Genomic DNA, 57105 nt, shown 5'->3' on the forward strand with positions numbered 1-57105 from the left:
AATTCAAGGTTTTCCAGCCCTGATGCAAGAGCTGGCCTCGCCTTTGGGGTCAAGTCTCACATCGTGGATAGAGCGGATTTTTCCAATGAGCGAATCTCCTTTGGTCGGCATCGTGATGGGTTCCAGCAGTGACTGGGAAACCATGAAGAACGCCGCCGATATTCTCGCCGAGTTCGGCATCGCCTTTGAGGCCAAGGTGGTCAGCGCCCACCGCATGCCCGACGATATGTTCGCCTATGCCGAGGCGGCCGCGACGCGCGGCCTGCAGGCCATCATCGCCGGTGCCGGCGGTGCCGCCCATCTGCCCGGCATGCTGGCGGCCAAGACCGTCGTGCCCGTGTTGGGCGTGCCGGTGGCCAGCCGCCATCTGCAAGGCGTGGATTCTCTGCATTCCATCGTGCAGATGCCCAAGGGCATTCCCGTGGCGACCTTTGCCATCGGCACGGCCGGTGCGGCCAATGCGGCCTTGTTCGCCGTGGCCATGCTGGCCAATCAGAACCCGGCCCTGCGTGAGAAGCTGGCGGCCTACCGGGCTCGCCAGACCGAAGTGGCCCGCGGCATGAGCCAGGATTTGGTCTGATGAGCTTTTTGCCTGCAGTCTTGTTGCCCGGCGCTGCCAGCTTGGGCGTGATGGGTGGCGGCCAGCTGGGCCGTATGTTTGTGCATGCCGCCCAAGCCCTGGGTTACCGCACCGTGGTGCTGGACCCCGACGCCGACAGCCCGGCCGGCCTGGTCGCCCATCAGCACATCCGCGCTGACTACTTGGACTCGGCCGCCTTGAGCGAGTTGGCAGCCCAGTGTGGTGCCATCACCACCGAGTTCGAAAACGTGCCCGCCCAGGCTCTGGCTCAGCTGGCCCAGAGTCGCGTGGTGGCACCGGCCGGTGCGGCCGTGGCCATCTGCCAGGACCGTGCCGACGAGAAAGCCCATTTCAAGGCCAGCGGCGTGGCTTGCGCGCCCTATGCCGAGATCGCCAGCGCCGCCGACTTGGCGTCGGTAGACGAGGCCTTGCTGCCCGGCATCTTGAAGACCGCCCGCATGGGTTACGACGGCAAGGGCCAGATGCGGGTGCGCACGCGCGCCGAGCTGGCCGCTGCCTGGGACGAGCTGAACAAGGTGCGCTGCGTGCTGGAGCAGATGCTGCCCCTGGCCCTGGAGCTGAGCGTGATCAGCGCCCGCAATGCGCAGGGCGAGATCGTGCAGTTCCCGGTGCAGCAAAACCTGCACATCGACGGCATTTTGGCCGTCACCCAGGTGCCAGCGCCTGCCGTCAGTGCCGAGCTGGCGGCCGAGGCCCTGGCCTCTGCGGCCCGCATCGCCGCCTCCATGAACTATGTGGGCGTGCTCTGCGTGGAGTTCTTTGTGCTGCAAGACGGCCGCCTGATCGTCAACGAGATGGCGCCGCGTCCGCACAACTCCGGCCACTACACCATGAATGCCTGCGATGTCTCGCAGTTTGAGCTGCAGGTGCGGGCCATGGCCGGCCTGCCGCTGCGCCAGCCGCGCCTGCATTCGCCCACCGTGATGCTCAATCTCTTGGGCGATCTCTGGTTCGATGCGCAGGGCAATGAGCGCACGCCCGTCTGGGATCAGGTGCTGGCCCTGCCTGGCACCCATCTGCATCTCTATGGCAAGGCCAGTGCTCGGCCAGGGCGCAAAATGGGCCATCTGAATATCACCGCCGCCACCGTGGCGGATGCCGAGGCCACGGCCCGGGCTGCGGCCGCTCTGCTGGGTCTGCCCACGCAGTGGTGAGCCAGGAACTGCGCTCAGCCATGTTGTTAGACGGCCAAGACCCCCAAGCCATCGCCCAGGCCGCCGCAGCCTTGGCGGCGGGCGACTTGGTGGCCCTGCCCACCGAGACCGTCTATGGCCTGGGTGCGCGGGCCGACGAGGACGCGGCCGTGGCCAAGATCTTCGCGGCCAAGGGCCGGCCGGCCGACCATCCCCTGATCGTTCATGTGCTGGACGCGGCCGACGCGGCCCGCTATGCGGCCGATCTGCCGCCGGTGGCCAAGGCCTTGATGGCGGCCTTCTGGCCCGGCCCCTTGACCGTCATCGTCAAGCGCGCGCCAGCCATGGGCGCGGCAGCGGCCGGCGGCCAGGACAGCATCGGCCTGCGCAGCCCCGCGCATCCGGTGGCGCGTGCCTTGCTGGCGGCCGCGCGCGAATTGGGGGTGAGCGGGGTGGCCGCGCCCAGCGCCAATCGCTTCGGCCGGGTCAGCCCGACCCTGGCCCGTCATGTGGTGGATGAATTCGAGCCCGGCTTGCTGGTGCTGGACGGCGGTGAGTGCGAGGTGGGCATCGAGTCCAGCATCGTTGACTGCAGCCGCGAGCATCCGGTCTTGCTACGCCCGGGCGTCTTGACGCCGGATGAAATTGAGGCCGCCATGGGCCAAGCCTTGTGGGCGCCGGATGCGGCGGCACCGCGTGCCTCGGGCACCTTGGCCGCACATTACGCGCCCACGGCCACGGTGCGCTTGCTGGATCGCGAGGCCTTGCAAAAAGCCTTGGCAGACCGCCCTCCTCAAGCCAGCGCAGGGCTGGCGGTATATTCACGCACGCTGAGTGTGCCGCCAAGGTCTGAGGCGGCAGAGCTGCTCTGGCGCCAGATGCCTGAGGATGCAAAAGCCACGGCGCATGAGTTGTTTGCCGTTTTGCGTGAGTTGGACGCGGCAGGTGCTGTAGAGATTTGGATTGAGTTGCCCCCGGCCGGGGCGGCTTGGGACGGGGTCAGAGACCGCTTGTCCCGCGCCGCCGCGGCGTTTCAGGCAGCGCCATGAGGATTGAGAACTCCCTGCGGAGCGCTTGATTCGATTTTTTGAGAGTTCGGAGAGTTCATGAAGAGTTTCACAGCAGGCCAGCGCGGCTTTGCCCATCTTGCTCAATTGGGCCAACAGTGGGGTCGACAAGGCCTGGCTGCCCTGTCGGTGGCGGCCCTGGCGACCTTGAGCGCCTGTGGCGGTGGCACTTCGCAGATCGAACCCTTCGCCCCCACCCGCATCATCACCTTTGGCGATGAGAGCAGCCTGATCAAGCCGGATGGCAGAAAGTACACCGTCAACGCGGTGAACTCGGTCACCGGGGCCATCGATTGCGCGGCCAATCCCATCTGGGTGCAGTACCTGGCCAATCAATTCGGCCTGGTGTTCAGCGAATGCAATCCCAGCCAAATCGCGGTCACCAGCGGCCTGATGTATGCCACGGCAGGCGGCAATGTGGCTTCGTTCCAAGCCGCGCTGGACACCCATTTCGCGACCGGCGGCTTTGGCCCCAAGGACCTGGTTACGGTGATGGTCGGCGCCAATGACATCATCGAGCTGTACCAACAATATCCGGCGCAGAGTCAGGCGGCTTTGCTGAACGAGGTGCGGGTTCGCGCCCGAGCCTTGGCCGCCCAGGTCAACCGCATCGCGAATGCCAACGGTCGGGTGGTATTGGCAACCGTGATCGATCAGGGGACGACACCCTACGCCTTGGAGGAGAGCAAGCTGGACAGCGGGCGGGCCGCCTTCTTGACCCAGCTGACCTCGGAGTTCAATCTGGAAATGCGGGTCAATATTCGCAATGATGGTCGCTTGATCGGCCTGGTGCTGGCGGATGAGCGGATTCAGATCATGACCAAGTACCCCTCGGGCGAAGTGACCAAGCCGGCCTGTCTGAACACGGTCTCGGTGGACAACTGCACCACCAACACCCTGATCGCCGACAGCTCGGCGAGCACTTGGTTGTGGGCCAATGACCGCCTGTTGACCTTCCAAGGGCATGATGTCATCGGGCAGGCCGCCCGGAGAACCGCCACCACCAACCCCTTCTGACCCGAGGGTTTGCTGTCTGCAAAGGCCCGGCCGCGCCTCGCTGCCGGGCCTTTGCGTTCCCATCCCGCCCTTTCCATGCCTCTCGCTACACTTGTTTCATGACTGTTTTGTTGGCTCTTGATAGCTCCACCGAGGTGATGGCCATCGCCCTGAGCAGCCCTTCGGGCGAGTACTTTTTCGAGGCCGAAGGCGGGCCACAGGCCTCGGCGCGCTTGGTGCCCGAGACCCAGGCCCTGCTGGCCCAAGCCGGTCTGCGTTTGAGCGAAGTCGATGCCATCGCCTTCGGCCGTGGTCCTGGCGCTTTCACCGGTTTGCGCGCCGCTTGTGCCGTGGTGCAAGGCCTGGCCTTTGGCGTGGGCAAGCCGGTGCTGGCGATTGACAGCCTGATGCTGGTGGCCGAAGACGCACGCCAGCAAGCGGCCGAGCAGGGCGATGCCTTGAGCGGTCTGATCTGGGTGGCGATGGATGCACGCATGGGTGAAATCTATGCGGCGGCCTTCCGCCTGCCCACAACCGCCGGCCCGCTGCTTGAGGTTCAAGCCGCCGCGCTCTACAAGCCCGAGGCCTTGGCCGAGCTTTTGAATGCGCAGACGGAAGGCTTCGCCCTGGCAGGCTCCGCCCTGACCGTGTTTGCCGAGCCCCTGTCCGCCGTCCAAGGCGCGGCCTCGCGCCGGGTCTGGCCGCAAACGCGTTCGCGCGCCCGAGCCCTGGCCGTCCTGGCCAGCCAGGCTTGGGCTCAGGGTGGCGCCATGGACGCGGCCCAGGCCATGCCGGTTTATGTGCGAGACAAGGTAGCGCAGACGACGCAGGAGCGGCTGGACGCGCGGGCAGCCCAAGCCGCGGCTTCTGGCCTTTGATCGCTGCCACGTCGCCATGAGCGTTTCGCCCCAAAATCTGTTTATGTCTGCGCCGCTGACGCCCGCAGGCCAGCCGCGGTTTCGGCCCCTGCGCCTGATCGATCTACCCGCCATCATGGCGATAGAGACGCGGGTCTATGCCCAGCCCTGGACCGAGGGCAATTTCATCGATTCCTTGGCCTCGGGTTATGCAGGCTTTGGTCTTTGGTTGGAGGGCGAGGCGGGCAAAGAGCCCTTCCTGGCGGCCTACTTTCTGGCCATGAAGGGTGTGGGTGAAATGCATCTGCTGAATATTTCGGTGCGCCCGGAGAATCAAGGTCAGGGCTTGGCCCGCCTGATGCTGGACGCCCTGGTGCAGCTCTGCCGCAGCGAGGGCTGCGAGCAGCTGTGGCTGGAAGTGCGCACCGGCAACACCCGTGCGCGCGAGGTGTATCGCCGCTACGGCCTCAGCGAGGTGGGCCTGCGCCGTGCCTACTACCCGGTCCATCAGGGCCAGCGAGAGGATGCGGTGCTGATGAGTTTGCCGATTGATTTGATGAACCAAGACCAGGGCCAGAACCCTGGCCAGGAAAAGGCCAAGCAATGAGCTGGGATGCACGTCAGATTGCCATGCTGGCGGCCATGGGCTTGCGGGTTTGGCCGCGCGAGTCCACCACGGTGGTTTTGCAGGAAGAAGAAGCCGCAGAGCCGCAGGACGCGCCGCAAATCCCAGCAGCCGCTGCGCCCCTGGCGCGCCCGCCAGAGCAGCGCGCCCCCGCGCCCCAGGCGGCCGTGGCCGCCTTGCCTCAGGCCCTGCGCCAGGCCACGGCCAAGCCAGTGCCAGAGCCCGAAGCCGCGGCCGCTGCCAGCCAGGATCTGTCCGCGCTGGATCTGCAAGGCCTGCGCCAAAGTGCCGCCAAATGCCGTGCCTGCGGCCTGTGCCAGGGCCGACGTCTGCCGGTGTTTGGCGACGGCGCTGCACAAGCTCAGTGCCTGGTGGTGGTCGATGCCGAGGGCAGCGATCAAGGCGATGCACCCTTGGGTGGCGATGCAGGCGTTTTGCTGGCCAATATCCTGCGCGCCATGGGCTTGCAGACCGCGGGCGAGCAGGCCAATGCCTTCGTCACCAGCCCGCTGAAGTGTCGCCCGCAGGCTGGCCTTGCGGCCGGCCCGGCGGAGTTGCAGCAATGCCAGCCCTATCTGGCTCGGCAGATCGAGCTCTTGCGGCCGCGCGTGATTCTGGCCATGGGCCCCTTGTCCAGCCAGGCCTTGTTGCGCAGTGGCGAGCCCTTGGGCAAGCTGCGCGGCCGTCTGCATGAGTACCAAGGCATCCCCGTGGTCCTCACTTATCACCCGGCCTATCTGCTGCGCCAGCAGGCCGACAAACCCCGTGCCTGGGCCGACCTCTGCTTGGCCCTGACGGCCCTGGACGACAAGACCCCGACATGAATCCCCCGAGTCCACTTCAAGCCCTGATCCAGCAGCACATCCGCGATGCGGGGGGCTGGATAGGTTTTGACCGTTTCATGAGCCTGGCCTTGTACGCGCCGGGCCTGGGTTACTACAGCAATGCGCGGCAGAAGTTCGGCCTGATGCCGCAAAGCGGCTCCGACTTCGTCACCGCGCCCGAGCTGTCTCCCCTGTTCGGCCAGGCCTTGGCCAATCAATTGGCCCAAGCCTTGGAGGTCACCGGCACCCGCACTATTTGGGAGTTTGGTGCCGGCACCGGCGCCTTGGCGGCCCAGCTGCTGCAAAGCCTGGGCGACAAGATCGAGCGCTACTGCATCGTCGATCTGTCCGCCAGCTTGGCCGCCCGCCAGGCCGAACGCCTGCAGGCCCTGGGTCCGCTGGCCGACAAGGTGGAATGGGTACAGGCCTTGCCGCCCACTTTTGAAGGTGTGGTCATCGGCAACGAGGTGCTGGACGCCATGCCCGTGCAATTGCTGAGCTTTGATGGCCAGCGCTGGATGGAACGCGGCGTCAGTCTGGCTGCCACGCCAGGGGCTGATTTCATCTACGCCGATCGCCCCACCACTCTGCGCCCCTCCTTGCTCTGCGACAGCGATGCCGCGCATTTCCCGCCCGGCACCGTGACCGAGATCCACGCCCAGGCCGAAGCCTTTGTGCGCACCCTGGCGGCCCAGCTCAAGCGCGGCGCCATCTTTTTGATCGACTACGGCTTCCCCGAGGGCGAGTACTACCACCCGCAGCGCTCGGGTGGCACCTTGATGTGCCATCACCAGCACCGATCCGATCCCGATCCCCTGGTGATGGTGGGTGAGAAAGACATCACCGCGCATGTCAACTTCACCGGCATTGCCCTGGTGGCGCAGGATGCGGGCTTGAGCGTGCTGGGCTATACCAGCCAGGGCAATTTCCTCATCAACTGCGGCATCGTCGACCTGATGGCAACAGCCGATTTGGCGACGCGCAGCATGGCCCACAAGCTGATCGCCGAGCATGAGATGGGCGAACTCTTCAAGGTCATAGGCCTGGCGGTGGGGCCGGAGTTTGAGGCCCTGGGCTTTGCCCACGGCGACCGCAGCCATACCTTGTGAGTGATGGCGCGCCGCAGTAGCGAATTACCGCACGAAGACGGCTGAGCTTTTGGCGCCTTGAGCCCTGAGCTATTGAGTCGCCTGCATAGCAGGTTATGCTGACGCAGGTCTGTGCTTCCATCTGAAGTTTGCGAAGGGAACGGTATGCGCTTCAAGCTCACCCACCTCGGCTGGACTCTTTTGCTGCTGGCTTGCAGCGCCCGCGCCGACTGGTCGCCCTTGCAGGTCGATGTCTGGGATCCGCCCTTCAACACCCAGCGCAAGCACAGCAGTCAGACCTATACCGCCCTGGCCAAGGCGGAGAAAAAATGGTCTTTGTGCGTGGTCATTCCGCACCTCAAGGATGCTTACTGGATGGCCGTCAACTACGGTCTGGTGGAGCATGCGCGTCAGCTGGGGGTGACGCTCACCATTGCCGCGGCCGGGGGCTATGACAAATTGGACAAGCAACGCGAGCAGATCACGCAATGCTTGGCCGACAAGGCCGATGCCTTGATCATCGGCTCCATCAGCAATGAAGGTCTGAATGATTTGATCGACAAGTTCGCCGCCCAAGGCCGGCCGGTGATCGATCTGATCAATGGCATCAACTCCCCCAAACTCAGCGCCAGAGCTGCGGCCGATTTCTACGAAATGGGCAAGGCCGCTGGCGACTACGCGGTGCAGCATTTCGGCCAGGGCCGAGCGCAAAAACTGCTGTGGCTGCCCGGGCCCAAGGGCGCGGGCTGGGCCGAGGCTGGGGACCAGGGCTTCCGGCAGGCCTTGAGCGCCTCGCCTCTGAAGATCGTGGCCGCCGATTGGGGTGACACCGGCCTGGCGGCGCAAAGCGGCCTGATCAGCAAGATGCTGGACGCCCACCCCGATGTCGACGTGATCGCTGGCACGGCCGTCTCGGCCGAGGCAGCGGTGCAGGAGTTGCGCCGTCGCAAGCTCAGCGCGCGGGTCAAGGTCTTGTCTTACTACTTCGGGCCGGCCGTGCATCGGGGCATAGAGCGCGGGGTGATGGCGGCCGCGCCCAGCGATGTGCCGGGCCTGCAGGCCCGCTTGGCGGTGGACTTGGCCGTCAGGGCCTTGGAGAAGAAGCCTTATCCACGCCACCTCAGCGCGCCCATTCAGCTGATTGATGGCGCCAATGTGGGCAAGGTCGATTTGTCCGGTAGTTTGGCGCCCGAAGGTTTTCGCGCCATCTTCAGCGTCAACAAGTAGGCCGCGGGTATGGCGGCATCGGGGGCAAATCCAAGTCATGCCTCGCGCCTTTGGCCTTGGCTGATTCTCTTTCTAGGCCTTGGGCTGACGGCGGGTTTGGGGCAGGTCCTGCAAAAGCGCGCACAGGCTTCTTGGCAGCAACTGGCTGAACATGAGACCGCTCAGCATGCGGTCACCTTGCTGAGTTGGCTGGAAGACAGTTTCACTCTGCTGTCCGGCTTGGTGGTGTTGGTGGAGAACTCGAGCTCGGTGGCCGGGGGTGAGTTCTACAACGCGGTCGAGGGAATGGAGTCGCGCGCGCGCGTCAACCTCTTGTCCAGCAAGGCCTTGCTGGACCGCAGCAAGGGTTCCTGGACCGTGCGTTATGCCTCCAGCGCCGTGAGTGCCGATGCTCAATTCCCCGCTGTGGGCAAGCCGCCGGTTGCGCTGTTGGCCGAAACCTTGAGCAAGGCTGGCGACAGCCCGAATGAGTGGCTGCTGTCCACACCCTTCAAGGACCTGGCGGGCAAGAGCCATGTCTATATGGTCTTGGTCACCACCCGCGACCCCGATCTGGCGATTGTGGGCGTGTTCGATATCGAGCAGACCCTGATCAATCTGAGCGCTGCCAACAAGCTGGTAGGGCTGCGCTTGAACCTAGGCCTCAAGCCCGATGGCAGCGAGACGCGGATGTTGATCCAAGATCCGCGCCCGGCGTTCACGGCTGCTCACCATGCCCAAACCTTGCTTTACACGGGGCGCTGCAGCCTGGACCTGGACTGGCTGGTGGCGTCAGACTTTGCCGGCGGCGTGGATCTGAGCCTGGCCTATGCCGTTTGGGCTGGCGGTGGCTTGCTAAGCCTTTTGATGGCGCTGTACGCGGGAGGGCTGCGACGCAAAAACGCGCTGATTCAGCACAAGGTGGATGAGGCCACCCGCGATATGGAGAAGGCCATGGGGGAGTTGCGGGCGAGCGAGAAGCGCTTGCGCAATATCCTCGACACCAGCCCCGTGGGCGTGGCCGTGTCGGTCAATCAGGTGCTGCGCATGATCAATCCGACCATGCACGAGATGCTCAAGGTGTCGGTGGGCGAGTCCATGCCCAATCTCTACGTGAACCCGGGGGATAGAGAACGGGTGATGCAGATTCTGAGCCAGGAGGGCCGGGTGAACGGGGTGGAAGTGCAGCTCTACACCGGCAGCCGCGAGGTGCGCGACTTTTTGATCAGCTATGTGCGCACCGACTACGAGGGCGAGTTGGCGACCTTGGGCTGGGTGATCGACATCACCGAGCGCAAGGCGGCCGAGCAGCAACTGCGTCAGGCCATGCAAGCGGCGGAGGAGGCCACACGGGCCAAGTCTGACTTCCTGGCCAATATGAGCCATGAGATCCGCACTCCCATGAATGCCATCATTGGCATGAGTTATCTGGCCTTGCAGACCGAGCTCAATGCGCGCCAGAAAAACTATATCGACAAGGTGCACCGCAGCGCGGAATCGCTGCTGGGCATCATCAATGACATCCTCGATTTCTCCAAAATTGAAGCCGGCAAACTGGATCTGGAACTGTCCGAGTTTCAGCTGGAGGAGGTCTTCGAGGGCCTGGCCAATTTGATTGGTCTGAAGGCCGAGGACAAGGGCCTGGAGTTGCTGTTTGACAGCCGCGCCCAAGTGCCCGGCGCGCTGATCGGTGACGCCTTGCGCCTGGGTCAGGTCTTGACGAACCTGGGCAATAACGCGGTCAAGTTCACCGAAAAGGGCGAGATCGTCATTGGCGTTGAGGAGCTGAGCCGCAGCGAAGCGCAGGTGGAGCTGCATTTCTGGGTGCGCGACTCCGGCATCGGTATCAGCGCGGAGCAGCAGGGCAAGCTGTTTCAGAGCTTTGGTCAGGCCGATGCCTCGACCACGCGCAAATACGGCGGCACCGGCCTGGGCCTGGTGATTTGCCGGCAGCTGGTGGAGATGATGGGCGGGCGCATCTGGTTTGAGTCAGAGCCGGGGCGCGGCAGCTGCTTCCATTTCCATGCGCGCTTTGGTTTGCAGACAAGCCCGAGCGAGCGCCTCGCCTTCACGGCCGATGAACTGCAGGGGCTGCGCCTGCTGGTGGTCGATGACAACGTCTGCGCGCGCACCATCTTCTTGGGCATGGCCGAGGACTTGGGCTTGCAGGTCGAGATGGCCAAGGACGGTATCGAGGCGCTGGCCATGATAGAGGCCGCTCAACAAGCCTCGCGAGGCTATGACCTGGTCTTGATGGACTGGCAGATGCCCGGCATGAATGGCGTGGACTGTGTCCGTCGCCTTCAGGACGACTTGAGTCAATTGCCCGCGGTGATCATGGTGACCGCCTATGGGCGGGAAGAGGCGCTCAAGGCCGCTAGGAGTCAGGGGGCTCAGCTGCGTTCGGTGCTGATCAAGCCGGTGACCCGGTCGACCTTGTTCCAAGCCGTGGCGGAAGCCATGGGCCGTGCGCCGGGCCCTCTGCTGGCCAAGTCCCAGGGACAGGACGCGGCGCAAGAGGCCAAGAAGCGGCTGGCGGGCGCGCGTCTGCTGCTGGTGGAGGACAACGAACTGAATCAGGAGCTGGCTCAGGAACTGCTGACGCAGGCCGGCATCCAGGTCAAGATCGTCGAGAACGGCTTGCTGGCGCTGGAGCTCTTGCGCGACGCGCCCAAGGCTTTTGACGGCGTTCTGATGGACTGCCAGATGCCGGTGATGGATGGCTACACCGCCACCCGCGAGATTCGCAAGATCGCCGCCCTGAAAGACCTGCCCATCCTGGCCATGAGCGCCAATGCCGTGGTGGGGGAGCGCGAGAAGGTGATCGCTGCGGGCATGTGGGACCACATCAGCAAGCCGCTCAATGTGGTGGAGATGTTCAACACCATCGCGCGTTGGATCGTGCCCGCGCATCCGCAGGAATGGACGGCGGCCGAGCAGCCCGGCGTTCAATCGCCGCCAGCCGAAGCGGGCCTGGATCTGCAGGCCCTGCATGGGCTAGAAACCCAGCAAGGCCTGGCCAATACGGGCGGAGATGTGCGGCTCTACACCTGGCTCTTGCGCAAGTTTCTGAGCCAGAACCAGGGCTTTGCGGCGCAGTTCGAGCAAGCTTTGCGGGCGGCCGATGCCTCTGCGCCCCAGCGCTTGGCCCACACCCTCAAGGGCACGGCCGGCACGGTAGGCGCGCGCGCGGTGGAAGCGGCTGCAGCGGGTTTGGAAAAGGCCTGTGCGCAAAATCGGCCCGAGGCCGAGTTGCAGGCCTTGCTGGATCAGACTTTGGCGGCGCTACAGCCGGTGCTGCAGGGCTTGCAGGCTCAGGCAGGCTTGCAAGCCGAGGCAGACCGTGGAGGCGACGAGGGCTTAGGACAAGGCGCGCAAACGGGTGAGTCCGTCGCCCTGCTCTTGCCGCGTCTGCGTCAAGCGCTGGAGGAAAGCGATGTCGGCGCCCTGGATTTGATGGCCAGCCTGCGTCGGGCCGTGCAAGCCGCAGACCCAGACTCGTCCGGCCTCACCCTTTTGGCAAAGGTCCAGGAGGCCTTGGAGGCCTTTGATTTTGAAGCGGGATTGCAGGGCTTGAGCGCTTTTGAACAGCAAGCCTCCCAGCCAGGGCTAGTGCTGGATCGGCCGCTTTAGCAATAGGCTTAGGCCGAACTGGCTTGTAGGGCCGCCAAGCGCGCGGCCTGCACCGCCCGCCCAATCGCCGGGCCGGTTTTCCCTTCGGCCAGCGCCTGGGCGCTGACGAGGCTCAGATCCAAGGCCTGCAGCCGAGCCAGATCGTTCAGGAGTTGCTGGCGCTGTGGATAAGCACGGTCTTCCAGGCCCAGTCGCCCACGTGCGTCGCATTCGCAGGCCCACAGCATCAGGGCAAAGCGCTCGGGCCGGCGCCAAGCGTCGCAGCGCTCCATCAGGCGCAGGCGCGCCTCGGGGCCGAAGTCGCCACTTTGATGCACATGGGTGTGCTCGCGTGCCACCAACTCGGCCAACTCCTTGCATTCATTCGGCACCCGCCAGCGTTCGCTCAATTGCTTGGCCAGCTTGGCGCTCAAGCCTTCGTGGCCGATATGGCGGGGCAGCAGCTCGGGCGCCGTTAGCCCCTTGCCCAGGTCGTGGCAGAGGCAGGCGTAGCGCAAGTCCAGCGGGCCTTGTTCGGCGGCGGCGCGGTCTATCACTATCAAGGCATGGACGCCGGTGTCGATCTCGGGATGGTGCTGGGCAGGCTGGGGCACGCCAAAGAGGCGATCCAGCTCGGGGCAAAGCCTAGCCAGGGCGCCGCAGGCGCGCAGCACCTCGAACATGCGGGAGGGCTGAGCTTCCATCAAACCGCGCGAGATCTCCTGCCAGACCCGCTCGGCCACCAGGGCGTCCACCTCACCCTGGGCCACCATGGTCTGCATCAGGGCCAGGGTTTCGGGGGCGACGCTGAAGTCGCTAAAGCGGGCGGCAAAGCGCGCCAGGCGCAGGATGCGCACCGGGTCTTCGCCGAAAGCCGGCGAGACATGGCGCAAGACCTTGGCCGCCAGATCGCGCTGGCCGCCGTAGGGGTCGATCAGCTGGCCCTGCGCATCCTGTGCCATGGCGTTGATGGTCAGATCGCGGCGGGCCAGGTCTTGCTCCAGCGTCACATCGGGGGCGGCATGGAAGGCGAAGCCGTGATAGCCCGGCGCCGTCTTGCGTTCGGTGCGGGCCAGGGCGTATTCCTCATGGGTCTGCGGGTGCAAAAAGACCGGGAAGTCCTGGCCCACGGGGATGAAGCCGGCCGCCAGCATGGCGGCCGGATCGGCGCCTATGACCACCCAGTCATGGTCTTTGACCGGGCGGCCCAGGAGCGCGTCGCGCACCGCGCCGCCGACAAGAAATGTTTGCATGAGTCAAAAAACCATCAAGAAAGAGTCACAAGCGCCGCTTACATTTAGCTTCGATTGACCTGCCAAACCCCCCTAAGCTGTGGGGGGTATAACAAGCCGGTGGCAGCTACATTCTCAGGGACTGGAACGAAGTTGGAGATGCAATGCGATTTTGTGCTGCGTTCTCCTCAACAAGGAAAACCATGAAGTTGAAAACGATCTCCGCCGCCGCCGTCCTGGCCGTTTCTTCGCTGGCCGCTTCGGCCACTACGATCGACCTGGGTTTGCTGGACAGTTCTGGGCCGGACACAAGCTCTGGTTTGTCGGCAAAATTTGCAGTGAACGCGTCGATTGCCGATACCTGGACTTTCACGCTGGACAAGGCCTCGCTCGTGTCCTTCGGTGCCCAGCAGTCCTTCAGCTCTTTGAGCAGCGCCATCCATAATTTTTCTGGCGTCTTGGTGGGCTACGGTCCTCTGAATTTGACGTCGACGGGCACGCAAGCCAATTTGAGCTGGTCGGGCTCCCTGTTGGCCGGCACCTATTCGGTGAACATCACGGGCCTGTCGGTGGCCAAGAACACCCAGTACACCTCGACCTTGTCGGCCACGCCGGCGCCAGCGACACCTGTGCCCGAACCCGAGACCTATGCTCTGCTCTTGGCGGGCCTGGGCGTGGTGGGCTTCATGGCTTCGCGCCGCAAGCAGGGCTGAGCCCAAGCGGCTTCAACAGCCTTGCCCACAAAAAAGAGCGCCGCGGCGCTCTTTTTTTGTGCTCGTGGCCGCTGCTTCAGGCCGGCGAGCCGCTTTGGCGATAGGGCTCTTCAAAGTCCAGAAAGTCTTTTTCGGCCACCGCATCGGCCACCCAGGCGGCCACCGCCGGTTGGGCTTGCACTGCTTGGGCATAGGCTGTGGCGGCGGCGTTCAGGGGCAGGCCGTAGCGGCTGACCCGCATCACCACCGGCGCGAAATAGGCGTCCGCATTGCTGAACTCACCGAACAAAAACGGCCCACCGCTGGCCGCCAGGGCCTCGCCCCACAAATCATTCAGGCGCTTGAGGTCCTCGTGCAGCTTGGGCTCGGTGCTCAGCAGGCGCTGGCCCACGGCCTTCAGGTCCGCGTCGATATTCATGGGGCACAAGCTGCGCAGCTGGCCAAAGCCGGAGTGCATCTCGGCGCAAAGGCTGCGGGCGCGGGCGCGTTGGCGCGCGTCTAGCGGCCAGATGGCCAGTGTGGGATGTTGCTCGGCCAGGTACTCAGCGATGGCCAGGGTGTCCCAGATCACAAAGCCATCGTCCTCGACCAGCACCGGCACCTTGTGCGTGGGGCTGACGGGCTTGAGGGCCTGGTAGAAGGCCGAACCCGGCGTGAAGTCAAAACGCAGCTTGATCTCCTCGAAGGCGATGCCGAAGGCCTTCATCAGCACCCAGGGGCGCATGGACCAGGAGGAGTAATTCTTGTTGCCGATATAGAGTTTCATGAATGCCTTTGTGCAGGGGCTTGCTGGGTGCGAGCAGCTTAGCGTCAGCGAGCGTGCGCTGTGCTGAGACTTTGGCAAGGCATTCTTGCGGCAAATTCAGCAATGCCCCGCTCAGCGCCTTGCCGTCTTGCGTATCTCGTTCAGGCGGGCGCAACCTTCCAGGGTCTGCAAATAGCTGGGCGCGATGGCCGCCAGCGACTGGGCCTGAATGCCTAGCGCCGCCAGATCGGGCAGCCGACCCGTTGCGATATTGGGCACTTGCATGGAGGCCAAGTTGTCGCGCGACATCAGCGGCACACCCGGCAAGGCTTCCAGCAGCAGGGCCTGGGCCCAGGCCAGGAGCGCAGGCAGGCCGAGGATGGGCCGCGGGTGGCCGCTGATGCGACCCAGCTGCTGCACGATCTCGCGCAGGCTCAGCACCTGCGGCCCGGCCAGCTCATAGGTTTTGCCCGCGGTTTGCGGGTCCAGCACACAGCGCAGCAGGGCGCGCGCCACATCCTCCACCCACACAGGTTGGAAGCGCGCCTTGGCCCCGGCCAGGGGCAGAAGCGGGAATAGGCCCAGCATGCCGGCGAAGAGATTGGTGAAGCTATCACCCGCGCCGAACACGACCGAGGGGCGTAGCAGGGTCAGCTCAAGACCTGCGCCCAGCAGCTGCGCCTCACCGGCCGCCTTGCTGCGCAGATAAAGCGAAGGCGCATCGGCCGCCACGCCCAGGGCGCTGACGTGGATCAGGCGCTTGACGCCGCTGGCCTGGGCTGCTGCCGCGATCTTGGCCGGCAGCTGCACATGGGCTTGCTCGAACTGGCTCTTATTGCCTTGCAGGATGGCGATCAGATTGACGACCACATCCTGACCCGCCATCAGCCGACGTAAGTCCTCTTCGCGATGGACATTGGCCTGTCGCACGCGCAGGCCCGGCAGGCTGATCAGGCCGCGTGCATGGGCCAGGCGTCGGGTGGGCACGGTGATATTCGCCCGGCCGCCCAAGGCCTGCACCAGCTGCTCGCACAGGGCGCTGCCGATGAAGCCGCTGCCGCCCAGGATCAGGAGTTTGGGATTGCTCATGGCATGTCGTTGTTGCTGCTGCTTTCCTTGGGGCCGATCTGCTTGCCCAGGCGATAGCGCAGGCTGCTGGCGTTGGCGCTGTTGTCGCCCAGCAAGGGCGCGTAGATGCTGGCATTGGTCAGCACTTTTTTGACGTAGTCGCGAGTCTCGGTGAAGGGGATGTTCTCCACCCAGATGGCGGCGTCCAGCGTGGCGCCTTCGCGCCAGCGCCGTGGCCGTCCAGGCCCGGCGTTATAGGCCGCGGCGGCCATGGCCATGGAGCCGCCAAAATCATCCAGCACCAGCTTCAGATAGGCGGTGCCGATCTTGATATTGAAGTCGCGGTCCGTCATCAGCTCGGGCCGGAAGTCCTGGCCTATCTTCTTGGCCGTCCAGCGCGCCGTGGCCGGCATCACCTGCATCAGGCCGGAGGCACCGACATGGGAGCGAGCGTCCATCACAAAGCGCGACTCCTGGCGGATCAGGCCGAAGACGTAGGCGGGGTCGATGCCGGCCTCTTTGGACTTGGCCAGCAGCTCACGGGCATGGGGCGCCGGATAGCGTTGGCTCAGGTCAAACTCGCCCCGGGCGCGCTCGCTGGTGTTGATGCAGCGGTCCCAGATCTCGCGCTCGCAAGCCTCTTGCGCGGCGGCGCGCAGGCTGCGGTCGTTCAGGCCGCGCAGGCTGAAATTCCATTCGCGCACGCCCTCGTTGCGCAAGCCGCTGCCAATCAGCAGCAGGGCGCGGTTCAGGCCGGCATGGCTTTGGGCCTGGCCGCGCTCGGCCGGGCTGAGTGGGCTGGGCGCTGCGGGCAGGGCGGGCTCCTCGCCCAAGTCTTCGGCGGCCAGGCGGCCGTAAAAAGTCCAGGGCGAGGCGATGGCTTGCAAGAGGCCGCGGGCTTCTGCGCGCAAGGGCTCACCCACGGCGCCCTCGGCGGCGGTGGCCAGCAAGGCGCGGGCGCGCCAGTACTGCCAGCTCGGGTCGCGTTGCTCGGCCGGGCTCATTAGCTCCATGCTTTTGAGCGCCTGGAACCAGCGCCCGCTGCGCAAGGCCGCGCGGGTGGACCAGGCCAGGGTGTCGTCGCTCCAGCTCAAGCCTTGCTTGTTTTTCTCCGCCAACTTGAGGGCGCGCTCGAAGTAGTCGGCCGCATCGGGGTTGAGCTTGAGCGCGGCCTGGCGGCCGATCTGCGCCCAGGCCCAGGCGTCCAGTTCGGCGGGCAGCTCGCGCTGCCAGCGGCTGCTCATCAAATCGGCCGCCACGGCGGGGTCGTTCGCGGCGATGCGCATCAGGGCCAAGGTGGCCAGCTCGGTGTGGGTGCGCGTGCCACCCTTGGCCTTGCGGGCGATGTAGCGGGCCGGATTGTCTTGAATCTCGATCAAGGCCAGCTCCACCGGCTTGCCCAGCAGGGCCGCGGCTTGCTTGGCGGCACGCGGTTTGCCCGCCTCCACCGCCAGGCGCAGCTTGAGCCAGACATAGTCGCTGCTCAGCAGCTTGGCCTCAAACAGGGTGCTGGCGAGCAGATTGCAGCCATCGTCGCCGTCACGTTGGGCCAACCAAGCGCTGCGGGCGGCGTCCAACACCTTGCGGCCGGCCAGGTGCTCGGTCAGCAGGCCGTAGCAGGCAACCTCGCGGTCGTCGCGCATCTGAAAACGGGGGTAGTCGGCGGCAAAGTTCTGCCAGTCGCGCCGTTTGCCCAACTCCAGCAGCCAGTCATTGCGCAGGCGATCTTCCACATAGCTGCCGGGCCAGCGGCTGTAAAAGGCCTCCAGCTCGGGCTGGCTGGCCTCGCTCAGGCGCAGGCCTAGTTGCCAGTAGTCCATCCAGGGGGCCAGGGGGTGGGCTTGCTCGATGGCGGCGCTGGCGGCGGCAGTGGCGCGTTTCTTATCCTTGAGGCGCAGGGCCTCCTGGGCTTCGATCAAGAGGGGGTCAGGTCTTGCCGGGGTGTTTGCGCTGCTCACCGTACCGCTGAACGTGCCATTTACGGCCGCGGGTTTGCCGCTGGTTTGGGCCTGGCACATCGGCAGGCTGCCCAGGCTCAAACTCAAGGAAAGTGCCAACACCAGGGCGGCGGGTTTCAGGGCTTTGCGCAGCCAGGGGCGTGATTCATATACTGCCAAAACTCGTTCCTCAAAGGTCAAACCGTGCCAACTCTTCTGCCAAATTCCCGCCCCGAACTGCGCGCCCAACTGCTGGCCGATCGCGCCGCCTGGTTGGCCACGCCCGCATCGCATGCGGCTGCCGCCGGTCTGGGGGCGCGCTTGCAGCAATTGCTGGCTCAAATCGAGCCGCAATGCCTGGGGCTTTACTGGCCGCTTGAGGGGGAATTTAACGCAGCCGAGGCCTTGGCGGGCAGGGCATTGTCGGAAGACCATGCGCTGAGCGCCCCGCTGGCGCTGGAGGCCGATGAAGACGAGGGTTTGGATGGTGAGGACGCCGATGAGGACAGGGCGCCCCGCGCCCCTGTGGTTTGGGCCCTGCCCTATGCCTTCAAATCGCCCCGTCGCATGGACTACCGGCGCTGGGACGGCGGCGCGCCCGGCTTGACGGATGAATGCGGCATCGCCAGCAGCAGCGGCGCGCCCCTCGTGCCCGATGTGGTGCTGGTGCCTTGTGTGGGTTTCACCCGCGAGGGCTATCGCCTGGGCTATGGCGGCGGCTATTTTGACCGCTGGCTGGCGGCGCACCCCGGCGTCACCAGCATAGGCCTGGCCTGGTCCATCAGCGAGACGCATTTCCCCGTCGAGGCCCACGATCAGGCGCTGACCCTGATCCTGACGGAAAAAGAAGCCATCATGCCCTGAGGGTAGGAAAGCTAGGTCATTGCTTCAGCAAAACTGGTGGTCAGGGCTCGGCCCATTGCTGGGCCTTGGCTTCTAATGACGGATTGACTCCAAGTTCAACGCCGCCATGACGCGCTCCAATCTTTTCCCTAACTTTCGCGACCCTCAGGTGCTGGACGCCCATGTGCGCCACACCCTGGACTTCTATCACCCGCGCGCCATCGATGCCAGCGGCGGCTTTTTTCATTTCTTCCGCGATGACGGCACGGTGTATGACGCCCACACCCGCCATCTGGTCAGCAGCACCCGCTTTGTTTTCAATTACGCCATGGCCTGGCGGCGCTTCGGTCACCCTGAGCATCAAGTCGCCCTGCGCCATGGCCTGAAGTTCTTGCGTGAGCAACACCGCCAGGCCGACACCGGCGGCTACTGGTGGTGCCTGAACTGGCAGGACGGCAAGGCCAGCCCTCTGGAAGCCGACAACCACTGCTACGGCCTGGCCTTTGTGATGCTGGCCTATGCCCATGCGCTGATGGCTGGCGAGGAGGAGGCGCGGACCTGGCTGGCCGAGACCTGGCATCTGATGGAGGCGCGCTTCTGGGAGCCCGAGGCCGGTCTCTACGCCGATGTGGCCAGCGCGGACTGGTCGGTGCTCGACCCCTATCGCGGCCAGAACGCCAATATGCATGCTTGCGAGGCCTTGTTGGCGGCGTTTGAAGCCACCGGAGAAACGCGTTATCTGCTGCGCGCCGAGACCCTGGCGCGCAATATCACCCTGCGTCAGGCGGCCTTGGCGAATGACTTGATCTGGGAGCATTACCGCAGCGACTGGCAGGTGGACTGGGACTACAACCGTGAAGACAAGACGAATATCTTCCGCCCCTGGGGCTATCAGCCCGGCCATCTGACCGAGTGGGCCAAGCTGCTTTTGATTTTGGAGCGCCACGGCGCACATCTGGCGCACGGGAAAGACTGGTTGCTGCCGCGCGCGCGCCAGCTCTTTGACATCGCCGTGGCCCGGGCCTGGGATGCCAAGCATGGCGGCCTGGTCTACGGTTTTGCGCCCGATGGCACGGTCTGCGACAGCGATAAGTACTTCTGGGTGCAGGCCGAGAGCCTGGCCACCGCCGGCCTGCTGGCCTTGCGCACCGGCGAAGATGGTTACTGGGACTGGTATCAGCGCCTGTGGGACTACAGCTGGTCGCATATGGTGGACCATCGCTATGGCGCCTGGTACCGCATCCTCAAGGCCGATAACAGCGCTTACAGCGATGAGAAGAGCCCGGCGGGCAAGACCGACTATCACACCATGGGCGCTTGCTACGAGCTGATCCATGCCTTGGAGCGCCAGGCATGACGAGCGCCAAGCCACTGCCCCAAGTCTTGTCTTTTGGCGAGGCCCTGACCGATCTGATTCGCAGCGGCCCGCAGAGCTGGACCTCGCTCTGCGGCGGTGCGCCCTGGAATGTGGCGGCCGCCCTGGCCGCCCTGGGTCTGCCCAGCGCCTTCGGTGGTGCCATCAGCTCCTGCGTGTTTGGTCAGGCCCTGTGGCAGGCCAGTGCGGCGGCGGGCCTGGACCTGCGTTTTTTGCAGCAGCAGCCGCCCGAGCGCCCGCCCTTGCTGGCGGTGGTGCATGAGCTGAGCCCGCCGCAGTACTTCTTCATCGGCGAGGGCGCGGCCGATTTGTTCTTCGCACCCGCGGCCCTGCCCAAGGGCTGGCGTGAGGCGGCGCGCTGGGCGCATTTCGGTGGCATCAGCCTGGTGCGAGAACCACTGGCGCAGCGCCTGCTGACCCTGGCGGGCGAACTCAAGGAACAAGGCGTCCGCATCAGTTACGACCCGAACTTCCGCCTGCTGATGGACAGCCGCTACGACGGGACGCTGGAGCGCATGAGCCGCCTGGCCGATGTGATCAAGGTCTCGGACGAAGACCTCTGTGGCCTGTTCCGTTGCAGCAGCCCCGATGTTGGCCTGGCCCAGCTGCAGGCCTGGAATCCGCAAGCCTTGTTGATGCTGACCCGTGGGGCCGAGGGTGCTGAACTTTTTCATTCAGAAGGCTCTTGCCGCTTGCGACCGCCAGCGCTCAAGGTGGTGGACACCGTGGGCGCGGGCGATGCCTCCATGGCCGGCCTGCTCTACAGCCTGATCAGCGCACCTGAGGCCGAACCTGCGCGGCATCTGCGCTGGGCCGTGGCGGCCGCCTCCGCCGCTTGCGAACAAGCCGGTGCTTGCCGACCCACGATAGCGCAGATCGAGGCCATGCTGGAGCGCTTGAAGGCCTCGCCATGATCCAGATCCAGCGTTTCCAGCCCTCGCATGGCCCTGCCGTCACCGCCCTGGTGCTGCAAATCCTGAACGAGGAATTCAGCATTCCTGTGCAGGCCGAGCACATGCCCGATCTGCTGGACGTGCCGGGTTTTTATCAACAGGGCGGTGGCGGTTTTTGGGTCGCGCTTGACGAGGGCGGCGAGCTGCTGGCCTGCCTGGGCTTGCGCGATCTGGGCGGGGGCCAAGCTGCTTTGCGCAAGATGTATGTGAGGGCCTCGCACCGCGGCCCTCAGCACGGCCTGGCCCAGCGCCTCTTGCAGACCTTGCTGGGCTGCGCCCAGGCGGCCGAACTGCGCGAGATCTTTCTCGGCACGACCGAGCAGTTCGCTGCGGCCTGCCGCTTCTACGAGGCCCAGGGTTTTGAGGCCTTGTCTGAAAGCGCCTTGCCGCCAAGCTTCCCGCGCTTGGCGCCGGAGACACGTTTTTACCGCCTAGCCCTGCCGCCCAAGGCTTAGGCCTGAGCTTGATCTGGATTAAAGCCTGAGCGGCATGAACTCCTACGATGCTCAGCTGCTGTAGGAGAAATCTCATGAGCCGTGTCAACGAGGGTGAGAAGTTTGCTGCCTTGGACGAGTGCCATCGCCAGATGCAGCAGCATTTGGAGCAGCTGCGGCATCTGATGCTGGGCATGCAGTCTGCCGGCCTGGACGAGGTCGCGCGGGCCCAGGCGGCGGAGATTGAAAAATTCTTCTCCGGCGCCTCGCGCCAGCACCATGCCGAGGAGGAGCGCAGTGTCTTCCCCGAACTGCTCAACAGCGATCAGCCCGAGCTGGTCTCGGCTGTGCGCAGCCTGCAGCAGGACCATGGCTGGATCGAAGAGAACTGGCTGGAATTGGGCCCGCGCCTGCGTGCCCTGGCCACCGGCTCCGCCTGGGTGGACGAAACCGAGTTCCTCAACTACGCCCAGGTTTTTATGGACCTGGTGAGCGAGCACCTGGCCTTGGAGGAGAGCCTGATCTACCCCGAGTCCAAGGCCCGCTGGGCGCAAGCGCTGCAAGCGCGCGAGCATCGCCGCGCCCAGGCCGGGCTGGCGGGTTTGGTCAGGCCTTGATCAGAGCTTGGCCGGCTGCGGATCGAGGTCCACAAACTGCCACCAGTCGCCCCAGAACAGCGGGCGGCGGTAGCCATGCACCCAGGCCTGGGCCACGTCGTTGCTGAACAGATGGGCGACGATTTTGTAGGGCGCATAGGCCACGGCCAGGCGCTTGGCCTCGCGGAATACGGCCTCGCGTTCGGGGCCGTCGGGCAGGGCCTCCAGGCGTTGGTAAAGCGCGTCCAGCTGCGGCAGCGAAAAGCGTGAGACGTTTTGCGAGCCGGCTTGCGGGCCGTTGTAGCGGGCCAGGGCGGCCAGGCCGTCGGGCACATCGGATTGCACGGCAAAGCCCCAGACCATCAGCTTGCCGGCCCGGGCCGATTTCAGATGCTCGGGGAATTTGGCGGTATTGAACTTCACCCGCAGACCCAGGCGCTGCAGATTGATGCGCCAGAGCTCATCGCTTTGCCGTGCGGCCTGGTCCGGCGTGGTGGCGATCTCGATGCTCAGGCTTTCGCCGCCGGGCTGCAGGCGGTAGCCCTCGGCGTCGCGCTCGCCCCAGCCGTAGGCGTCCAGCAAGGCATTGGCGCGCACCGGGTCGAACTCGCCCATCTCGCTCTTGAAGGCCGGGTCATAGCCGCTGGTGTGCGGCACGATAGGGCTTTGCGCGGGGATGCCCTGGCCGCGTCGCACCAGAGCGATATTGCGGCGCACGTCGTAGCCCAGCGAGATGGCGCGGCGCAGGGCGATGCGCTCGGGCGCGAGGCCGCCCACCACCGGGTGCGTCATGCCGAAGTAAATCAGCGAGCAATCGGCATTGAGTTGGCGGAACAGCTGCACGCCGCGTTTGGCCAAAAACGGCGCCAGCTGACCATGCGGCACGGCCTGGCTGATGAAGGGCGCGGGCACGCCGTCGCCGGGCGCGGCGAGGACGTCCAACTGGCCGTTCAAGAAGGACAGCCAGCGCGGCTGGTCTTCCTCGATGATGGCGATCTCCACCCGGTCCACCATGGGCAGCAAGCGGTCTTTGAAGCGCTTGGCGATGGCCTGGCCCTCGGCGTCGTCGGCGGCCGGGCTGGCGTCATAACGCCGCTCTCGGTAGACCGGGTTGCGCTCCAGCACGATGCTGGAGCTGCGCCGCCACTGCGCCAGGCGGTAGGGGCCGGTGCCCACCGGGTGGGCGTCCACATCGCGGCCATAGGCCTCCACCACCTCGCGCGCCAGGGCGCCGAAGATATCGCTGCTGGCCAGGCGCTCGATCAGGCGCGGGCGCGGCTCGGCCAGGCGGATCTGCAAGGTGTAGCGGTCCAGGGCGCGCAGGCCGGGGATGTCTTGCTCGTAGTCCAGACCTCGGCCGGTCTTGAGGGCCTGCTCGCGCAGCTCGTTCAAGCCGAGCATATTGGCTGTTAGCAAGAAGGGCAGCATGGGCGACATATTCGCCGGGTCCACGATGCGCTTGAAGCTGTAGACATAGTCCGCCGCCACCAACTCGCGCGGCTTGCCCTTGAAGGCCGCATCGGGCGCGAACAAGATGCCTGGCCGCAGGCGGATGGTGAAGGTTTTGAAGTCGGCGCTGACCTCGGGCAAGGCGGCCGCCGTCAGGGGCTTGACCAGCACCGGCCGGGCCAGGTGATCGAAGCAGTACAGGGCCTCGAAGATATGGCCGGTGACGGCGCGCGAATAGCCGTCGGAGATGCGCGCGGGGTCGAAGCCCGTCTCGGCCGCTTTGAAGGCCAGGCGCAGAGTCTTCTGGCCGTTTGCGGCCTGGCTGAGCGAGGGGGCGGCGAGCAGAGGCAGGCCGAGACCGGCACCCAGAATTTGGCGGCGACGCAGGGAAGTCGGGATCATTGCTGCTGTTCTCTAGAAAACGCAAAAGGACACGCTGCAGATGCGCAGCGTGCCCCGTGTTGGCCCGCGCCCGAGCCTGCTCGGGCGCGCCGTGCCACAGATTACTTCGCGGTTTGGCTGGGGATCCATGCCTGGTACTCGGCCCACAGCTTTTTCACATCCCCACCGCCGGCGCAGGCGCCGATGGCGTTCTCCCAGGTCCAGGGGAATTTGGAGCCGGGCTTGGCCGTGGCATTGAAGCAGGGGCCAAAGTCGCGAAAACCTTTTTGCTCGACCAGATAGGCGAAGAAGAAGGCGCCGGTCTTGTAGGGGTCGGTATAGCTGCCGCCCAGCTTGCGGTCTTTGGCATAGCCGAAACCGGCCTGGTAGCGCACCAGATCGGCCAGGCTTTCCAGGGCCGCGCCATGCATGCCCTCGTAGTGCTGGTAGGCGTGGACCATCTCGTGGAAGAGGATGCCCTTGACCTCGTCGGCCATATTGCCGCCCTTGGCTGCGTACTTCTCCAGCCAGCGGGTGTTGACGTTGACGATGATGCGCTCGGGCGGCTCGCCGGCCTTCCAGGCGATGCCGTCCTTGGGTTCTTCGCTGCCCTTCTCGCCATTCCATTCGCGGATGCGCAACTCCAGGGTCTGGAAGGCGGGCACATCGGCCGGGCTCTTGTAGAGGCGCTGCACCACGCCGCGCGCGATCTCATGCACATAAGCGTTGATATCGGGCACCAGGGCCGCAAAGGCCTGGGCGCCGGCGGAGCCGTCGTTCTTGTAGTCCACCACCGGGGTGGCGACGCGGACCCAGGCCGGGTCGTCTGCCGCGACGGCTGCTGAGAGTTGGGGTGCGGCCGGTAGGGCCTTGGCCTTGGGCGTGGCATGGGCCGTGGCGCAGGCCAGCAGCAGGGCGCTGAGCAGGAGTTTGGATTTCATAGTTGTTTTGGCTGGCGATGGGCGGCGGAGCAGAGCCCGCCGTGCTTGGTTTCAGTAAAAAGAATCAGTAACGGTACTTGGCCGAGACTTGCAAATAGCGGCCCATGGCGCTGTGCAGGCCGCCAAAGATATGCGAGCCGGAGTCCTGCACATTGAAGGGTGGCACTGCGTTCAAAACGTTGTCGACATTCATCTGCACATCCAAGCCCTTGAGCAAACCCTTGTAGCCCACATTCAGATTGATGACCGAGTGCGGCCTGATATCGCACAGGCTGGCCGGCAGGGACGGCGTTTTGCTGGTGGCGATGCTGCAGTTGTCCTCGCGGCTGGTGCTGAAGAAGCCGCCGACGGTGTTGCGGCTCAGGCCCAGGCTCAGCTTGTCGTACTCCCAGCGCAGGCCCAGGTTATGGCGCAGGCGCGGGGTGGACTCGTAACCGGCATAGCTGTAAGGCGCTTGATCCGGGTCGTACTGGTACTCGATGTGAGAGAGATAGCTGCCGTTGAAGTCGAGCGAGAAGCGGCCCCATTCGGCCGTGCGCCATTGCTTGTGGATTTCAAAGTCCACGCCGTCCGTCATGGTGCTGGTGGAATTGCGCTTGATGGCCTGGATCAGAAGGATGGGGCCGGCGGTGAAAGAGGCCGGGTCGCCGGGCAGCTTGGGGCCGCGCAGCACGGCATCGGGATAGCGATCGGGGTGGTCCACCAGGGTTTGCGGGTCGGGGTCGCCGATCTCGTTGAAGCGTTGGAAGCGCCAGTAGTCCAGGCCAAACGTCAGGTCCTTGATGGGCTCGGCCACAAAGCCGAGGAAGTAGCCCTTGGACAGCTCGGGCTTGAGGGCCGGGTTGCCGCCGGTGCGCATCTCCACCGTGGTGCCGCATTCATTGCCGTCGCAGCGCTTGGGGTCGTTGACGCCTGCATAGCCGCCGGTGGTGATGGGGGCAACCTCCAACACATTGGGGGCACGGAAGCCCTCGGCGTAAGAAGCGCGCACCATCAGTTCCTGAACGGGGCGCCACTTCAGGGCCAGCTTGGGCTTGGTCACGCCGCCGACGTCGCTGTAGTGGTCGTGACGCAGGGCCACTTGGGCTTCCAGGCTCTTGAGCAAGGGGATGGACAGCTCGCCGTAGACGGCGCTGACGCGGCGGCCCACATCCCAGCCGCCGGACTGGCCGGTAATGCCCAGGATGGCGCCGCTGCTGGCCAGGGGGCTGAGCTCGGAGAAATAGCTTTCATTGCGGGTCTCGGCGCCGATGGCCAGGCCCACATCACCGGCCGGCAGGCGCAAGAGATCGGGTTTGCTGGCGCGGAAATCGGCCACCGTCAGGGTGGTCTTGAACTTGTCCGTGGTGCCGGCCAGCAAGGAGGCGATCAGCTCCGGCGAATTGGGGCCGCCGAAGAGGTATTTGCCATTGGCAATCGCGTCAAACACCGGCTGCTTGAGTAGTTCGCCGCGGCGGGTGGCGTCAGCACTCTGCACCTGGTGGTTGAAGGCGGCCTCCCAGTCCCAGCCCTGGAACGTGCCCTTCACACCGGCGATGGCATTGGCGGAGTTGCTGACATTGTGTGAGCCGGTGCCGCCGGTGTCCTGGAACATATAGGTGATGTCCACCCGCTGGACATCGGCCAGGGTGGCGCCGGGCGGCAGCATGGACTGGCTGGGATATTGCGGGTGGCTGGGCAGGACGATGGGGTCCGGATGCAGATAGGTGCCGAAGGGCTGGCCAATGCCGATGGAGTTGGTGGTGTTGCGCAGCAGGCTCAGGCGCGCAAAGGCTTCCATATCGGGGCTGATGGCAAAGGTAGCGCCGCCGTTGAAGGCCAGGCGCTGCGAGTCGGCACCGGCTTGCTGCTTGGTGCTCTTGAACTCATCGTGCCAGCACACCAGGCCGCCGTAGGACGCGGCGGGATGGGCGCTCAACATATCGGGGGCGCAGGCCTTGTCCAGCGGCACGATGAAGCGTGAGGCCGTGCGGCCGGTGGCCGGGTCCAGAAAAGGCTTGTCCAGGGTGATTTGCAGATTGCCGGCCGGGCTGTAGCGGCTGCGTTCGTCCAGCCAGCCCCAGGGGCGGGTGTCGCGGTTGCCCACATAGCTGTCGCTGCGATTGCCCTGGTAGTAAGGGTCGCGCTGGATCAGCTCCAGATTGCCCCAGACGTTGTAGCGGTCGCGCAGCACATCACCCATGCCGGCCGTCAGGGCCACCGTGCGGCGGCCACCGTCATCGTACTTGGACTTGCCGGCCGAGGCATTGATCTCCAGACCGCTGAACTCCTTGCGCAGGATGATGTTGACCACACCGGCAATCGCGTCCGAGCCGTAGATGGCGGAGGCGCCGTCCTTGATGATGTCCACCCGGTCGATCACGCTGACCGGGATGCTGTTGAGGTCGCTGAAGAAGGCGGCGCCGGCGGCGCGCGGGTAGGCCGCCAGGCGGCGGCCGTTGACCAGCAGCAAGGTGGACTGCTCGCCCAGATTGCGCATATTCAGGGCCTGCGCACCGGGCGTGTAAGTGCCCAGCGAGTTCTCGTTGATATTGGTGGCGCCGTTGGAGCTGAGGTTGCGCAGCAGATCGCCGATGGAGCTGGCGCCGCTGGTCTCGATGTCCTTGCGCGTCATCACCTCGATGGGCGAGGTGGTCTCGGCGTCCAGGCGGCGAATGCGGCTGCCGCTGACCTCCACCCGCTTGAGCACCTCGGGCTTGGCCTCGTCCTTGTCGGCGGCCTGGGGCTTGGTTTCTTGCGCCAAGGTTGAGAGGGGCGCTGCGCTCAGCAAAAGGCCAAGCAAGGCGGCGGCCAGGGCCGTCTGTGTCTTCTTCATCGGTCTTGTCTCCTGTTTTTTTGATGGTCGGTGCCAGTGCCAGCCTTGTGCGCTGGCCTGGCCCGAGCTTGCCGAGGATGGGCAGCTGAATTCTTCTTGCGCAAGGCCCTGAAAGCGATGGAGCAGAACTGAGCCAGGCCTGCAGCTTTTCTGAGTCACGGGTTTGTCCTCGCCCAGTTTTTTTCGCGCCAGACCGCAGCTTTGCTCGCTTGTGGGTGCGCAATGCGCCCACCACACTGCGCGGCTTGCTCGGCTGCTTGCTCGCTTGTTCGCCTGCTGTTGGAGGTTCGCGTTAGCGAGGCGCGGCGGAGTGCCGGGAGTTCAAAGAATCTTTCGCCACCAGAGGAGACCTCAGACATGTTCAATCCCACAACAATCTCGCGCGCCCTGGCCGTTCTGGCCACGGCCTGCACGGCCTTGAGCGCCGCTCAGGCCCAGACCAAGGCCGACGCCACCCAGCTGGAGCGGGTGGAGATCACCGGTTCTTCGATCAAGCGCATCGCATCCGAAGGCTCGCTGCCGGTGCAGGTGGTGACGGCCAAGGAAATCGCCCGCAGCGGCGCCACCTCGGCGGCCGAGGTGATCCAGCGCCTGCCCGCCATGCAGGGCTTTGCGGTGATAGACAGCGCCGTCGGCGGCGGTGGTGGCCGGGCCGAGGCCAGCATCCATGACATCGGCGCCTCCTACACCTTGGTGCTCTTGAACGGCCGCCGTGTGGCGCCCTATGGCTCGGGCAATGCGGTGGATCTGAACTCCATCCCCCTGAGCGCAATCGAGCGCGTTGAGGTGCTGACCGATGGTGCCTCCGCGCTTTACGGCGCTGACGCCATCGCCGGCGTGATCAACTTTGTGCTGAAGAAGAATGTGCAGCGCTTCAGCATCGAGGGCGGCCTGGGCCTGCCTTTGGAAGGCGGCGGCCGCAATGGCAATCTGAGCATCACCGGCGGCTTTGGTGATATCGACAAGGATCGCTTCAATGTGATGCTGTCCTATCGCCACGATGAGCAGCGTCAGCTGGCCGCCACCGATCGCAAGTTTGGCAGCACCTCCTATCTGCCAGTGAGCTTCCAGGGCAAGAACTACATCTACGACCAGACCAGCTCCTACGCCGTGCCCGCCAATGCCACGGTGCAGTTCAAGCCCGAGGCCAAGCTGCCGGCCTGGGTCTTCAACCCCTATTACAAGGCCAATGGCAATAAGTGCGCGGAGCGCAATTTCTACAGCCTGTCCAACACCGCCACCAAGGATGTGGTGACCGAGCGTTGCACCTTCGACTTCGCCAACACCATCGAGATCTATCCCGAGAACAAGCGCGACGCGCTGTTTGTCTCCGGTCAGTTCAAGGTCAATGACTCGCTGCGCCTGTTCTCCGATGTGGCCTTGTCCAAGTTCCTGATCACCTCGCGCGTCGCGGCCAACCCGGTGCCCATCGATATTCCGCTGGATTCGGTTTACTTCGCCAAGCACATCCAGCCCTATCTGAGCGCCGAACAAGCCGCCAACGTCACCGATGTGACCGCCGCCTACCGCGGCCAGGACTTCGGCCTGCGCACCACCCGCCAGCATTACGACACCCAGCACATCGTCCTGGGTGCCGAGGCGGAGCTGGGCTCCTGGACGTTGAGCGGCGGCCTGACCTATTCGGCCAGCAAGAGCGATGAGGTCTACGACGGCGGCTACTTCCGCACCGACAAGTTCGAGGCCTTGATGGCCAACGTCAGCTTCGACCCCTTTGTGGCGGCCGGCAATCAAACACCCGAGGCCCTGCAGAAGATGCAGGACTCCATCTTCCACGGCCAGACCCAGACCTCCAAGACGGCCTTGACCGGCATCGATGTGCGCGCCACCGGCGAGCTCTTCAAGCTGCCGGCCGGTGCATTGAGCCTGGGCCTGGGCGGTGATCTGCGCAACTACAGCTATGAGCAGGCGCCGACCGCGGCGGCCAGCAATGGCGATATCTACAACTACAGCCCCACCGAGCCCTACAAGCTGGAGCGCCGCACGGCCGGTGTCTTCGTCGAGGCCCTGATCCCCATCGTCAAAGACTTGGAGCTGACCACGGCCCTGCGCTATGACAACACCGGCGCGATCAAGGACAAGCTCAACAACACCACCGTGGGCAAGAGCGCCAGCGGCACCACGTACAAGATCTCGGGCCGCTACCAAGTGCTGCCCAGCTTGCTGCTGCGCGGCTCCTATGGCACCGGCTTCAAAATGCCGTCCATGCTGGACATCGCCCAGCCCGAAGTGCCCTTTGGCGTGACCGGCGGCCGCTATGACTGCCCCTTCCCCAACACCGCGCCCTGCAAGCTGGGCCCGGATCAGTACACGCAGATGTCCGGCGGCAACGCCCAGCTGCGGCCCGAGACCTCCAAGCAAGCCGCCTTCGGCATCCGCTTCGAGCCCACGGCCCAGTTCGGCATCGGCCTGGACTACTGGCAGGTCAAGCTGAAGGATGCGGTCTCCGGCGTGTCGGAAGAACAGGCTTTTGCCGACCCGGCCAAGTACAAGGATTTGTTCACCACCTTCCAGCAGCCCAAGGAGAAGCAGGCTTACTACGCCTTCCGCAGCGTCTCCACCAATATCGGCCAAGCCATTTACAGCGGCATTGATTGGAATCTGATCGCACGCGCCAATACCGACATCGGTCGCCTAACCGGCGAGTTGAGCGGCACTTATATGATCGAGTCCTCCTATACCCGCGCGGGCACCACCGACGACTTCACCAGCAGCCTGGGTCGCTACGGTGAAAACGGCGCGGTGACGGCGCGCAATATTGCGCGCGCCACGGTCACGCTGGATTCGGGCGCCTTCAGCAATAGCTTCGCGCTGAATATGCGCTCGGGCTATACCGACCGCACGGCGCCGGTGCGTGATCTGGAAACCAATAAGAACACCACCATCACCCTGAACGTGCCGCGCTATGTGACCCTGGACTGGCAAGGCCAGTGGAACGTCAACCAGGCCCTGGAACTGCGCCTGGGCGTGAAGAACCTGCTCAACCAGGAGCCCCCCCTGAGCTTGCGCTCCGGCTCGGGCCACCAGGTGGGCTATGACTCGCGCTACGCCAGCCCCATGATGCGCACGGTCTACCTGACCGGCGCCTACCGCTTCTGAGTACAAGCCTGGGGGCACTTCAGGCCTGGGTCTGAGTGCCATGTTTGACGAGGGCGGCGTCTGTTCTGCAGCGCCGCCCTTGCTTGTTTTGCCCGCCGCGGCCAGGCTTTGAAAAAAGCTGGCCCCAGCACCCAGAAACAATCGCCCACCCTGGCCGTGCGCTTTGGCCCTGGCGCCACTAGCATGGCAGCACTTTGAAATTCTCGCTGGGGCCGGTATCGGCTCTGCGCTCAAGACCATCATGTCCATTTTCAACACGACCTTCCAAGCGACCTCCCTGAACCAAGGCCCAGCGTCTCACGGCCAGTTCGCGGCGGATTCGGCCTATGCCGCGGTGGACGTCTTCATCGGCACCGGCGGCGACGGCCACTGCCACCCGGCCGCCACCCGGCCCTTCGGCATGGTGCAGGTCGGCCCGGACACCCAACATCGCCACCATCGTCAGGCCTATCCCTGGTGCGCCGGCTACCGCTATGAGGACGACTCCATCCTCGGCTTCTCGCACACCCATTTCTCTGGCACCGGCCATGGCGATCTGGGCGATGTGCTGCTCATGCCTTTCACCGGCGCCACCAAGCTGGAGCCCGGCTACCCCGAGCGCGCCATGAGCGGCTACCGCTCGCGCTTCTCGCATGAGCAAGAGCGCGCCCAACCCGGCTACTACGCCGTGCGCCTGCTGGACCACGAAATCGATGTGGAGCTGACCGCCTCGGACCGCGTGGGCCTGCACCGCTATCACTTCGAGCCCGGCGCCAAGCCGAAGTTGTTGCTGGACCTGCGCTCTAGCGTCTACAACCATCCCGGCAAAAACCTCTGGTCGCGCCTGCGCCTGCGCACGCCCCAGCTGCTGACCGGCATGCGCGAGACGCGCGGCTGGGCGCCGGGGCGTCAGCTGTACTTCGCCATCGAGTTCTCGCGCCCGCTGACCCGCCACGAGTTTCACAACACCGAGACCGATGTCGAGTACCGGGGCTTCCGTACCCCCGGCCGCGAGGCGCATGAAAAGCGCGTGCTGGAAGGCCGTGCCCTGGTTGCCGCGTTTGAGTTCGATGTTCCGGTCGACCAGCAGCTCTTGATCAAGGTGGGCATCTCGGCCGTCAGCGAGGACGGCGCCATTGCGAACTTGAGCGAAATGCAGGGCTGGGACTTCGATGCCCAGCGCTTGCTGGCCGCCAAGGCCTGGGCCGACACCTTGGAAGTGATGGCCATCGATGCCGAGCCCGAGCTGCGCACCAGCCTCTACACCGCCCATTACCACGCCTGCCAGGCGCCTAGCCTCTTCATGGACGTGGACGGCCGCTACCGTGGCCCCGACAACGCGGTTCATCAGGCCAAGGACTTCGGCCCCGCCTTCAGCTACCACTCGACTTTCTCGCTATGGGATACCTACCGCGCCCTGCACCCCTGGCTCTTGCTGACCCAAGGTGCGCAGCGCAATAGCGACTTCATCAACTCCCTCCTGGCCTCGCAAGAGCACAGCCCGCATGGCATCTTGCCGGTCTGGCAATTCCACGGCCTGGAGACCTGGTGCATGATCGGCTACCACGCCCTGCCGGTGATCGCCGACGCCTACCTCAAGGGCTTGCGCGGCTTTGACGCCAAGGCCGCCCTGGGCGCCATGCAGGCCAGCGCCGAGTACACGCCCTATGGTGGCATTGGCGACTACCTCCAGCACGGCTATGTGCCTTACGACAAGGAAGGCGAGGGCGCTTCCAAGACCTTGGAATACTCCTTCGACGACTGGACCCTGGCCCGCATGGCCGAGGCCTTGGGCGAGCACTCGGTGGCGGCGCGTTACTACCAGCGCGCGCAGAGCTTCCGCAATCTCTTGGACCCGGCCACCGGCTTTGTGCGGGGCAAGGGCAGCGATGGCAAATTCCGCCTGCCCTTCGACCCCACGGCCGCCGGCTATGGCAGCGACTACACCGAGGGCAGCGCCTGGCAATACTCCTGGTATATGCCGCATGACTGCGCGGCCCTGGTGGGCAATCTGGGTGGCGACGCCGGCCTGGTCAAGCGTCTGGACGAGATCTTCGAGGCCGAGACCAATCCCAAGATGTACTCGCATATGGAGGACATCTCCGGCCTGATCGGTCACTACGCCCACGGCAACGAGCCCAGCCACCACATCGCCTATCTGTATGCCTATGCGGGTGCACCTTGGAAGACTCAAGCGCGCCTGACGCAAATCGTGCCCATGCAATACGCCAGCGGCCCGGCCGGCCTGGCGGGCAATGACGATCTGGGTCAGATGTCGGCCTGGCTTTTGTTCACCGCCCTGGGCTTCTACCCGGTGGCGCCGGGCAGCAATGAGTATGTGATCGGTCGCCCCTTTGTGCGCCGCGCCAGCTTGCGCCTGCCCAACGGCCGCATCTTCTCGGTGCGGGCCGAAGGGCTGGGCCATGGCAATGATTACATCGGCGCGGTACAACTCAATGGCCAGGCTCATGAAGTGAGCTATCTGCGCCACGAGGACTTGATGGCGGGTGGCGAACTGGTCTTCACCATGCAGGGCGAGCCGCGCCTGGATTGGGCGCAAACGAGGGCCCAGCGGCCCTATAGTCAGACGCCTTATCCCGTCAGTGCGCCCGAAGAGGGGCGTTGAGAAAATCGTCCCATGAGCAGTCGCAGTCCTTCCTCTTCTTCCGTCAGCAGCCATAGTGGCAGCGGCCAGCGCGCCGCGCTGGAGTCCTTGCGCCCCGTCCTGAAGGAGCGGCTGCCGCCGCTGAACGCCTTGCGCGCCTTCGAGGTGGCGGCCCGCAAGCTCAGCTTCACCGCGGCCGCCAAGGAGTTGTTTGTCACGCCGGGCGCGGTGAGCCTGCATGTCAAGCAGCTGGAAGATTATTTGGATGTGCAGCTGTTTGTGCGCGAGGTCAAGCGCCTGCGCCTGACGGCCGAGGGTGAGCGCTATCTGCCCCTGGTCAGCGAGGCCTTCAGCATCCTGCGCCAGGCCACCCAAGGCCTGCGCGGGCGGCAGGTGGAGAGCGTGCGCCTGTCGGTGCGACCCATGCTCTGCCATCGCTGGTTGCTGGAGCGCCTGCCGGCCTTGATGGACGCCCTGCCTTTTTGCCATCTGGAGATCGAGACCGAGCTGGACCGCGACCCCGAGCGCCAAGACCTGCTGCTGGACTACCAACCCGGCGTGGGCGCCGAGGTCTGCAGCCATGAGCTGTTCCGCAGCGACATCGTTCCCGTCTGCAGCCCGGGCTATCTGAAGGCCTTGGGCCTGAAGAAGATAGCCGCGCAAAGCGACTGGAGCCGCCTGCGCCTGCTGCACGACCGCCCCCTGCAAGGCATGGCCGACTACCCCGGCTGGTCCAGCTGCCTGCAAGGCCTGGGCGTGCAGGAGCAGGTGCTGGGCGGCAGCGCCAGTTTTGCCAACAGCTTGATGTGCATAGAAGCCGCGCGCTTAGGCCTGGGCCTGGCCTTGGCACCGCGCTATCTGGTGGAGCAAGATCTGCAAGCCGGTCGCCTCGTCGCACCCCTGAGCTTGTCCGAGGCCGCCCTGCCGGCGCCGCAGATCTATTACCTCAGCTATCGCAAATCGGTGCTGGAGAAGCCCTTTGTGCGGCAGCTGCTGGCGCAGTTGCTGCCGAGTTAAACCTCCCCCACGTCTAGGCGAGTTTGCGCCGCCTGCTCCAAGATCCAGGCGCAGAACTGCTGCACCTCGGCGCGTGGCTGGCTTTGCTGGGCCTGCAGCAGCCAGTAGGCATAGGGGCTGTGCGTTCGCGCAGCGGGGCCGAAGGGCTCGACCAGATCGCCGCTGCGCAGCTGCTCCGACACCAGGGCCACCCGAGCCAGGGCCACGGCCTGACCGGCCAGGGCGGCCTGAATCTGCTGGTAGGTGAAGTTGAGATACATCCAGCGCCGCGGCTGGATCTCGGCCGCGCCCTGCAGGCGCAACCAGTGGCGCCAGCTCAGGTATTCGGCACTGGGGCGTTGGTCGTCTTCCTCCGCCAGGGTGTGTTCCTTCAGGTCGCGCGGCAGCTGCATTTTGGGCGCTGCGCCGGACTCGATCTGGCGCGCCAGCATGGCGCTGATTACAGGCGTTAGCGTTTCGCCAAACAGGCGCTGGGCCTCGGGCGGCATGCGCTCGGCCACGGCATAGCGCAAGGCCACATCGACCTCACCGTCCTCCAGATCCAGCACCACATCATGGGCCGAGACGCGGATGTCGATATCGGGATGCAGGCGCTGAAAAGCCTCCAGGCGTGGGATCAACCACAGCGAGGCAAAGGAGGCGAAGGTGGTGACGTTGACCACCCGGCGACCCCGTGTCTGGCGAATCTGTCGCACCGTTTGGTCCAGGCGCTCCAGCAAGGCCTGGGCCGTTGTTTTCAGCAGCGCACCGTCGCTGGTCAGCTCGACAAAACGGGTGCCGCGCAAAAACAGGCTGCAGCCGATTTCCTCTTCCAGCGAGCGGATCTGGCGGCTGATGGCCGACTGGGTCAGATGCAATTCATCCGCCGCCGCGCGAAAGCTCAAATGCCGTGAGACGGCCTCGAAGGCGCGCAGCGGGCCGATCGACAAGGGTCGCTGGCGCAGGCCAGGGTTGGGTGGATTCATGCGCGAATGGTATCAATCCAAGGCCGCGAACTCATTGGACGCTCCTCCGGGTCAGCCCTAGTATTTGCCCATGCCGATCCAGAAGGGATAAGCCTGACAAGTTCCAGGTAGACGGCAAAACCGAGGTGAACAATCATGAGCAATCTGCAAGAACAAGGCATTTCCTCATCCAGCGACGCTGCCCTGTGGCGCCTGCAGCCGGGTCAAGCCATGGCCTTCACCGTAGGCCCGGGCCCGCGTGAGTTGCTGGTGACGGCCGGCCGGGTCTGGTTGACGCAAAAACAGCCCGCCAAGCCCGGCGCCTTGCCCGAAGACCATTGGTTGGAGCCGGGCAGCAGCCTGCGCCTGGCCTCGGGCGAGGAGGTCTTGCTGGAGGCCTGGCCCACGGCCCAGTTCCAGTTGCTGGTGCCGCCTTGCTATGAGCAGGCGAAGCGCAAGACCGCGCTGCTCAAGACTTCGTCCGCGCCTTGGTCCTGGCTGAAGAAGACGCTGCGGCCGGCGGTCGGCTGGACACGTCACCGGGCTGCCTGACTCTTTTGGCCTTGGCGGCCGGCGCCGTCTTGGCCTTGGCCTTGCTGGGCTTTTTTGCAGGCTTGGCCAGTTTGGCGGCCTGAGCCCGCAGCGCCGCTTCTTGCGCCAGCCGAGCCCAGGGGCGCAGCAGGGCGGGGGAGTCGATGGCCTCTTCGGGCGGGCGGAAGTAGCCCAGGCTGTGGGTCTCGCTGCCGCGCTGGTAGCTAAAGGGCTGGCAGCCCTGGGCCTCGAACTGTGGGCGGCTCTGGGCATCGGTCTTCAGATAGAGCTGCTCGTCGATGATGATGGCGACGAACAAATCATCCAGATACAGGCCATGGCCGCCAAACATGCGGCGGGTGCGCACAGGCCCCAGGCCTTCCAGCAATTCAGCACAGTGGCGGGTGAATTCGTCTTTGGCGCTCATGGGGCTAGGGCTTTGGGGTTTGAGTTGGCTCATTATTTGCACAAAGACTGCGTGCCGGCTGTGGGGCTTGTGCAAAACCCCTGCTCGGCCGCAGCGGCGCGCACTGCACAATGAGGCCAGCCCCGGCTGCTGGAGACCTCTGTGGATTTGAATGATCGTGTGGCCCTGCGTCACAAACTGATTCAGGAACGCCTGGACATGCCCGACCGCCTGCAGCGGGCCGAGGTTTTGCAAAGCGTTTTGCGCGCCTGGCTGATCCCGCGCCGGGAGCTGACCATAGGCGCGTATTGGCCCATCAAGGGCGAGTTCGACCCGCTGCCCGCCCTGTATCGCTGGAGTGAATCCGACCCCGACCGTCGCATCGGTCTGCCGGTGGTGGACAAGGAACACGGCACTTTGCGCTTCCATGTCTGGTACCCCGGCTGCCCCATGGAGGAGGACGCTTACGGCATCCCCAAGCCCAAGGACACCGAGGTCTTTGAGCCCCAGCTGCTGCTGGTGCCTTGCGTGGGCTACGGGCCCTGCGGCCTGCGCCTGGGTTATGGTGGCGGCTTTATGGACCGCACCTTGGCCGCCCTGCAGCCGCGCCCGGCCACCGCCGGCCTGGGCTATGCCCACGGCTTCCAGATGCTGCTGAAAGCCCAGCCCCACGATATGCCGCTGGACGCCATGCTGACCGAGGAAGGCGTGGTCTGGGACAAGAACGGCTGACCCACCAATTCCACAGACAATGCCCGCCATGAGCACTTACAAGCAACACCTGACCCTGCTGCAAACCCAGGCCGAACAGGCCCTGGCGCGTTGCGGATTCGATGCCCTCTTGATCGCCTCCGGCGTCGAGAAGTTCGCCTTTCTGGACGACCGGCCCTACCTCTTCGCGCCCAATCCGCATTTCAAGCATTGGCTGCCCCTGGTCAATCATCCGGACAGCTGGCTGCTGATCCGCCCCGGCCACAAGCCGCGCGTCGTGTACTACCAGCCGGATGATTTCTGGCATGTGCCCCCGGCCGACCCCAGCGGTGAGTGGCTGGAGCATGTGGAGCTGGTGCTGATCGCCCGCAGCGAAGACGCCGCCGCCCATCTGCAAGTGCCCGGCCGCTTGGCCATCATCGGCGAGGCGGATGCCGGCTTGCCCGGCATCGTGCCCAACAACCCGCCCGAGTTGCTCAACATCCTGCATTACCAGCGCGCCTACAAGACCGAGTACGAGCTGGAGCAGATGCGTGCCGCCTCACGCCGCGCCGTGCCCGCCCATCTGGCCGCGCGCAGGGCCTTCCAGGCCGGTGCTTCGGAGCTTGACATCCACCGCGCCTATCTGGCCGGCAGCGGCCACACCGATCGCGATCTGCCCTACACCAATATCGTGGGCTTGAACGAGCATGGCGCGGTGCTGCACTACCAGTACCAGGACGCACAAGCCCCGGCCGAGTCGCGTTCCCTGCTGATCGATGCGGGCGCCTCGGTGAACGGCTATGCCTCCGACATCACCCGAACCTGGGGCGCCGGTGACGCGAGCTTCCAGGCCTTGCTGGACGCCATGGAAAGCGCCCAGCTGGCCCTGGTGGACGAGGTGCGTGCCGGTGTTGATTACCGCAGCATCCATTTGAGCACCCATGCCAAGGTGGCCGCGATTCTGCGCGAGCTGGGCGTGGTCAAGCTGAGCGTGGAAGAACAGTTGGCGCAGCGCGTCACCTCGACCTTTTTCCCGCATGGCATCGGTCATCTGATCGGTCTGCAGGTCCACGATGTGGGCGGTTTTATGGCCGATGACAGCGGCGCCAACTCGCCCAAGCCCGAGGGCCACCCCTATCTGCGCCTGACCCGCCCCTTGGCGGCCGGCATGGTGGTGACCATCGAGCCCGGTCTCTACTTCATCCCCACCTTGCTGAACAAGCTCAAGGCCACGCCAGCAGCTAGCGCGGTGGACTGGAGCCTGGTCGCGCACCTGAGCAAATTCGGTGGCGTGCGGATCGAAGACGATGTGGTTTGCCGAGCCGAAGGCGCGCCGGAAAACATGACGCGGGATGCGTTTGCGGCGCTGAGCTGAGGGTTTTCCTTGTCGCCGGTTTGATGCTTGCTTGGCCAAGCCGGCACAGGTTTCCCCCGGGCTTGCGGCCCCGTCAAGCCCCTCACAATGCCAGCCATGACGCCTTCAGGCGTCGCAAGGCAGAGGGGCCAAAAAATGACTGGAGCGCTTAGGCGGCAGGGGGCAGGGCGAGGTGAGTCGCGGAGTTGGGCCGGGCCGCTGCAGGCGGTGCTGCTCGCTCTGCTGCTTTTGCTGCAGCCCGGTAAGTCCTGGGCCCAAGCCGGGCCAGGCAAGGCCGAGCTGATTGGGCCACAACCGGCCTGGGTCAAGCCTGTCGAGATGCCCAGCGAGAAAAGTTCGCTGACCGAGCAAGCCCGCCAAGGGATCTACTACCTGCTGGTCGATACCCAGGTGCGTGTGGATGCCACGGGGCGCCAGTCCTTTCGCCGCATTGCCATGCAAGCGCTCAACGAGAAGGGCGTGGAGAGTGCTGCCAATCTGGAGTTGCGCTTTGACCCAAGTTATGAGCGCCTGCAGCTGCACCGCATCACCGTCCATCGCGCGGGCCAGCGCAGCGAGCGACTGGCGAGTACGGCCTTGCGCGTCTTGCAGCGAGAGAAGGAGTTGGACTACCTCATCTACGACGGCAGCAAGACGCTCAATGCCTTTCTCGAAGACATACGGGTGGGCGATGTGGTGGAGTACGCCTACACCCTCAGCGGCAGCAACCCGGTGTTTGAGGGGCGCCATTTCGGGCAATTCGATTTGCAGTGGTCCTCGCCTGTGGCCAAGCTCTATGCCCGCCTGTCCTGGCCGGCCGGGCGGCCTGTGAACTTCAAGTTGCTGAACAAGGCGCCCGCGGCCAAGCAAACTTCTCGCGATGGGCAAAACGAGTATGAATGGCAGCAAAACGGCCTGGCTGCCTTGTCCCTGGACAACGACGTACCCTCTTGGTACGACCCCTATCAGGCGGTGCAGTGGGGTGAGTTTGCGACTTGGGCCGAGGTGGCGCGCTGGGCCCTGCCCTTGTACCGGGTGCCGGATCGGCTCTCTCCCGCTCTGCAGGCGGAGGTGAAGCGCATCGCGGGCAAGTTTTCGCAGCCGGCACAGAGGGCGGCCGAAGCCCTGCGCCTGGTTCAACGAGAGGTTCGTTATCTGGGTGTGGAGGTCGGTGTGGGCTCACATGCGCCCAACCCGCCCAGCCAAGTGTTTGAGCGCCGCTTCGGTGACTGCAAGGACAAGACTTTGCTGACCCTGACGTTGTTCAAAGCCTTGGGTTTGCAGGCAAGTGCGGCCCTGGTTCACACCCAGATGCGGCAGGGCATTGAGGGGCTGTTGCCGCGCCCCAGTGCCTTCAACCACGTCATCGTGCGTGCCGATATTGATGGCAAGAGCTATTGGCTGGATCCCACACGCAACACCCAGCCGGGGGAACTCGACCAGATGGCACAGAGCAACTTCGGGCGAGCCTTGCTGGTCGACGCCAAGACCCAGGCGCTGGAGTCTGTTGCCAGCGGCCCGGCCATGCAGCAATGGCGCCGCGTGAATGTGCTGCTCGATGTGCGCGCCGGCCTGGACAAGGCGGTGAGCATGACGGTCAAGACCGAATTGCAAGGCCTCAGCGCCGAACAGCAGCGTGCCCTGCTGGCCGGCGAGAACCCCAAGGAGTTGCAGCAGCGCTATCTGAACTACTACGCGCGCTCCTACCCCGGCCTCAAAGTGGTGAAGCCTTTTGAAACCAAGGACCTGCCCGGCAGCAACCGCATGGAGTTGCTGGAGTTTTACGAGATTCCGAACTTCTTCACCCGCAGCGAGACCGCGCACCGCTTGGAGGCCGGGCTGGAGGTGCCGGAGTTGCTCAGCTATCTGCAGGCGCCGCGCGACACTATTCGCACGGCTCCCTTGGCCCTGGCCTACCCTCAGGAGATCGAGCATGTGATCGAGCTCATGCTGCCCGAGGCCTGGACCTTCAAGGACGAGGAGCAACTGATTGAAGACCCGGGCTTCAGCCTGAGCCGAAAGATCAAGGGCGGCGAACAAAGCGTGCGCATCGTCGACCACTACCAGTCCCTGGCCGACCATGTGCGCCCAGCCGACGTGCCCAGCTTCACCGCCAATCTGGAAAAGGCGCGCAAGTCCCTGGGTTATCTGATTTACAAAAACGATTCGGTGAGCGGCAGCCCCCGCAAACAAGGCGCCAGTCTGAATATCGCCGTGGCCTTGTCGGCGGTCTTGTTGAGTGGTCTGTTTGTCGGCTTGGCCCTGCGGCTCTATGCCTGGAATCCCCGCAAGCGATGGGCCGCTGAGGCCGGTGCGTCGGCCTGGCCTTTGGGCGGCTGGCTCCTGCTGCTGGGTCTGGGGGTTTTGGTGACGCCGCTCAGAGCGGGGCGGCAGCTGCTGGAAAACGCCGGCAGCTACAGCATGGAAAGTTGGACCTACTTCACCTTGCCAGACTCGGCAGGCTTCCATGTCCTGACCGGGCCGCTGATGCTGTTGGAGCTGGCTGTGCTGCTCGCGCAACTGGTCTTTGGAGTCTTGTTACTCCTGCTGTTCCTGAAGCGGCGCAGCAGCATGCCCGTGGTGTATCTGGTGTTGATGTGGGGGTCGGTGCTTGTCGGCGCGCTGGACGCTTGGGCGCTGAATTCCATCCCCCAATTTGCGGGCAAGGCAGGCAAGGCGGGCGAGGAATCCGGCCTGGTCCAACAAGCCTGGGGTGTGATCTTTCTGGGCATCTGGACCGCCTACCTTCTTCATTCGGAGCGAGTCAGGCAGACCTTTGTGCATAGCTACTCAAAGGCGCAGGGGGCCGGTGCACCGCCCCTGTCTGACGCCTTGCCGCCCTTGCCTCAGTCGGGTGGGGTGGCTTAATGTGGAGGTGTTCCATGATCCGGAGCGCTGCCCCGCACCATGAAACTTAGGGCCGACTCAGTTCGCGCCCTCAATCGCGCGCTCCATCATGCGGGCTTTTAGTGCCGGGTCCACATTCAGGTCCAGAGCTTCGTGCAGGGTGCGGCGGGCCTGGTTGACCGACTGGGCGCTGGCCTCGGTGCTGCTGTGCATGGCCGCATCTTGGCCGCCCACCACATTGACCGTGCCGCCCGATACCTGGGCCACGGCATAGCCTGCCGGGCAGCTCACATTGGTGTAGACGACCTCCTTGCCACGGGCGCATTTGCGCAAGGCGCCGGGTGGTGGCTCGGCCGAAGCCGCGGCCTTGCTTGATTTGCTCGTGGGCAGGGCTTCGACCTTGTCACGAACACTGCCGTTGTCGAACTTGAAAGGCTTGGGGGTGTGCGCCACTTCGCCCTGCAGCAATTGCTGCTTCAGGCGAGTGGTGCCATAGCGTTGGACGCCGCCCAGCACCAGGGCAATGAGAGTGGTCCAGAAAATAAGTCGCAGCAACATGGTGGCAACAGCTTGGGGGGTAGGCTGAAATTTTGTGGCATAACGGCTAATTTGGTGAGTCTGTTTGGCTACGCTCTTTTGGGGGGTAGAGCGGGGGGCTTGCTTGATTCCCGCTTTTGGCTTTGGGATTGACATCGAGCTCTCGCAAGACCGACGATGGCCTCCAAGGCCCCCTGCTTTCAGAACCAAGCGCAGGCTTGGTTTCGCGGAGGCTCTCTGGGACGGCGCGAGCCGACCCCTTCGCTTGCCGCGCAGCGTGAACTTGAGGAAATGAGTTCGGATGAATTCCATCAAGCAAGGCCGGGTCCTGGCTTCTCTCAAGGCCGCCGCGATGGCGCAAAAACGTGGCGACTTGAACGCGGCGGCGAAGTGCTATCGCGCCGTGCTTCGCGATGCGCCCGCGCATCCCCTCGCTTTGCGCTTTCTCGGGAATGCTGCGCGACAAGCGGGTCAAGGTGAGCAAGCCGTCGAGTTGCTGGCTGGGGCGATCGCGGCCGCGCCGGAGGATCCCGCACTTCGCACGGAGTACGCGCTGGCGCTGTTCGAGATGAATCAGCTGGATGAGGCGCAGACCCAGTTGTTGCGCGCGCTCGATTTGGGGCCGCCCAGTGCTGACGGTCTGGTGCTGCTCGCCAAGGTGCAAGAGCGTCGCGGTCAGACCCAGGAAATGTTGGCGACTCTGTACGCCGCGACGCAGGCCTTTCCACGGGATTGGCGCCACTTCATGCGCTTGGGCGCCGCCTTGGCTGGGGCGGGCAATTGGACGGTGGCCGAGCAATGTTTTTCCTGTGCCAGTCAGTTGGCGCCCACGCGCTCGGACTGTCATTTCAACCATGCGCTGGCCTTGCGTGAAACAGGTCAATTGCCAGCGGCGGTGGATGCCTTCGAGCGCGCCATCAAGGCGCAACCGGATTCGGCCTCAGCCTTTCTCGAACTTGGTGTCACTTACCAGCGGCTGGGCATTGCTGAGGCAGCCCTTCTGGCTTTCGACTGCGCCGAAGCCCAGTCGGCGCAGGACCCGCGTGTACTGCTGGAGCGGGCGCGGACTTTGCTGAGTCTGCAACGCAAAGACGAGGCATTGACGAATTTGCAGCTCATGGGCCAGCGCTTTCCCGAGCATGCCCTAGCCCACAATCTGCGCGGCATGTTGCTGGCGGAGATGGGCCTGGCCGACGAGGCCTTTGCGGCCTATAGCCAGGCCATTCAAGTGCAGCCCGACTGTGTGGAGGCTTTGCACAACCGCGCCAATCTGCTGCTTGGCAGCCGCAGATTCACTCCTGCGCTGGCGGATTTCGACCGGGCCATGCAGCTCAAACCTCAGCTGGATTGGCTGCGCGGCCTGCGTCTGTATACGGCCATGCATGTATTTGACTGGGGCGGCTTTGAGGCCGAGCTCGCCGCCATCCTGCCGGAGCTGGCGAGTGGCCGGCGCATTGTTCAGCCCCTTGTTCTGCAGACGCTGTGTGATGACGCTGCTGCGCAGCTTGCTGCCGCGCGCATCTGGATGGAGAGCATCGGCACTTCGCAGCGCGCAGGGCAGATGCCGCCGCGGGAACCCGGCGGCAAGCTCAAATTGGCCTATGTCTCGCGTGATTTCAAGGCGCACCCCATCGCCTACTTGCTGGCCGAAGTTATCGAGTTGCATGACCGAGAACGTTTCGAGGTGATCGCCATCAACTATGGCCCGGCCACCCGCGACCCCATGCAGGAGCGGCTGCGCCAAGCCTTCGACGCCTTTCACGACGTGGAGACCTTGAGTGACGCGCAAATCGCCGCGCTGTGCAGAAGCCTGGGTGTTGATGTTGCGGTCGATCTGACGGGCTTCACTCAAGGCGCAAGGCCCGGCATCTTTTTCCAGGGGGCAGCGCCGCTGCAGCTGCTGTATCTGGGCTATCTGGGCAGTTCAGGCTCGGCCGTCTACGACTATGTGATTGCCGACGAGGTCTTGGTGCCGCCCGAGAGCCGCCCCTTCTTTGACGAGAAGCTGCTGTACCTGCCCTGGTATCAGTGCAATGACCGCCAGCGCCCTCGGCCCTCGACCGGCTTGCGCCGGATCGACGTGGGCCTGCCCGATCAAGCCTTTGTCTTTTGCTGCTTCAACAACTCCTGCAAGATCAACCCCGCACAGTTTGCGCGTTGGGCCGAGATCTTGCGCGCCCAGCCACAGGCCGTGCTTTGGCTCTTGGAAGAAGACCCGCTTGCGGCCCAGAACCTGTGCAGGCATGCGAGTGAATGGGGCATAGAGCCGCAGCGCCTGGTGTTCGCGCCGCGTTGCTCCCGTGAGTCTTATCTGGAACGTCTGGGGCTGGCCGATCTGTTTCTCGACACCCTGCCTTACAACGCAGGCACCACCGCCAGCGACGCCTTGTGGATGGGTCTGCCGGTGCTGACCCTGCCCGGCCAGTCTTTTGCCAGCCGTATGGCGGCCAGTTTGCTGAGGGCACTGGGCTGCGAAGCCTTGATTGCTCAGGACCAAGAGCACTACCGGGATCTCGCCATTCGAATCGCGGCTGAGCCTCGCTTTTATGCCCAGCTCAAGCAAGCGGTGTTGAGCGGGCGGGAGCACTCGAATCTGTTTGACACGCCGCGTTTCACGGCCCAGCTGGAGGCAGGCCTTGAATGGGTGCATGCGCGCAGGCTGGCGGGCCAGCCGGCCGAGGACTGCCGGCTCGCGCCGCTTCGCTGAAGCCTGCCCTCGCTCTACTTGGCGCTTACCGTGATGGGCAGGCTGGCCGTGGCCGTCTGGCCGGTGGAGTCCTGCACCACGATCTTCAGCGTGTAGCTGCCGGTGATGGGCTTGGCCCAGCTGGCCGTGATGTTCATGCCATTGGCCGAGAACATCATGCCCAGCGGCACCCCCGAGATGGAGATGGAGACGGCGCTGACGCCGGGATCGCTGATGCTGATCAAAGCGCTGAGGGGCTTGCCTGCCACGCCGCTGACCGCCGGGGCCGTGATCTGCGGGCCGCTGGCCGCGATCTTGACGCTGATCAGGGCCTGGCCGCTGAGGCCGGTCTTGCCGTCCTTGACCGTGACCGTCACGCTATAGCTGCCGAGCACAGGCTTGGCCCAGCTCAGGACGCCGCTGCTGCTGACCGTCATGCCGCTGGGGGCAGCGCTCAAGCTGTAAGTCAGTGGGTTGGCAGCGCTGGTGATCAGGCTGTAGGACAGGGCGACGCCGGGCTTGCCCGTTAAGTTGGCGGCGCTGACCGTGGGCGCCACCGGGGCCGGGGCGGCGGCGATATTGACGCTGTAGACCGCCTGGCCGCTGAGACCGGTTTTTGCGTCCTTGGCGATCACGCTCACCGCATAGCTGCCGGCCGCCGGGCTGGGCCAGCTGACCACGCCGGTGCTGGCCGCAATCGTCATGCCCGCAGGCGCAGCGCTGAGGCTGAAGCTCAGGGCATTGGGGCCGCTGGCCGAGGCGGTGAAGCTGAGGGCCTTGCCCACCTGGCCGCTGATGCTGGCGGGCGTCACCACCGGTGCGCTGACCGGGGCGGCCACGCCGCTGAGTTGGCTCAGCAGGCTGGCGGCATTGGGCGTGCCCAGGCCGGTGGCGGTGTCATAGCCGATCTTGGCGGCGCAGCTGGCGCAAGTGCCGTTGCTGCCCTTGTTGATGTCGGCAAAGGCGGCGGCATAGTTGCCCGGCACGCTGGCGATGCTGGCGTAGAGCGCGCCGTGGGCCTGGCCCAGCACGGGCTTGGCGACTTGGGCGCGCACGGCATTGGCGACGGCCAGCAGGCCGGCCCATTGCGGCGTGGCCAGGCTGGTGCCGCCGGCGCTGATCCAGTTGACCGCGCCGCCGCTGCTGGTCAGCACGGCCACGTATTGGCCGGTGCTGGGGTCGGCGTTGAAGGCCACATCGGCCACGCTGCGGCGCAGCGGCGTGCCCATGCCGGGCACCGTGGATTTCTGATAGCTGGGCGTGGCCGTGTAAGCACTGACGCCACCGCCGGTGCCGGACCAGGTGAGCTCGCTGCGTGTGCCCGTGCCGCTGTAGGTGAGACTGGTGCCGCTGACGGCCAAAACATTCGGCGAGACGGCGGGCCAGGACACGGCCGCACCGGAGTCGCCGGTGGCGGCCAAATAGCTCATCTTGGCGGCAGCAAACGCGGCATCGACCGAGGCGGTGTACGTGCCTTCATTGGCACCAAAGCTCATCGAGACAACGCCCGGGCCCATGGCATTGGCCAGTTTGACGGCGCCCAGCAAAGCATTCAAAGAAGCGTCGGCGGATTCGATCAGCACGATGCGGGCCAAGGGGGCGATGGCATGGGCCCATTGCACATCCAACGCAATCTCGGTGGCCCAGCCGGAGTTGTAGGCGGGTGCCGAGGCCGTCATGCCGCCGGCCGGCGTGCTGTAGACCTGGCTGAATTCGCAGGCCTTGCTCGAGGCCGCCGCCAGGGGCAGGGCGGTACTGCTGGCAATCGCCTTTGTTGTGCAAGTGGGCAGGCCGAACTTGCTGTTGAAGGCGGCCAACTCGGCGGCGATATAGGGGTCGTGGTAGGCGTCGACGATGTAAACCGTCTGGCCCGCACCCAGCTGCGCCGCTTGCGCGGCCGTCAGGCTGGCGCCGGCCACAGGCAGGGCGGGCAGGCCGTAGGCGGCGCGGATCTGGGCCGGGCTGTAGGTCGAGACCACGCCGCTGCCGGCCATGGGGCTGACCCCGGTGCTGGCGCTGGTGTTGACACTGAGTGCGTGGCTGCGACTGGCGGCCTCCAGGGTCTGCACGGTCAGCCCTCGGGTGGACAAGCTGCTCAGCTCGGCCGGGACCGACTGCCGACGCGGGCCGCTGAGGGCCGAGGCATTGGGGTTGAGGCGATCGCCGTCCCCCGGCTCGTCCAGCAGCAGCGGTGCGACGTGGAAGGCGGGCTTGACCTCCGTTTGAGCGGCCGCGCTGGGCAGATCATCCGTCTGCAGCTGCAAAGTGGTGGTGGCGCTGGCCAAGGGCGCCAGGTTGGGCTCGGTCGCCACATCGGGGCGGCCGCCGCCGCAGGCGCTGAGCAGGAGCAAGGCGGCGCTCAGCAGGCTGAGGCGGGGCAGGTTTGCTTGCGAAGAGGGCTTTGCTACCGACATGTCCAGGGCACTCCGAGAAGGAAGGCGAGGGCCACGCCGGATCAATGAGCTTGGGCTGAGGTCGCTGCAGCCATTGCTGTCGCGTCCTGCCCCGGCTTTGCGGCCAGGGAGAACCCGGCCGCTCTGCGCTTCATTGGCAACCCCGCTGCCCTGGCGCTTGCGCGCGGTAGGCCGGTGGCTTTGCGTCCCCGTCTTTCGACGGGTTTGCCCTCTGTTACTGCAAATCTTTCAGCGCCGCCAGGCCTCATGCTTAGCGGTCATCTTTATCAACTCTAGCGATTTCCCTGAGCGCCATCAGGGCCTACGGAGAATTTGGCCGATTGGCGTGACAAATTGGCGTGGCGCTGTGGTGGCGGCGCTCCGCAATGTTGTCCGCCAGGGCGCTCTCCGACAGTCTGGGCGGGGCTTAGAAGCGCATACCCAGGCCGACGCCGACCAGCAGCGGATCCACCTTGAACTCGCCGATGTCCTTGCCCGCGGAGCTCACGGTGGTCTTGATCTGAACCCTTTTGATGTCGATGCTCAGCACCAGGTTCTTGGCGATTTCGATGTCGGCGCCGATCTGCGCTGCGAAGCCAAAGCTGTTGTTCTTCAGGTTCAGGTCCAGCGCGTTCAGGCTGGAGTCGAACTTGATGTTGGACAGATGGGTGTAGTTCAGACCCAGGCCCAAAGAGGGGGGGCCTGTCAGCTGGTTTTCCGAAGCGGAGCGAGCGCTGCTCAAGCGCTTGCCAGACTCAAAAACAAAAAAGCCACGGCGCTCGAGCTCGTGGCTTTTTCTTGAAGGCTGAGCGGCGGGGCCGCTCAAGTCCTGGCTTCGCGGATGATCAGAAGCGCATGCCCAGGCCGACGCCGATCAGCAGGGGGTCGACCTTGAAGTCGCCGATGTCATTGCCCTTGGAAGTGACGGTGGTCTTGATCTGCACCTTCTTGATGTCGACGTTCAGGAACAGATTCTTGCCAATTTGGAAGTCGGCACCGATCTGGGCCGAGAAACCGAAGCTGTTGTTCTTCAGGTTCAGGTCCAGCGCGTCCAGGCTGGGGTCGAACTTGATGTGCGAGATATTGGTGTAGTTCACGCCCAGGCCCACATAAGGACGGAAGGTGCCGGTGGGGATGAAGTGGTACTGCAGCGACAGGGTAGGAGGCAGGTGCTTGAAGCTACCGATCTTGCCCAGATTGCTCACCGACAGATCCTGCGATTGCGGGTAGGTCAGGATCAGCTCGGCGGCGATATTGGGGGTGAAGAAGTAGCTGATGTCCACTTCGGGCAGCCACTTGTTGTTGATCGATGCGTCGGAAGACTTGCCCACCACGGCGGTCAGGGTGTCATGCAGCTGGCTGCTGTTGGTATTGGCCGATTGCAGATTCACGGCGCGGGCGCGCACCAGCCAGTTGCCTTCTTGTTGGGCTTGGGCGGCGAAGCTGGTGCTGGCCAGGGCGATGACAGCGAGGGAGGTAGCGAGCTTGTTCATGATGTTTGCAGCGTTTCCAAGTGATGGGATCGAGTCCCGATGACGCTATTGAAACGGTCGGCAAGGGGTTAACCCTTGATATTTCGCAAACTCAAAAACCCGTGGGCGCGGCCGGCAGGGCCTGTTTGAGCTAGCTCAAGAAAGCGCTTGGCCGCTGCAGCGTTTGTGCAACTCGCGGCCACAGCGGGAGGGAACAGGCGTATGGAGGGCCGCCTTCAGTCCTGCAGCCAGGCGTGATGCTGCAGCCAGCGGCCCAGCTCGTTGTCATTGGCGAAGTCCAGCTTGGCAAAGAGATGGGCACGATGGCTCTCGACCGAGCGCGGGCTGCACGGTGGATCCAACATCCGTGCAACCTCTTTGTTAGGCCGGCCCAGGGCCACGTGGCGGGCCACCTCGCGCTCGCGCGGGGTCAGCAGGCGCCAGCGGGTCAGGGCATCGGCGCGCGCCTGGGCGGCGTCCAGGGCCTGAGGCAGCTTGGCCAGCAGCTCGGCGGTATTGGGTTTGACCACCCAGTCGAAGGCGCCCTTCTTGACCGCCTCGATGGCCATCGCGATCTCGCCATGACCCGACAGAAACAAGACCACCAGCGGGCTGTGCAAGCCCAGCAGGCGCTCGAACACCTCCAGCCCGCTCAACAAGCCCTGGCCCATGCGCAGATCCAGGATCACGCAGCCGGGCTGCTGTGGGTCCAGCGCCTCCAAAAAGGCCTCGCCCGAGGCAAAGGCCTGCACCGGCTGGCCGCTGGCGAAGAGCAGCATCATCAGGGAGCGGCGCACCGCCTCATCGTCGTCGACGACGTAGAGATTGAGCTTGTGATGGGGGCTGTTGCGGCTACTCATGGCGGCAGGGGGAGGCTGAGGCTGAAACAAGCGCCCGGTCCGTCCAGACGGTTGGCGGCGCTGAGGGCGCCACCATGGGCTTCGGCAATGCTGCGGCAGATCTTCAGGCCCAGGCCCAGGCCGTCGGGTTTGGTGCTGAAGAAGGGGTCGAAGAGATGGCCCAGCAGCTCCGGCGCGATGCCGGGGCCGTGGTCCCGCACTTGCAGGCTCAAGACTTGAGCCTCGACGCTGACCTCAATCTCGATCTGGCGGCGCTCTTGCGCCAGCTCCTGGCCGGCCTGCAGGGCGTTCATCAGCAGATTGATCATCAGCTGCTCCAGCAACAAGGGGTCGCCGCGCACGGCGGGCAAGCCCTCTTGGAGCTTGAGCCTGAGCCTGGCCTTGCGCAGGCGCAGCTCGGGCGCCAGCAAGGCCTGAACGCGGGCCAGCAGGGCCGCGATGTCCACCGCCTCATGCACGCCACCGCGCTGGCGCACCAGGCCGCGCAGGCGCTTGACGATCTCGGCCGCGCGCTGGGCCTGGGCCACGATTTCGTCCAGGCTCTCGATCAGCAGCCCCTGGCTATTGATCGAACCCTGCTCGGCAAAAGCCCGCGCTGCCAGCGCGAAGTTGGACAAGGCCATCAAGGGCTGGTTCAGCTCATGGGCCAGGGTGGAGGCCATCTCGCCCAGACCGGCCAGGCGGGCGCTGCGCTGCAGCTGCGCGTCTTGCAAGCGCTGGCGCTCCTCCGCCTGCTTCTGTGCCGTGATGTCCACCACCGAGCTCATCCAGCCGCTGTGCTGGCCGGCCGCATCGATCAGCGGTGCCGTGTAAACCATGGTGTAGACCTCATGCCCATCGCGGTGGCGCACGCGGGACTCAAAGCCGTTCAGGGCCGCGCGGCCGCTCAGCGCCGCTTCGCTATCGCGCCAATGCTGGTCCAGATCGTCCGGGTGCCAGTAGGGGTAGGGCGGCTTGGCGCCTAACAACTCCTCGGCACGGTAGCCCACCATCTCGCACAGGGCGGGGTTGACGTAGATGATGCGGCCGTCCGGCGCGCGCGCCCGCATGCCCACCAGCAGCGAGTCTTCCATGGCCTTGCGGAAGGCATGGGCCTCTTGCAGCTCGCGGGTGCGCTCCTGCACCCGCTGCTCCAGTTCCAGCCGCGCCAGTCTTTGCTCGGCAAAACGGCGCTCGCGCAAGCGCCAGTACAGCGCGCCCAACAGGCCTAGCCCACCGGCCAGCGCCGCCAGGGCCTGGGCCAGATTGCGGGCCTGGCGCAGCTCGGCCAGATCGCTCATCACCGTCAGCGTCCAGCCCAGCTCGGGCAGGGCCTGGTCCAGGGCCAGGAACTGCCTTTGGCGCCCGGCGATGCGGGTTTGGATGCGGTACTCGGCCTGGTCTGGCACCCGCTCGTCGGCCCAGGGCATGGTGGCATAACTGCGGTGGCCGCCGTACTGGCCGTGCGCATCCAGCCAGGCAAGATCGGCCGGGCTGAGGGGCTGGCGGCTGCGGTAGTACCAGTCCTTCACCGAGCCCAAAAAAGCGATGCCCCGCGCGTCGTAAAGCAGCACCGGGTCTTGCGCCTTGGCCCAGGTGGCTTCCAGTGCGTCCAGGCTGACCTTGACCACCATCACGCCCAGCACCGGCCCTGCCGCATCGGCACGCACGGGCGCGGCGATGAAGAGCCCCGGCACGCCGGTGGTCAGGCCCACGCCGTAGAACACGCTGCGCTGGCCGCGCATGGCTTCCTCGAAGTAGGGCCGGCTGGCGTAGTTCTGGCCCACAAAGCTGTCGCTCGTCTGCCAGTTGCTGGCGGCCAAGGCTTTGCCTTGCGCGTCCAGCAGATAGAGCGCGGCCGCGCCGCTATGCGTCTGCACCTGGGCCACATAGCGATTGGCTTGCAGGCGGGCGGCGGCGTCCAGGGGCTGGCGCAGCAGGGCCAGGATGAGCGGATGCTGGGCGGCGGTGAAGGGCAGGTAGTCGAACTTCTCGGCCGCGCCGCGCAGGCCCAGGGCATGGACCTCGACCGCCCGTTGCAGGCCCTGCACCTTGATTTGCAACTCGCGCCGCTCGGCCCAGTGCCCGGCCGCCCAGGCGGCGAGGGCCAGCAGCAGCGCGGCCAGCAAGGCCAGCAGGCCACGGCGCAGAACGGGAGACAGGGAGGTGCGAGACATGGTGTGAGCAAGGGGTCGCCGCATTGTCGACGGGCGCTTGCTTTGACGCCCCTGCGTAGAACTACGCAGGGCCGCGCGGTGACTCGAACGGATGCGCCTGTGGCCGAGTCTGGCGAGACTGGGCCGACCTTAGCTAGAACAATAGGAGACCGCCCATCATGGACCACAGCATCACACCCAGCCGCGCAGCCGCCAGCGGCGCCCCGGCCAGCAGCGCGCCCGAGCGCATCGACGCCAGCCGACTCAAGGCCATTCTGGTCGGCTCGGCTGGCAATTTGGTCGAGTGGTATGACTTCTACTGCTACGCGGCCTTCTCGCTCTACTTCGCCAACTCCTTCTTCCCGGCCCAGGATGCGACGGCGCAGATGATGTCCACCGCTGGCATCTTCGCCCTGGGGTTTTTTGTGCGGCCTCTGGGTGGCCTGCTGTTCGGCCGCATCGGCGACCGCCTGGGCCGCCGTCAGGCTTTGATGACCTCGGTGCTGCTGATGTGCTTGGGCTCGCTCATCATCGCCTGCGCCCCCACCTACGCCATGGTCGGCGCCTGGGCACCGGCCCTGCTGCTGCTGGCCCGCTTGCTGCAAGGCCTGAGCCTGGGCGGTGAGTACGGCTCCAGCGCCACGTACCTGTCCGAGATGGCCAGCTCCAAGCATCGGGGCTTCTATGCCAGCTTTCAGTACGTGACCCTGATCGGCGGGCAGCTGACGGCCTTGCTGGTGCTCCTGCTCTTGCAACATGTCTTCCTCAGCCCCGAGGAGCTGAAGGCCTGGGGCTGGCGCATCCCCTTCTTCATCGGCGCTCTGCTGGCGCTGATCGCCCTGGCCATGCGGCGCGAGATGCCCGAGACCGCCTCGTTTGAAAAGGCCAAGCGCCAAAGCGGCAAGCAGGCCCTGGGCGGCCTGCGCCAGCTGGCGCGCTACCCCAAGGAGGTGATGGTGGTGGTGGGCCTGACCATGGGCGGCACCCTGGCCTTCTACGTCTACACGACCTATATGCAGAAGTTCCTGCGCCTCTCGGTCGGCCTGACGGATGCGCAGACCACGGCCGTCTCGGCCGCCTCCCTGGTCTTCGCCATGTGCTTGCAGCCGCTTTACGGCGCCTTGTCGGACCGCATCGGCCGCCGCCCCTTGCTCTTGGGCTTTGCCGTGCTGGGCACTTTGTTCACCGTGCCTTTGCTGACGGCGATTCGACATGCTCAGGGCCCCTGGGAAGCCTTCGGCCTGATCGCGATTGCCTGGTTGATTCTGTCGGGCTACACCTCGATCAACGCGGTGGTGAAGGCCGAGATGTTTCCTGCCGCCATTCGCACCACCGGCGTGGGCGTGCCCTACGCCGTGGCAGTGTCGCTGTTCGGCGGCACGGCCGAGTACATCGCCCTGTGGTTCAAGCAAGCTGGCAATGAGAGCGGCTTTTACTGGTACGCCACCGCCGTCATCGCCTGCACCTTGCTGGTCTATCTGGGCATGCGCGACACGCAGAAGCATTCGCAGATTGATGCGGAAGAGCGGGCCTGAGCAAGCCCCTCAAGCTTGAAGAAATAGGCCGGACCCTGGCGGAGCTCGGCCTTTTGTTTTTTGCAGCGAGTCGAAGCTGGAGGCGCTTGCGGCTTCGGTGACTTTCCGCATGGCTTGGGCAAGGCTTGCGCTGCTATGGTGCGAGTCATCCAATCTTTCTGTCCAAACCGGAGTTCTCACGTGCCCCCTCGTTCTATTGCCCTGGCCGCCGCCCTGTGCGCGGCCAGTTTTGCCCAAGCCGCCGCCATTCCCGAATTCGTGCCCGATGTGGACAAGAGCCAATCGGCCTGCAGCGACTTCAATGCCTGGGCCAATAACAACTGGATCAAGGCCAACCCCATCCCTTCGGACAAGAGCCGCTGGGGCGGCTTTGATCAGTTGGCCGAGAAGAGCCAGAACGCGCAGCGCAGCCTTGTTGAAGCGGCCGCCAAGAACGCCGACAAGGCCAAGCCCGGCTCCATCGAGCAAAAGATCGGCTGGATCTACCGCGCCGCCATGGACGAGGCCGCCATCGAGCGCGCCGGCTTCGACCCGATCAAGCAGGACCTGGCCGCCATCGATGCACTGAAGAGCAGCGCCGACGTCGTCGCCTGGTTGCAGCAAAGCCATGCCCGCGGCGAGGGGCGAGCCTTCGGCTTCGGCGTCAGCGCCGATTACAAAAACGCCAAGCGCCAGATCGCCTTCGCCAGACAGGGCGGCCTGGGCCTGCCTGGCCCCGAGTACTACAGCAAGGACGAGTACGCCAAGCTGCGTGAGAGCTATCTGGCCCACATCGCCAGCAACTTCGAATTGACCGGCACAGCGGCTGACCAAGCCAAGTCGCGCGCGGCCCTGGTGATGGATCTGGAGAGCAAGTTGGCCGCTGCCTCCTTGCTGCGCGTGGAGCTTCGCAAGCCGGAGAATCAGTACAACTTTGTCACCATCGCGCAGGCCAACAAGATCACCCCGCACTGGGACTGGGCCCACTACTTCAAGATCATGAAGGTTGATGCTGGTGTTTCAGGCACGGGCGGCTTCTCGCTCTCGCAGCCCAAATTCTTCGCCGCCTTCGATGCCTTGCTGGAGCAAGCGCCGGTGGCGCAATGGCAGGCTTATTTCGCCTTCCACACCATCGATGGCGCCGCGCCCGCGCTGTCCAAAGCCTTCCAGGATCAGAACTTCGCCTTTTACGGCCGCGCCATCAACGGCACGCCCGAGCAGGAAGTGCGCTGGAAGCGCGCCCTGGGCGCCGTCAACAGCCATATGGGCCAAGCCCTGGGCCAGCTCTATGTGAAGGAATACTTCCCGCCCGAGGCCAAGGCCCGCGCGCAGGAGCTGGTCGATAAGGTCCGTAACGCTCTGAAAGCACGCATCGAAAACCTCGACTGGATGAGCCCCGAGACCAAGACCAAGGCCATCGCCAAGTGGGCGACTTTTCTGCCCAAGATCGCCTATCCCGACAGCTGGCGAGATTGGAGCGGCCTGAGCATCACGGCCGATAGCCACTACGCCAATGTGCGCGCGGCCCGCGTCTTCAATCAGCGCTTCTACCTCGCCAAGATCGGCAAGGAAACGGACCGCTACGAATGGAATATGACGCCGCAAACCGTCAACGCCTACTACAGCCCCTCCACCAACACCATCAACTTCCCCGCGGCCATCCTGCAGCCGCCCTTCTTCTACGCCAAGGGCGACGACGCCATTAACTTCGGTGGCATCGGCGCCGTTATCGGCCACGAGGCCGGCCATGGCTTCGATGACCAGGGCAGCCAGTTTGACGGCGAGGGCAATAACCTCAACTGGTGGACGGCCGAGGACCGCAAGCGCTTCGATGAGCGCGCCAACAAGCTGGTGGCCCAGGCCGATGAATATGTCCCCATGGCCCAGTACCCAGACAAGCATGTCAACGGCCGCCTGACCTTGGGTGAAAACATCGGTGACCTCGGCGGGCTCAATATGGCCTACGACGCCATGGTCCAGGCCACCGCCGGCCAGCCCGATCCCATGCTGGACGGCATGAGCCGCGACCAACGCTTCTTCATGAACTGGGCCAAGGTCTGGGCCAGCAGCATCCGGCCGGAGGCTCAACTGCTGCGCCTGAACACCGACCCGCATGCCCCGGCCAGCTTCCGCACCAATGCCGCCCCCTCCAATATGCCGGCCTTCGCCAAGGCCTATGGCTGCAAGCCGGGTGATGCGATGGTGAGGCCGGAAGACAAGCGGGTGCTCATCTGGTGAGCCCGGTGGCGCTCATCGGTTGAATGCACAAGGGCCTGCACACATGCTTAGCCCTTCGCCAGCTTGCCTCGGCCGATGTTCAAAAACCAAGTTGCAGCGTCGCCAGCCAGCGCCGACCCGCGCGCCCGGCTTGGGCCAGGCCTTGGGCCTCGGCATTGCTGGCGATATGGCTGAGATGGCATTGCCAAGGCCCTTGCGACCAGCTCAGGTCGATGCTGCCGAAGACATAGCTGCGCGGCTCGGCTGTTCGGTGAGCGTAAAGGCCCAGGCCCGCGTCGAGCGCCAGGCTGAGCGGCAAGTTCTGACGCAGCCCCAAGCTGGCGCTGAAGGCGGGCGCGCTGATCAAATTGTTCTGAGCATCGCGGCGGCTGATCTTGGGGAACCAGCTGCCGCTGAGGACCCAACGGCCTTGCCAGATCAAATGCCCGGCAAGCTCGTCGTAGTTGAAGTTGCTGCGCTGCTCGCTCCCCGGATAGGCCGCGTGGGCGTAGCCCAGCTCGCCGCTCCAGTCCTGATCCCATTGCCAGGTCCGTCCGAGTCGAGCGGATGTTTGCAGCACCCGGCCCTCGGCGTCACGATGCAAGGCGACGACGCCCAGATCCACGCCCCAGCCCGTGTCGCGCCGCCAAGCAAGATCCAAACTCTGGCTGCCCTGGCCCATACTGCGCGTGAGGCCGCGCACCACATAGTCGGTGGACAAAGCCAGGCTCAGGCCCCAGTCATCGGCTTGAGCCGGCTGGGCGACCCAGAGCATCGCGAGGCCAGTGAGCGTCCACACAGCCGAGGCCCGAGTCAGGGGTAAAACTTTTTTTCGAAAACAGGCAACCATAGACCTCCCTCCGGGTACTCACGGCCATGATTTCCAAACCCTTTGCCGTCGACTCTGCGCTCGCGGCGGATGCTTTGGATAGACAGGAGTTGGCCGCAGCAGCGACGGGGGATCGTGCCGCTTTCGAGCGACTGTACCGTCGATACTTCGCGCGACTCAGTCGATTTTTGCGGCGCTTCAACCGCAGCCCTGAGTTGATCGAGGACGTGGTCAACAAGACCTTGTGGGTGGTCTGGAACCGCGCTTCCGAGTTCCGCGGGGAGGCCAAGGTCAGCACCTGGATCATGGGCATCGCCTATCGAACCCTGCTGAAAGCCCTGCGCGATGCTGAGCCGCTGTCGGCCAGCGAGCCCACCGGCAACACCGCTGGGGGCGATAGTCATCATGTGGACCCGCTGGCGCGCAGCGATCCAAGGCCCGAACAAGAGCTGCGGGATTGGCTGGCAAAAGGCCTGCAGCGCCTGCCCGAGGACTTGCGCATGACCTTGGAGCTGGCCTATTTTCTGGGCCTGTCCTGTGCCGAGATCGGCCAGGTGATGGGCTGCGCCGAAGGCACGGTCAAAGCCCGTATGTTCAACGCCCGCTTGCGTCTGAGAAACCTGATGCCGGCACTGGGAGGGCTAGACGCTAGCTCGGATGGCGCCCTCCGAAACCAACAAGGTTGATCGCCATGGATGCCTCATTTCAAGCGCAGGAATCGGCTCATGCACGAGCATGGGAACTGATCCCCTGGGTACTCAACGGCAGCGCTGATGCGGCCCAGCGCCAGAGCCTGGAGGCGCACTTGCTTCAGTGCGCGGATTGTCGCGAAGAGATGCACTTTCAGCAGCTGCTGCAGCAGGGCATGCAGCAAGACGCCGAGGGGCAGTGCGAATCGAGGGATGCCGACGTAGATGCGGCGCTGCGGCGTTTTTGGGCGCAGGACCAAGCGCCCATCGAAGCCGCCCCGCTTGCCAAAGAGGCGCGGCCTCGCTTCCTGGGCCTGGACTGGCCTCGCGCCATGGCCGCTGGCCTGCTCTTGCAGGCGGCGGCCCTGGGTGTTCTGTGGCAGCGCTACGCCGGTGTTGCCCATGACTACCAGGTGCTGAGCCAGCCGGCGGAGCAGGCGGTGGGAGTGGCACCCAGCATCCGTTTTGTGCCGGCGCCGCAAATGGCCTTGGGGGACTTGCAGGCCTTGCTGCAACGCCATCATCTGCGCTTGGTGCAGAGCAGCGCCGAGGGGCAATTTTTCGGCTTGGCACCCAGCCCGCAGGCCCGGGCTTCGGTCCCCGAGTTGGTGAAGGCTTTGCGTGCCGAACCCGGTGTTTTGCTGGCCGAGCCTTTGGGGCCGGCCGAGCCCGCGGCCTCGCAACCATGAGTGCAGGCCGCCTGTTCACGCTACTGCTCGCGCTAGGCCTGGGCTTGATCTGGCCCAGCGCCTTTGCCACCCAGCCTGGGGCTTTGATGGATGAGGAGGG

45 protein-coding genes and 1 riboswitch (1 of these 46 cut by a window edge) are annotated in these 57105 nt (G+C 64.9%); of the genes, 29 read left to right on the forward strand and 16 right to left on the reverse strand.

The window, feature by feature from the left end:
* Positions 1-85: 85 nt before the first annotated feature.
* From purE to DBR47_RS23385, 10 genes are all read left to right on the forward strand, one after another.
* Positions 86-580, forward strand: a complete 495-nt coding sequence (gene purE, locus DBR47_RS23340) for a 5-(carboxyamino)imidazole ribonucleotide mutase (RefSeq protein WP_124454685.1) — start codon at positions 86-88, stop codon at positions 578-580.
* Positions 580-1755: a 5-(carboxyamino)imidazole ribonucleotide synthase gene (locus DBR47_RS23345; protein WP_124454687.1), complete on the forward strand. Its 1176-nt coding sequence runs from the start codon at positions 580-582 to the stop codon at positions 1753-1755. The genes purE and DBR47_RS23345 overlap by 1 nt, the downstream gene beginning before the upstream one ends.
* Before the next feature lie 20 nt (positions 1756-1775).
* Entirely contained in the window at positions 1776-2783 is a 1008-nt protein-coding gene (locus DBR47_RS23350) for an L-threonylcarbamoyladenylate synthase (RefSeq protein ID WP_124454689.1), read from the forward strand.
* Positions 2784-2840: 57 nt separating this feature from the next.
* Positions 2841-3818, forward strand: coding sequence for an SGNH/GDSL hydrolase family protein (locus DBR47_RS23355; RefSeq protein WP_124454691.1), 978 nt, complete (start codon positions 2841-2843; stop codon positions 3816-3818).
* Positions 3819-3916: 98 nt separating this feature from the next.
* Positions 3917-4675, forward strand: a complete 759-nt coding sequence (gene tsaB, locus DBR47_RS23360) for a tRNA (adenosine(37)-N6)-threonylcarbamoyltransferase complex dimerization subunit type 1 TsaB (protein WP_124454693.1) — start codon at positions 3917-3919, stop codon at positions 4673-4675.
* Between the two features lie 43 nt (positions 4676-4718).
* Positions 4719-5261 (forward strand): ribosomal protein S18-alanine N-acetyltransferase, encoded by a 543-nt coding sequence (gene rimI, locus DBR47_RS23365; protein ID WP_124454842.1) that lies wholly within the window; start codon positions 4719-4721, stop codon positions 5259-5261.
* Positions 5258-6103, forward strand: a complete 846-nt coding sequence (locus DBR47_RS23370) for a uracil-DNA glycosylase family protein (RefSeq protein ID WP_124454695.1) — start codon at positions 5258-5260, stop codon at positions 6101-6103. The genes rimI and DBR47_RS23370 overlap by 4 nt, the downstream gene beginning before the upstream one ends.
* Positions 6100-7212, forward strand: coding sequence for a class I SAM-dependent methyltransferase (locus DBR47_RS23375; RefSeq protein WP_124454697.1), 1113 nt, complete (start codon positions 6100-6102; stop codon positions 7210-7212). Before DBR47_RS23370 ends, DBR47_RS23375 begins: the two co-directional genes overlap by 4 nt.
* 144 nt (positions 7213-7356) lie before the next feature.
* Positions 7357-8418 carry a TMAO reductase system periplasmic protein TorT gene (torT, locus tag DBR47_RS23380; RefSeq protein WP_124454700.1) on the forward strand — a complete coding sequence of 354 codons (1062 nt, stop codon included), beginning with the start codon at positions 7357-7359 and terminating at the stop codon, positions 8416-8418.
* Positions 8419-8595: 177 nt separating this feature from the next.
* Entirely contained in the window at positions 8596-12030 is a 3435-nt protein-coding gene (locus tag DBR47_RS23385) for a response regulator (protein ID WP_197047245.1), read from the forward strand.
* An 8-nt stretch (positions 12031-12038) separates the two neighbouring features.
* On the opposite strand, the gene DBR47_RS23390 is transcribed toward DBR47_RS23385, so the two are convergent.
* Positions 12039-13262, reverse strand: coding sequence for a multifunctional CCA addition/repair protein (locus tag DBR47_RS23390; protein ID WP_124454704.1), 1224 nt, complete (start codon positions 13260-13262; stop codon positions 12039-12041).
* 182 nt (positions 13263-13444) lie between these two features.
* Between DBR47_RS23390 and DBR47_RS24765 the strand changes: the two genes are divergently transcribed.
* Positions 13445-13954, forward strand: coding sequence for an FxDxF family PEP-CTERM protein (locus DBR47_RS24765; protein WP_197047246.1), 510 nt, complete (start codon positions 13445-13447; stop codon positions 13952-13954).
* Positions 13955-14030: 76 nt separating this feature from the next.
* On the opposite strand, the gene DBR47_RS23400 is transcribed toward DBR47_RS24765, so the two are convergent.
* From DBR47_RS23400 to DBR47_RS23410, 3 genes are all read right to left on the reverse strand, one after another.
* Positions 14031-14720, reverse strand: coding sequence for a glutathione S-transferase family protein (locus tag DBR47_RS23400; RefSeq protein WP_124454706.1), 690 nt, complete (start codon positions 14718-14720; stop codon positions 14031-14033).
* A gap of 111 nt (positions 14721-14831) precedes the next feature.
* Positions 14832-15788 (reverse strand): complex I NDUFA9 subunit family protein, encoded by a 957-nt coding sequence (locus DBR47_RS23405; protein WP_124454708.1) that lies wholly within the window; start codon positions 15786-15788, stop codon positions 14832-14834.
* Positions 15785-17884 carry a lytic transglycosylase domain-containing protein gene (locus DBR47_RS23410; protein ID WP_231512474.1) on the reverse strand — a complete coding sequence of 700 codons (2100 nt, stop codon included), beginning with the start codon at positions 17882-17884 and terminating at the stop codon, positions 15785-15787. The genes DBR47_RS23405 and DBR47_RS23410 overlap by 4 nt, the downstream gene beginning before the upstream one ends.
* A 24-nt stretch (positions 17885-17908) precedes the next feature.
* Between DBR47_RS23410 and DBR47_RS23415 the strand changes: the two genes are divergently transcribed.
* From DBR47_RS23415 to DBR47_RS23435, 5 genes are all read left to right on the forward strand, one after another.
* The gene (locus tag DBR47_RS23415; RefSeq protein WP_197047247.1) at positions 17909-18568 is read left to right on the forward strand and encodes a 5-formyltetrahydrofolate cyclo-ligase; all 660 of its coding nucleotides are present in this window, start codon (positions 17909-17911) and stop codon (positions 18566-18568) included.
* Between the two features lie 106 nt (positions 18569-18674).
* Positions 18675-19904, forward strand: coding sequence for an AGE family epimerase/isomerase (locus tag DBR47_RS23420; RefSeq protein ID WP_124454712.1), 1230 nt, complete (start codon positions 18675-18677; stop codon positions 19902-19904).
* Positions 19901-20836 carry a carbohydrate kinase gene (locus DBR47_RS23425; protein ID WP_124454714.1) on the forward strand — a complete coding sequence of 312 codons (936 nt, stop codon included), beginning with the start codon at positions 19901-19903 and terminating at the stop codon, positions 20834-20836. The genes DBR47_RS23420 and DBR47_RS23425 overlap by 4 nt, the downstream gene beginning before the upstream one ends.
* Complete coding sequence (locus tag DBR47_RS23430; protein WP_124454717.1) at positions 20833-21330, forward strand: GNAT family N-acetyltransferase; 498 nt, start codon at positions 20833-20835, stop codon at positions 21328-21330. The genes DBR47_RS23425 and DBR47_RS23430 overlap by 4 nt, the downstream gene beginning before the upstream one ends.
* Before the next feature lie 74 nt (positions 21331-21404).
* Positions 21405-21926 carry a hemerythrin domain-containing protein gene (locus DBR47_RS23435; protein ID WP_124454719.1) on the forward strand — a complete coding sequence of 174 codons (522 nt, stop codon included), beginning with the start codon at positions 21405-21407 and terminating at the stop codon, positions 21924-21926.
* Here DBR47_RS23435 and DBR47_RS23440 read toward each other — a convergent pair whose 3' ends face one another.
* The 3 genes from DBR47_RS23440 to DBR47_RS23450 form a co-directional block, all read right to left on the reverse strand.
* The gene (locus DBR47_RS23440; RefSeq protein WP_124454721.1) at positions 21927-23756 is read right to left on the reverse strand and encodes an ABC transporter substrate-binding protein; all 1830 of its coding nucleotides are present in this window, start codon (positions 23754-23756) and stop codon (positions 21927-21929) included.
* A 101-nt stretch (positions 23757-23857) separates the two neighbouring features.
* Complete coding sequence (locus DBR47_RS23445) at positions 23858-24676, reverse strand: basic secretory protein-like protein (RefSeq protein ID WP_124454723.1); 819 nt, start codon at positions 24674-24676, stop codon at positions 23858-23860.
* A gap of 64 nt (positions 24677-24740) precedes the next feature.
* Positions 24741-27491, reverse strand: a complete 2751-nt coding sequence (locus DBR47_RS23450) for a TonB-dependent siderophore receptor (protein WP_124454725.1) — start codon at positions 27489-27491, stop codon at positions 24741-24743.
* A 357-nt stretch (positions 27492-27848) separates the two neighbouring features.
* Between DBR47_RS23450 and DBR47_RS23455 the strand changes: the two genes are divergently transcribed.
* The 3 genes from DBR47_RS23455 to DBR47_RS23465 all read left to right on the forward strand — a co-directional run bounded on the left by DBR47_RS23455 (position 27849) and on the right by DBR47_RS23465 (position 34209).
* A complete protein-coding gene (locus tag DBR47_RS23455; protein ID WP_197047248.1) occupies positions 27849-30608 on the forward strand; it encodes a TonB-dependent siderophore receptor in 2760 nt (919 codons plus the stop codon).
* A 241-nt stretch (positions 30609-30849) separates the two neighbouring features.
* Positions 30850-33213: a GH92 family glycosyl hydrolase gene (locus tag DBR47_RS23460; RefSeq protein ID WP_124454730.1), complete on the forward strand. Its 2364-nt coding sequence runs from the start codon at positions 30850-30852 to the stop codon at positions 33211-33213.
* A 12-nt stretch (positions 33214-33225) separates the two neighbouring features.
* Complete coding sequence (locus DBR47_RS23465; protein WP_124454732.1) at positions 33226-34209, forward strand: LysR family transcriptional regulator; 984 nt, start codon at positions 33226-33228, stop codon at positions 34207-34209.
* Here the strand turns inward: DBR47_RS23465 and DBR47_RS23470 are convergent.
* Positions 34206-35174, reverse strand: coding sequence for a LysR substrate-binding domain-containing protein (locus DBR47_RS23470; RefSeq protein ID WP_124454733.1), 969 nt, complete (start codon positions 35172-35174; stop codon positions 34206-34208). The two genes, DBR47_RS23465 and DBR47_RS23470, sit on opposite strands and share 4 nt — an antisense overlap.
* Positions 35175-35309: 135 nt before the next feature.
* On the opposite strand from DBR47_RS23470, the gene DBR47_RS23475 reads away from it, so the two are divergent.
* Positions 35310-35705, forward strand: coding sequence for a DUF2917 domain-containing protein (locus tag DBR47_RS23475; RefSeq protein ID WP_124454735.1), 396 nt, complete (start codon positions 35310-35312; stop codon positions 35703-35705).
* On the opposite strand, the gene DBR47_RS23480 is transcribed toward DBR47_RS23475, so the two are convergent.
* On the reverse strand, positions 35623-36111 hold the full coding sequence (locus DBR47_RS23480) for a TfoX/Sxy family protein (protein ID WP_124454737.1): 489 nt from the start codon (positions 36109-36111) through the stop codon (positions 35623-35625). The two genes, DBR47_RS23475 and DBR47_RS23480, sit on opposite strands and share 83 nt — an antisense overlap.
* 141 nt (positions 36112-36252) lie before the next feature.
* Between DBR47_RS23480 and DBR47_RS23485 the strand changes: the two genes are divergently transcribed.
* The 3 genes from DBR47_RS23485 to DBR47_RS23495 all read left to right on the forward strand — a co-directional run bounded on the left by DBR47_RS23485 (position 36253) and on the right by DBR47_RS23495 (position 41005).
* Entirely contained in the window at positions 36253-36822 is a 570-nt protein-coding gene (locus tag DBR47_RS23485; protein ID WP_255420805.1) for a 5-formyltetrahydrofolate cyclo-ligase, read from the forward strand.
* 28 nt (positions 36823-36850) lie between these two features.
* Positions 36851-38158 carry a Xaa-Pro dipeptidase gene (gene pepQ, locus DBR47_RS23490; protein WP_197047249.1) on the forward strand — a complete coding sequence of 436 codons (1308 nt, stop codon included), beginning with the start codon at positions 36851-36853 and terminating at the stop codon, positions 38156-38158.
* 135 nt (positions 38159-38293) lie between these two features.
* Positions 38294-41005, forward strand: a complete 2712-nt coding sequence (locus DBR47_RS23495; protein ID WP_197047250.1) for a DUF3857 domain-containing protein — start codon at positions 38294-38296, stop codon at positions 41003-41005.
* A gap of 57 nt (positions 41006-41062) precedes the next feature.
* Here DBR47_RS23495 and DBR47_RS23500 read toward each other — a convergent pair whose 3' ends face one another.
* Positions 41063-41542 (reverse strand): hypothetical protein, encoded by a 480-nt coding sequence (locus DBR47_RS23500; protein WP_124454743.1) that lies wholly within the window; start codon positions 41540-41542, stop codon positions 41063-41065.
* Between the two features lie 280 nt (positions 41543-41822).
* Between DBR47_RS23500 and DBR47_RS23505 the strand changes: the two genes are divergently transcribed.
* The gene (locus DBR47_RS23505; protein WP_124454745.1) at positions 41823-44228 is read left to right on the forward strand and encodes a tetratricopeptide repeat protein; all 2406 of its coding nucleotides are present in this window, start codon (positions 41823-41825) and stop codon (positions 44226-44228) included.
* 14 nt (positions 44229-44242) lie between these two features.
* Here DBR47_RS23505 and DBR47_RS23510 read toward each other — a convergent pair whose 3' ends face one another.
* From DBR47_RS23510 to DBR47_RS23530, 5 genes are all read right to left on the reverse strand, one after another.
* Positions 44243-46621, reverse strand: a complete 2379-nt coding sequence (locus DBR47_RS23510) for a S53 family peptidase (RefSeq protein WP_124454746.1) — start codon at positions 46619-46621, stop codon at positions 44243-44245.
* Between the two features lie 132 nt (positions 46622-46753).
* Positions 46754-46840: riboswitch (cyclic di-GMP riboswitch) on the reverse strand.
* Positions 46841-47027: 187 nt separating this feature from the next.
* Positions 47028-47342 carry an OmpW family protein gene (locus tag DBR47_RS23515; RefSeq protein ID WP_231512475.1) on the reverse strand — a complete coding sequence of 105 codons (315 nt, stop codon included), beginning with the start codon at positions 47340-47342 and terminating at the stop codon, positions 47028-47030.
* A gap of 103 nt (positions 47343-47445) precedes the next feature.
* A complete protein-coding gene (locus DBR47_RS23520) occupies positions 47446-48093 on the reverse strand; it encodes an OmpW family protein (protein WP_124454748.1) in 648 nt (215 codons plus the stop codon).
* 215 nt (positions 48094-48308) lie between these two features.
* Positions 48309-48932 carry a response regulator transcription factor gene (locus DBR47_RS23525; RefSeq protein WP_124454750.1) on the reverse strand — a complete coding sequence of 208 codons (624 nt, stop codon included), beginning with the start codon at positions 48930-48932 and terminating at the stop codon, positions 48309-48311.
* Positions 48929-51088 carry a PAS domain S-box protein gene (locus tag DBR47_RS23530; protein WP_231512476.1) on the reverse strand — a complete coding sequence of 720 codons (2160 nt, stop codon included), beginning with the start codon at positions 51086-51088 and terminating at the stop codon, positions 48929-48931. Before DBR47_RS23530 ends, DBR47_RS23525 begins: the two co-directional genes overlap by 4 nt.
* A 158-nt stretch (positions 51089-51246) precedes the next feature.
* On the opposite strand from DBR47_RS23530, the gene DBR47_RS23535 reads away from it, so the two are divergent.
* Together DBR47_RS23535 and DBR47_RS23540 are read left to right on the forward strand one after the other, a co-directional pair.
* The gene (locus tag DBR47_RS23535) at positions 51247-52602 is read left to right on the forward strand and encodes an MFS transporter (RefSeq protein WP_124454754.1); all 1356 of its coding nucleotides are present in this window, start codon (positions 51247-51249) and stop codon (positions 52600-52602) included.
* A gap of 180 nt (positions 52603-52782) precedes the next feature.
* Positions 52783-54819, forward strand: a complete 2037-nt coding sequence (locus tag DBR47_RS23540; RefSeq protein ID WP_197047251.1) for a M13 family metallopeptidase — start codon at positions 52783-52785, stop codon at positions 54817-54819.
* 79 nt (positions 54820-54898) lie between these two features.
* On the opposite strand, the gene DBR47_RS23545 is transcribed toward DBR47_RS23540, so the two are convergent.
* Positions 54899-55573 carry a hypothetical protein gene (locus tag DBR47_RS23545; RefSeq protein WP_148090438.1) on the reverse strand — a complete coding sequence of 225 codons (675 nt, stop codon included), beginning with the start codon at positions 55571-55573 and terminating at the stop codon, positions 54899-54901.
* A gap of 101 nt (positions 55574-55674) precedes the next feature.
* Between DBR47_RS23545 and DBR47_RS23550 the strand changes: the two genes are divergently transcribed.
* The 3 genes in view from DBR47_RS23550 to DBR47_RS23560 are tightly spaced (at most 5 nt apart) and all read left to right on the forward strand, a layout consistent with a single transcriptional unit that may run on beyond the window.
* Positions 55675-56313, forward strand: a complete 639-nt coding sequence (locus tag DBR47_RS23550; protein WP_124454759.1) for an RNA polymerase sigma factor — start codon at positions 55675-55677, stop codon at positions 56311-56313.
* Positions 56314-56318: 5 nt separating this feature from the next.
* On the forward strand, positions 56319-57005 hold the full coding sequence (locus DBR47_RS23555; protein ID WP_124454761.1) for a zf-HC2 domain-containing protein: 687 nt from the start codon (positions 56319-56321) through the stop codon (positions 57003-57005).
* Positions 57002-57105, forward strand: partial view of a S8 family serine peptidase gene (locus tag DBR47_RS23560; protein WP_124454763.1) — the 5' end (the start) only. 1195 nt of this gene lie beyond the right edge of the window; 104 of the gene's 1299 nt are visible here — the first part of the coding sequence; it begins with the start codon at positions 57002-57004; its stop codon lies beyond the right edge, outside the window. Before DBR47_RS23555 ends, DBR47_RS23560 begins: the two co-directional genes overlap by 4 nt.

It is taken from the genome of Paucibacter sp. KBW04 (genome assembly GCF_003852425.1).
Lineage (GTDB): Bacteria > Pseudomonadota > Gammaproteobacteria > Burkholderiales > Burkholderiaceae_C > Paucibacter_A.

What these genes read in the sequence shown, in the direction of transcription:
- purE (WP_124454685.1), top strand. Translation starts at nt 86, where the DNA reads ATGAGCGAATCTCCTTTGGTCGGCATCGTGATGGGTTCCAGCAGTGAC.
- torT (WP_124454700.1), top strand. Translation starts at nt 7,357, where the DNA reads ATGCGCTTCAAGCTCACCCACCTCGGCTGGACTCTTTTGCTGCTGGCT.
- DBR47_RS23525 (WP_124454750.1), bottom strand. Translation starts at nt 48,932, where the DNA reads ATGAGTAGCCGCAACAGCCCCCATCACAAGCTCAATCTCTACGTCGTC.
- rimI (WP_124454842.1), top strand. Translation starts at nt 4,719, where the DNA reads ATGTCTGCGCCGCTGACGCCCGCAGGCCAGCCGCGGTTTCGGCCCCTG.
- DBR47_RS23435 (WP_124454719.1), top strand. Translation starts at nt 21,405, where the DNA reads ATGAGCCGTGTCAACGAGGGTGAGAAGTTTGCTGCCTTGGACGAGTGC.
- DBR47_RS23555 (WP_124454761.1), top strand. Translation starts at nt 56,319, where the DNA reads ATGGATGCCTCATTTCAAGCGCAGGAATCGGCTCATGCACGAGCATGG.
- tsaB (WP_124454693.1), top strand. Translation starts at nt 3,917, where the DNA reads ATGACTGTTTTGTTGGCTCTTGATAGCTCCACCGAGGTGATGGCCATC.
- DBR47_RS23465 (WP_124454732.1), top strand. Translation starts at nt 33,226, where the DNA reads ATGAGCAGTCGCAGTCCTTCCTCTTCTTCCGTCAGCAGCCATAGTGGC.
- DBR47_RS23495 (WP_197047250.1), top strand. Translation starts at nt 38,294, where the DNA reads ATGACTGGAGCGCTTAGGCGGCAGGGGGCAGGGCGAGGTGAGTCGCGG.
- DBR47_RS23420 (WP_124454712.1), top strand. Translation starts at nt 18,675, where the DNA reads ATGACGCGCTCCAATCTTTTCCCTAACTTTCGCGACCCTCAGGTGCTG.
- DBR47_RS23405 (WP_124454708.1), bottom strand. Translation starts at nt 15,788, where the DNA reads ATGAGCAATCCCAAACTCCTGATCCTGGGCGGCAGCGGCTTCATCGGC.
- DBR47_RS23425 (WP_124454714.1), top strand. Translation starts at nt 19,901, where the DNA reads ATGACGAGCGCCAAGCCACTGCCCCAAGTCTTGTCTTTTGGCGAGGCC.
- DBR47_RS23535 (WP_124454754.1), top strand. Translation starts at nt 51,247, where the DNA reads ATGGACCACAGCATCACACCCAGCCGCGCAGCCGCCAGCGGCGCCCCG.
- DBR47_RS23550 (WP_124454759.1), top strand. Translation starts at nt 55,675, where the DNA reads ATGATTTCCAAACCCTTTGCCGTCGACTCTGCGCTCGCGGCGGATGCT.
- DBR47_RS23480 (WP_124454737.1), bottom strand. Translation starts at nt 36,111, where the DNA reads ATGAGCGCCAAAGACGAATTCACCCGCCACTGTGCTGAATTGCTGGAA.
- DBR47_RS23430 (WP_124454717.1), top strand. Translation starts at nt 20,833, where the DNA reads ATGATCCAGATCCAGCGTTTCCAGCCCTCGCATGGCCCTGCCGTCACC.
- DBR47_RS23440 (WP_124454721.1), bottom strand. Translation starts at nt 23,756, where the DNA reads ATGATCCCGACTTCCCTGCGTCGCCGCCAAATTCTGGGTGCCGGTCTC.
- DBR47_RS23470 (WP_124454733.1), bottom strand. Translation starts at nt 35,174, where the DNA reads ATGAATCCACCCAACCCTGGCCTGCGCCAGCGACCCTTGTCGATCGGC.
- DBR47_RS23375 (WP_124454697.1), top strand. Translation starts at nt 6,100, where the DNA reads ATGAATCCCCCGAGTCCACTTCAAGCCCTGATCCAGCAGCACATCCGC.
- DBR47_RS23350 (WP_124454689.1), top strand. Translation starts at nt 1,776, where the DNA reads ATGTTGTTAGACGGCCAAGACCCCCAAGCCATCGCCCAGGCCGCCGCA.
- DBR47_RS24765 (WP_197047246.1), top strand. Translation starts at nt 13,445, where the DNA reads ATGAAGTTGAAAACGATCTCCGCCGCCGCCGTCCTGGCCGTTTCTTCG.
- DBR47_RS23545 (WP_148090438.1), bottom strand. Translation starts at nt 55,573, where the DNA reads ATGCTCTGGGTCGCCCAGCCGGCTCAAGCCGATGACTGGGGCCTGAGC.
- DBR47_RS23520 (WP_124454748.1), bottom strand. Translation starts at nt 48,093, where the DNA reads ATGAACAAGCTCGCTACCTCCCTCGCTGTCATCGCCCTGGCCAGCACC.
- DBR47_RS23400 (WP_124454706.1), bottom strand. Translation starts at nt 14,720, where the DNA reads ATGAAACTCTATATCGGCAACAAGAATTACTCCTCCTGGTCCATGCGC.
- DBR47_RS23530 (WP_231512476.1), bottom strand. Translation starts at nt 51,088, where the DNA reads ATGTCTCGCACCTCCCTGTCTCCCGTTCTGCGCCGTGGCCTGCTGGCC.
- DBR47_RS23475 (WP_124454735.1), top strand. Translation starts at nt 35,310, where the DNA reads ATGAGCAATCTGCAAGAACAAGGCATTTCCTCATCCAGCGACGCTGCC.
- DBR47_RS23355 (WP_124454691.1), top strand. Translation starts at nt 2,841, where the DNA reads ATGAAGAGTTTCACAGCAGGCCAGCGCGGCTTTGCCCATCTTGCTCAA.
- DBR47_RS23505 (WP_124454745.1), top strand. Translation starts at nt 41,823, where the DNA reads ATGAATTCCATCAAGCAAGGCCGGGTCCTGGCTTCTCTCAAGGCCGCC.
- DBR47_RS23390 (WP_124454704.1), bottom strand. Translation starts at nt 13,262, where the DNA reads ATGCAAACATTTCTTGTCGGCGGCGCGGTGCGCGACGCGCTCCTGGGC.
- DBR47_RS23345 (WP_124454687.1), top strand. Translation starts at nt 580, where the DNA reads ATGAGCTTTTTGCCTGCAGTCTTGTTGCCCGGCGCTGCCAGCTTGGGC.
- DBR47_RS23460 (WP_124454730.1), top strand. Translation starts at nt 30,850, where the DNA reads ATGTCCATTTTCAACACGACCTTCCAAGCGACCTCCCTGAACCAAGGC.
- DBR47_RS23455 (WP_197047248.1), top strand. Translation starts at nt 27,849, where the DNA reads ATGTTCAATCCCACAACAATCTCGCGCGCCCTGGCCGTTCTGGCCACG.
- DBR47_RS23510 (WP_124454746.1), bottom strand. Translation starts at nt 46,621, where the DNA reads ATGTCGGTAGCAAAGCCCTCTTCGCAAGCAAACCTGCCCCGCCTCAGC.
- DBR47_RS23500 (WP_124454743.1), bottom strand. Translation starts at nt 41,542, where the DNA reads ATGTTGCTGCGACTTATTTTCTGGACCACTCTCATTGCCCTGGTGCTG.
- DBR47_RS23450 (WP_124454725.1), bottom strand. Translation starts at nt 27,491, where the DNA reads ATGAAGAAGACACAGACGGCCCTGGCCGCCGCCTTGCTTGGCCTTTTG.
- pepQ (WP_197047249.1), top strand. Translation starts at nt 36,851, where the DNA reads ATGAGCACTTACAAGCAACACCTGACCCTGCTGCAAACCCAGGCCGAA.
- DBR47_RS23445 (WP_124454723.1), bottom strand. Translation starts at nt 24,676, where the DNA reads ATGAAATCCAAACTCCTGCTCAGCGCCCTGCTGCTGGCCTGCGCCACG.
- DBR47_RS23370 (WP_124454695.1), top strand. Translation starts at nt 5,258, where the DNA reads ATGAGCTGGGATGCACGTCAGATTGCCATGCTGGCGGCCATGGGCTTG.